General features: G+C 40.7%; 50 protein-coding genes (2 of these 50 only partly in view). 27 read left to right on the top strand and 23 right to left on the bottom strand.

Annotation, left to right across the window (positions count from 1 at the left end; genetic code table 11):
- The 3 genes from E2R66_RS05630 to E2R66_RS05620 all read right to left on the bottom strand — a co-directional run.
- A protein-coding gene (locus E2R66_RS05630; RefSeq protein ID WP_133227507.1) for an Ig-like domain-containing protein crosses the window boundary here: on the bottom strand, positions 1 to 5,138 show its 5' portion. Its footprint begins 121 nt before the window's first position; only the first 5,138 of its 5,259 coding nucleotides appear in the window; the start codon lies at positions 5,136 to 5,138; its stop codon lies beyond the left edge, outside the window.
- A 410-nt stretch (positions 5,139 to 5,548) separates the two neighbouring features.
- A complete protein-coding gene (locus tag E2R66_RS05625; RefSeq protein ID WP_133227505.1) occupies positions 5,549 to 6,919 on the bottom strand; it encodes a hypothetical protein in 1,371 nt (456 codons plus the stop codon).
- 229 nt (positions 6,920 to 7,148) lie between these two features.
- Positions 7,149 to 7,484: a helix-turn-helix domain-containing protein gene (locus E2R66_RS05620; protein WP_133227503.1), complete on the bottom strand. Its 336-nt coding sequence runs from the start codon at positions 7,482 to 7,484 to the stop codon at positions 7,149 to 7,151.
- Positions 7,485 to 7,965: 481 nt separating this feature from the next.
- Here E2R66_RS05620 and E2R66_RS05615 point away from each other — a divergent pair, with 481 nt between their 5' ends.
- A complete protein-coding gene (locus E2R66_RS05615; protein WP_133227501.1) occupies positions 7,966 to 8,400 on the top strand; it encodes a hypothetical protein in 435 nt (144 codons plus the stop codon).
- Positions 8,401 to 8,793: 393 nt separating this feature from the next.
- Here the strand turns inward: E2R66_RS05615 and E2R66_RS05610 are convergent, their stop codons facing one another.
- Positions 8,794 to 9,150: a helix-turn-helix domain-containing protein gene (locus E2R66_RS05610; protein WP_133227499.1), complete on the bottom strand. Its 357-nt coding sequence runs from the start codon at positions 9,148 to 9,150 to the stop codon at positions 8,794 to 8,796.
- Positions 9,151 to 9,183: 33 nt separating this feature from the next.
- Positions 9,184 to 9,690: a UpxY family transcription antiterminator gene (locus tag E2R66_RS05605; protein WP_133227497.1), complete on the bottom strand. Its 507-nt coding sequence runs from the start codon at positions 9,688 to 9,690 to the stop codon at positions 9,184 to 9,186.
- A 691-nt stretch (positions 9,691 to 10,381) separates the two neighbouring features.
- On the opposite strand from E2R66_RS05605, the gene E2R66_RS05600 reads away from it, so the two are divergent.
- The 17 genes from E2R66_RS05600 to E2R66_RS05520 all read left to right on the top strand — a co-directional run bounded on the left by E2R66_RS05600 (position 10,382) and on the right by E2R66_RS05520 (position 34,753).
- Positions 10,382 to 12,940: a PQQ-dependent sugar dehydrogenase gene (locus E2R66_RS05600; RefSeq protein ID WP_158288338.1), complete on the top strand. Its 2,559-nt coding sequence runs from the start codon at positions 10,382 to 10,384 to the stop codon at positions 12,938 to 12,940.
- 38 nt (positions 12,941 to 12,978) lie between these two features.
- Positions 12,979 to 16,848 carry a malectin domain-containing carbohydrate-binding protein gene (locus E2R66_RS05595; protein WP_133227493.1) on the top strand — a complete coding sequence of 1,290 codons (3,870 nt, stop codon included), beginning with the start codon at positions 12,979 to 12,981 and terminating at the stop codon, positions 16,846 to 16,848.
- 259 nt (positions 16,849 to 17,107) lie between these two features.
- Positions 17,108 to 17,908 (top strand): polysaccharide biosynthesis/export family protein, encoded by an 801-nt coding sequence (locus E2R66_RS05590; protein ID WP_133227491.1) that lies wholly within the window; start codon positions 17,108 to 17,110, stop codon positions 17,906 to 17,908.
- A 46-nt stretch (positions 17,909 to 17,954) separates the two neighbouring features.
- Positions 17,955 to 20,258 carry a GumC family protein gene (locus tag E2R66_RS05585; protein ID WP_133227489.1) on the top strand — a complete coding sequence of 768 codons (2,304 nt, stop codon included), beginning with the start codon at positions 17,955 to 17,957 and terminating at the stop codon, positions 20,256 to 20,258.
- A 21-nt stretch (positions 20,259 to 20,279) separates the two neighbouring features.
- Positions 20,280 to 21,614 (top strand): hypothetical protein, encoded by a 1,335-nt coding sequence (locus tag E2R66_RS05580; protein WP_133227487.1) that lies wholly within the window; start codon positions 20,280 to 20,282, stop codon positions 21,612 to 21,614.
- Positions 21,607 to 22,602, top strand: coding sequence for a glycosyl hydrolase 53 family protein (locus E2R66_RS05575; protein ID WP_133227485.1), 996 nt, complete (start codon positions 21,607 to 21,609; stop codon positions 22,600 to 22,602). The genes E2R66_RS05580 and E2R66_RS05575 overlap by 8 nt, the downstream gene beginning before the upstream one ends.
- Before the next feature lie 359 nt (positions 22,603 to 22,961).
- The gene (locus E2R66_RS05570; protein WP_204985868.1) at positions 22,962 to 23,903 is read left to right on the top strand and encodes a glycosyltransferase; all 942 of its coding nucleotides are present in this window, start codon (positions 22,962 to 22,964) and stop codon (positions 23,901 to 23,903) included.
- Complete coding sequence (locus E2R66_RS05565) at positions 23,900 to 25,120, top strand: glycosyltransferase family 4 protein (RefSeq protein WP_133227481.1); 1,221 nt, start codon at positions 23,900 to 23,902, stop codon at positions 25,118 to 25,120. Before E2R66_RS05570 ends, E2R66_RS05565 begins: the two co-directional genes overlap by 4 nt.
- Before the next feature lie 38 nt (positions 25,121 to 25,158).
- The gene (locus E2R66_RS05560; protein WP_240049238.1) at positions 25,159 to 26,622 is read left to right on the top strand and encodes a lipopolysaccharide biosynthesis protein; all 1,464 of its coding nucleotides are present in this window, start codon (positions 25,159 to 25,161) and stop codon (positions 26,620 to 26,622) included.
- 20 nt (positions 26,623 to 26,642) lie between these two features.
- Positions 26,643 to 27,524 (top strand): glycosyltransferase family 2 protein, encoded by an 882-nt coding sequence (locus tag E2R66_RS05555; protein WP_133227479.1) that lies wholly within the window; start codon positions 26,643 to 26,645, stop codon positions 27,522 to 27,524.
- A gap of 37 nt (positions 27,525 to 27,561) precedes the next feature.
- Positions 27,562 to 28,452 carry a glycosyltransferase gene (locus tag E2R66_RS05550; RefSeq protein ID WP_133227477.1) on the top strand — a complete coding sequence of 297 codons (891 nt, stop codon included), beginning with the start codon at positions 27,562 to 27,564 and terminating at the stop codon, positions 28,450 to 28,452.
- A 35-nt stretch (positions 28,453 to 28,487) separates the two neighbouring features.
- The gene (locus tag E2R66_RS05545; RefSeq protein ID WP_133227475.1) at positions 28,488 to 29,822 is read left to right on the top strand and encodes a UDP-glucose dehydrogenase family protein; all 1,335 of its coding nucleotides are present in this window, start codon (positions 28,488 to 28,490) and stop codon (positions 29,820 to 29,822) included.
- A gap of 206 nt (positions 29,823 to 30,028) precedes the next feature.
- Positions 30,029 to 31,399 (top strand): exopolysaccharide biosynthesis polyprenyl glycosylphosphotransferase, encoded by a 1,371-nt coding sequence (locus tag E2R66_RS05540; RefSeq protein ID WP_133227473.1) that lies wholly within the window; start codon positions 30,029 to 30,031, stop codon positions 31,397 to 31,399.
- Positions 31,400 to 31,441: 42 nt separating this feature from the next.
- The gene (gene rfaE1 / locus E2R66_RS05535; protein ID WP_133227471.1) at positions 31,442 to 32,446 is read left to right on the top strand and encodes a D-glycero-beta-D-manno-heptose-7-phosphate kinase; all 1,005 of its coding nucleotides are present in this window, start codon (positions 31,442 to 31,444) and stop codon (positions 32,444 to 32,446) included.
- A gap of 6 nt (positions 32,447 to 32,452) precedes the next feature.
- Complete coding sequence (locus E2R66_RS05530) at positions 32,453 to 33,010, top strand: D-sedoheptulose 7-phosphate isomerase (protein WP_133227469.1); 558 nt, start codon at positions 32,453 to 32,455, stop codon at positions 33,008 to 33,010.
- A 31-nt stretch (positions 33,011 to 33,041) separates the two neighbouring features.
- On the top strand, positions 33,042 to 33,533 hold the full coding sequence (gene rfaE2, locus E2R66_RS05525; RefSeq protein WP_133227467.1) for a D-glycero-beta-D-manno-heptose 1-phosphate adenylyltransferase: 492 nt from the start codon (positions 33,042 to 33,044) through the stop codon (positions 33,531 to 33,533).
- 68 nt (positions 33,534 to 33,601) lie between these two features.
- A complete protein-coding gene (locus E2R66_RS05520; protein ID WP_133227465.1) occupies positions 33,602 to 34,753 on the top strand; it encodes a glycosyltransferase family 9 protein in 1,152 nt (383 codons plus the stop codon).
- 192 nt (positions 34,754 to 34,945) lie between these two features.
- Here the strand turns inward: E2R66_RS05520 and E2R66_RS05515 are convergent, their stop codons facing one another.
- The 3 genes from E2R66_RS05515 to E2R66_RS05505 form a co-directional block, all read right to left on the bottom strand.
- Positions 34,946 to 35,971, bottom strand: coding sequence for an NHL repeat-containing protein (locus E2R66_RS05515; RefSeq protein WP_133227463.1), 1,026 nt, complete (start codon positions 35,969 to 35,971; stop codon positions 34,946 to 34,948).
- A gap of 165 nt (positions 35,972 to 36,136) precedes the next feature.
- Complete coding sequence (locus E2R66_RS05510) at positions 36,137 to 36,412, bottom strand: hypothetical protein (RefSeq protein ID WP_133227461.1); 276 nt, start codon at positions 36,410 to 36,412, stop codon at positions 36,137 to 36,139.
- Between the two features lie 126 nt (positions 36,413 to 36,538).
- Positions 36,539 to 36,808, bottom strand: a complete 270-nt coding sequence (locus tag E2R66_RS05505; protein WP_134737905.1) for a hypothetical protein — start codon at positions 36,806 to 36,808, stop codon at positions 36,539 to 36,541.
- A gap of 442 nt (positions 36,809 to 37,250) precedes the next feature.
- Between E2R66_RS05505 and E2R66_RS05500 the strand changes: the two genes are divergently transcribed.
- A complete protein-coding gene (locus E2R66_RS05500; protein WP_133227459.1) occupies positions 37,251 to 38,336 on the top strand; it encodes a glycosyl hydrolase in 1,086 nt (361 codons plus the stop codon).
- A 432-nt stretch (positions 38,337 to 38,768) separates the two neighbouring features.
- On the top strand, positions 38,769 to 39,419 hold the full coding sequence (locus E2R66_RS05495) for a response regulator (protein ID WP_133227457.1): 651 nt from the start codon (positions 38,769 to 38,771) through the stop codon (positions 39,417 to 39,419).
- Between the two features lie 37 nt (positions 39,420 to 39,456).
- Here E2R66_RS05495 and E2R66_RS05490 read toward each other — a convergent pair whose 3' ends face one another.
- The 5 genes from E2R66_RS05490 to E2R66_RS05470 form a co-directional block, all read right to left on the bottom strand.
- Positions 39,457 to 40,062, bottom strand: coding sequence for a response regulator (locus tag E2R66_RS05490; RefSeq protein ID WP_133227455.1), 606 nt, complete (start codon positions 40,060 to 40,062; stop codon positions 39,457 to 39,459).
- Positions 40,063 to 40,115: 53 nt separating this feature from the next.
- The gene (locus E2R66_RS05485) at positions 40,116 to 40,460 is read right to left on the bottom strand and encodes a hypothetical protein (protein ID WP_133227453.1); all 345 of its coding nucleotides are present in this window, start codon (positions 40,458 to 40,460) and stop codon (positions 40,116 to 40,118) included.
- Positions 40,461 to 40,825: 365 nt separating this feature from the next.
- Positions 40,826 to 41,908 carry an NHL repeat-containing protein gene (locus tag E2R66_RS05480; RefSeq protein WP_133227451.1) on the bottom strand — a complete coding sequence of 361 codons (1,083 nt, stop codon included), beginning with the start codon at positions 41,906 to 41,908 and terminating at the stop codon, positions 40,826 to 40,828.
- A gap of 38 nt (positions 41,909 to 41,946) precedes the next feature.
- Entirely contained in the window at positions 41,947 to 42,993 is a 1,047-nt protein-coding gene (locus E2R66_RS05475) for an NHL repeat-containing protein (RefSeq protein ID WP_133227449.1), read from the bottom strand.
- A 552-nt stretch (positions 42,994 to 43,545) separates the two neighbouring features.
- Positions 43,546 to 44,595 (bottom strand): NHL repeat-containing protein, encoded by a 1,050-nt coding sequence (locus E2R66_RS05470; RefSeq protein ID WP_133227447.1) that lies wholly within the window; start codon positions 44,593 to 44,595, stop codon positions 43,546 to 43,548.
- Between the two features lie 846 nt (positions 44,596 to 45,441).
- Here E2R66_RS05470 and E2R66_RS05465 point away from each other — a divergent pair.
- The gene (locus tag E2R66_RS05465; protein WP_133227445.1) at positions 45,442 to 45,627 is read left to right on the top strand and encodes a transposase; all 186 of its coding nucleotides are present in this window, start codon (positions 45,442 to 45,444) and stop codon (positions 45,625 to 45,627) included.
- 655 nt (positions 45,628 to 46,282) lie between these two features.
- Here E2R66_RS05465 and E2R66_RS05460 read toward each other — a convergent pair.
- From E2R66_RS05460 to E2R66_RS28920, 3 genes are all read right to left on the bottom strand, one after another.
- Complete coding sequence (locus tag E2R66_RS05460; protein WP_133227443.1) at positions 46,283 to 46,480, bottom strand: hypothetical protein; 198 nt, start codon at positions 46,478 to 46,480, stop codon at positions 46,283 to 46,285.
- Between the two features lie 143 nt (positions 46,481 to 46,623).
- Entirely contained in the window at positions 46,624 to 46,824 is a 201-nt protein-coding gene (locus tag E2R66_RS28925) for a hypothetical protein (protein ID WP_240049237.1), read from the bottom strand.
- Positions 46,825 to 47,060: 236 nt separating this feature from the next.
- Positions 47,061 to 47,231 carry a hypothetical protein gene (locus E2R66_RS28920; protein WP_240049236.1) on the bottom strand — a complete coding sequence of 57 codons (171 nt, stop codon included), beginning with the start codon at positions 47,229 to 47,231 and terminating at the stop codon, positions 47,061 to 47,063.
- A gap of 504 nt (positions 47,232 to 47,735) precedes the next feature.
- On the opposite strand from E2R66_RS28920, the gene E2R66_RS05445 reads away from it, so the two are divergent.
- The 4 genes from E2R66_RS05445 to trxB all read left to right on the top strand — a co-directional run bounded on the left by E2R66_RS05445 (position 47,736) and on the right by trxB (position 51,783).
- Positions 47,736 to 48,302 carry an RNA polymerase sigma factor gene (locus tag E2R66_RS05445; RefSeq protein WP_133227441.1) on the top strand — a complete coding sequence of 189 codons (567 nt, stop codon included), beginning with the start codon at positions 47,736 to 47,738 and terminating at the stop codon, positions 48,300 to 48,302.
- A 43-nt stretch (positions 48,303 to 48,345) separates the two neighbouring features.
- Positions 48,346 to 49,431, top strand: a complete 1,086-nt coding sequence (locus E2R66_RS05440) for a S1C family serine protease (RefSeq protein WP_240049235.1) — start codon at positions 48,346 to 48,348, stop codon at positions 49,429 to 49,431.
- Between the two features lie 131 nt (positions 49,432 to 49,562).
- A complete protein-coding gene (locus E2R66_RS05435) occupies positions 49,563 to 50,738 on the top strand; it encodes a dipeptidase (protein ID WP_133227437.1) in 1,176 nt (391 codons plus the stop codon).
- An 88-nt stretch (positions 50,739 to 50,826) separates the two neighbouring features.
- On the top strand, positions 50,827 to 51,783 hold the full coding sequence (gene trxB / locus E2R66_RS05430) for a thioredoxin-disulfide reductase (RefSeq protein WP_133227435.1): 957 nt from the start codon (positions 50,827 to 50,829) through the stop codon (positions 51,781 to 51,783).
- A gap of 109 nt (positions 51,784 to 51,892) precedes the next feature.
- Here the strand turns inward: trxB and purE are convergent, their stop codons facing one another.
- From purE to E2R66_RS05405, 5 genes are all read right to left on the bottom strand, one after another.
- Entirely contained in the window at positions 51,893 to 52,384 is a 492-nt protein-coding gene (purE, locus tag E2R66_RS05425; protein WP_133227433.1) for a 5-(carboxyamino)imidazole ribonucleotide mutase, read from the bottom strand.
- Positions 52,385 to 52,434: 50 nt separating this feature from the next.
- A complete protein-coding gene (locus E2R66_RS05420) occupies positions 52,435 to 53,274 on the bottom strand; it encodes a redoxin family protein (RefSeq protein WP_133227431.1) in 840 nt (279 codons plus the stop codon).
- Between the two features lie 104 nt (positions 53,275 to 53,378).
- Positions 53,379 to 53,918 (bottom strand): hypothetical protein, encoded by a 540-nt coding sequence (locus E2R66_RS05415; RefSeq protein WP_133227429.1) that lies wholly within the window; start codon positions 53,916 to 53,918, stop codon positions 53,379 to 53,381.
- A gap of 20 nt (positions 53,919 to 53,938) precedes the next feature.
- Positions 53,939 to 55,078: a 5-(carboxyamino)imidazole ribonucleotide synthase gene (locus E2R66_RS05410; protein WP_133227427.1), complete on the bottom strand. Its 1,140-nt coding sequence runs from the start codon at positions 55,076 to 55,078 to the stop codon at positions 53,939 to 53,941.
- Positions 55,079 to 55,230: 152 nt separating this feature from the next.
- Positions 55,231 to 55,416: a hypothetical protein gene (locus tag E2R66_RS05405; protein ID WP_133227425.1), complete on the bottom strand. Its 186-nt coding sequence runs from the start codon at positions 55,414 to 55,416 to the stop codon at positions 55,231 to 55,233.
- A gap of 181 nt (positions 55,417 to 55,597) precedes the next feature.
- Here E2R66_RS05405 and E2R66_RS05400 point away from each other — a divergent pair, with 181 nt between their 5' ends.
- Entirely contained in the window at positions 55,598 to 56,317 is a 720-nt protein-coding gene (locus E2R66_RS05400) for an RluA family pseudouridine synthase (protein WP_133227423.1), read from the top strand.
- 2 nt (positions 56,318 to 56,319) lie between these two features.
- Here E2R66_RS05400 and E2R66_RS05395 read toward each other — a convergent pair whose 3' ends face one another.
- A complete protein-coding gene (locus E2R66_RS05395) occupies positions 56,320 to 56,529 on the bottom strand; it encodes a hypothetical protein (protein WP_133227421.1) in 210 nt (69 codons plus the stop codon).
- Positions 56,530 to 56,829: 300 nt separating this feature from the next.
- Entirely contained in the window at positions 56,830 to 57,039 is a 210-nt protein-coding gene (locus E2R66_RS05390; RefSeq protein ID WP_133227419.1) for a hypothetical protein, read from the bottom strand.
- Between the two features lie 204 nt (positions 57,040 to 57,243).
- On the opposite strand from E2R66_RS05390, the gene E2R66_RS05385 reads away from it, so the two are divergent.
- On the top strand, positions 57,244 to 57,671 hold the beginning of the coding sequence (locus tag E2R66_RS05385) for a tetratricopeptide repeat protein (protein ID WP_133227417.1). The gene runs 1,081 nt beyond the window's last position; only the first 428 of its 1,509 coding nucleotides appear in the window; the start codon lies at positions 57,244 to 57,246; the stop codon falls past the right edge of the window.

Below are 57,671 nucleotides of genomic sequence, written 5' to 3'. Positions count from 1 at the left end.
TCGGCATTTGCTTTCATCACTTTTAATTGTCGGCCGTTCCTATTATATAAATAAATGTTAATAGCCTCTTGCGGTTTTAAATTTTTTATAGCTACAGAAACGGGTTCGCCGTGGTTAGGGTTGGGGTAAACCATTAATGCAGGCTGTAAGGCGGCGTTGGTATTTTGCTGCGTGTTTGCGATGTATGCTGCTTTGATGCTTTCTGCATTTTCTTCCGGGCGTATGTTATCTATTTGTACTTCCCTTGTTGTGTCTCCCATTGTAGTTACGATGAGCCTCGCTATTGTAGACCGGTTAAATGCAGCAATTGAATTCACCTTAAATGATATTGAACTGTTTTTTTTGATAATAAGCGGTTCTTTAACCGACGGAAGATTTAAGCTTGCAACTTTGAATTTAGTAGCGCCATCACCGTTGAGGCTAATGTTTTTAATTTTAAGGGTGCCATCGCCTTGGTTAGCTATGGTTATCCAATAGTTCTTACTATCGTACTCATTTACAGGAGAATCCAAATTAGCGGCCACAGCTAGTTTTGCCACAGGAGCCGATGGCTGTGATTGTGCTTTCAGCAAAGTTATTTGCGCGGTAAGATTGGGGTTGTCATTCCAATTAAATTCGGACACATATAAATTGCCATTTGTCACGTCCTCAGCTATGTCCAACGGGTTTGTGAACCCCGACATGCCAACCAATCCGCTATTGGCCGATCCGTTGGTTACTTTTACAATGTCGTATATTTGATCATCACCATTCGGATAAATTGTGTTTGCAATAGAACCAGGCTCCATTACCACAATGTCTCCTCCGCCGCTGAAGCGGCAAACCAATAATTTACCCTTTAGTGCGCCATTGAAATTATTGCTTTTGTATTCCAAAGCTCCATTGGGGGAGTGGTTTAAACCAAAATCATAAGCCGCCCCGTAATTAGAATCCGCGTTAACGGCAGGCGAATACAGGGGATTATCTGTAAATCCACGGTTGATCACGTATTCGCCCCTTAACGGATTTGGATGGCCAAAGTACCCTACAGACTTATTCGGGTTCACCCTAAACAGCCAGTCGTCCTGCACTTTAACACCCTTTGTGGCTTCCACAGCCGGGCCGCTGTAAAAAGTGCCGTTAGGGCGCCTGGTTCCCATAACTGAGGCCGGTGAGTTGCCGCCCCCGCCAGAACCATTTGTAGGTATATACAACTGGCCATTGGTATGCCAAACCAAATCATAAGCATTACGTACACCGGATGCATATATGGTAAGGGGAGATTCGCTACCGTATGGGTTGTAAGTACCATCAGACATGAACGCCGAAGTAGTAGGTGCCGCATTAATTAAAGCCTGGTTACTTGTTGTTTGTGCATTTAATGGCAATGCCATAGCGTTGAGCTTACCAACATCTAAACGAAGAATAGTGCCCGATAAAAGCGTTTCGTCGCGCTGCCAGTCGGCATCGTAATCACCTGCAGATGTATTGCTTCCCTGGCAAATGTACAAGGCACCATCGGGACCAAAATTCACGCTGTTCACCATGTGATCGCGGGTGGAACGAGGAAGTTTAGTTACCATCAACTGTTCGTTTTGTAGGCTATCGCCGCTCAAGCGCGAAATATTACCATCAAACATTGGCCCTGCTGTTAAGCCACCCGATGAATGAGATACCCATAAAATAGGGTTGGTTGGCGTGGATTGCGGATCGAACGCCAGGCCGATGGCCGTACGGCTACCGTACTTACTTACCATCGTGTACAAAGTTTGTTTATCGGAAAGGGAACCGTCGGAATGGTTTACGGTAAAGCGTTCTATTAACCCGTCGAATCGTAGCGCATAAAATTTGCCATCGGGACCAAAAGCAAGGGAGGAATACTTGATGTTTTGCGTGCCGGGGATAGGTATTTTTTTAAACTGTGCATTTAAAAAGTTGTTTGAATCGATAACAGCCGGACCTGTAGTGAATTTCATTTCATACGGGGCGAACGCTGCACCCGGGTATGATTTAACAGCCGAAATGATCACAAATTTATATTGCGTGTAAGGCTCCAGCGAACTTGATGGGGAAAAACTGATAGCATCTCCTCCGCCGGTTCCCTGTACGGTGCCTTTAACCTGATAAAAAGAGGTATCAATTTGTTTATATAGTTTAACAGTAGTATCGTTGATCGTTTGATTATCCACGCCACCCTGGTAACCGGCTACAGCGGGTACGTGCAGGCTGTTGGCGGCAATGCTTACTGTATTCAAACTCACATCGCGCGCACCATTGGCCGGTGAAGTCGCTATCACGTATGGGCTGGCATCATCAACTACATTTATTTGCACAAGCACGTCGGCGCTGGTAAAGGTGGCTGATGTTGCCCTGATGGTGGCGTAGTAGATACCTATGTTTAAATTTTTAGCAGCAGAATAATTGAAAGGAATTTTAGGTTGTGTGCCGGTTACAGTTGCTGGGGCACTTAACCAGGCCGGGCTCCCCGTTGGGAAAGTTATGCTTACCTGATACGTGCCCGCCTGATTGTTGGAGCTACTCAGCACCATTTCAAACACAGTATTTTGATTGGTACCTTTACGGAAAGTCAAATTTTTGTTGCCGGTTTCCCAGTACAAATAAGGGGCAGTACTCACCGGCACAATATTGGCGAAGTTGATTTTAGTATTTGTGCCGCCATCAGCATTTATAGTAAGGTGTTCATCGGCTACGGTAACCCTAATTGTATTTGATTTAAACCTGCCAATATCGCCCTGTTTACCAATTGGTTTAAAGTTAGTGATAGCATTTACACCCTCTACATTAAGGTAATGATATTCTGGTGCCGTTGATACGTTGCCATCGCCAACGGAAACCGTGGCATCATAAGTGCCGTTCGGCACTTCTATTTCCCAATATCCCTCGGTTTTTACGCCCTGGAAAGTGCCAGATATGTTGTTGGCTTGCATATGAAATACAGTTGCCAGCAAAATATCTTCGGGCAGTGTGCGTAGCCTGCCGTTGCCCACAAGGTTTAATGCGGTACCGTCGGCTCTTTTTCGCCAGCCGTACCTCAATAAAGCACCCTGGTATTGCCCTAACCGGTCGCCGTAAGCCTGCCCGTAATCTATAAAATAATCGCCCGGCGGCACGGTTTGCGCATTCTGGAAATTAACATTCACGGTTTTGGGAATAAGATTTTCTACTACATCCAGTGTAATCAATAGTGTTGCAGACTTATACCCTTCAGATGCATAGGTTATCAGCGCCTGGTAATTGCCTGCGGGCATGTTAGCGCTTATATTTTGCGGTCCAAATTTTAAGCTGTCACTTGGGTTTGTCGGCAGGGTAAGCCAGTCGGCGGTAGTTTTAGCTAACGTAAATGCGTGTGTTGAGGGATTGGAAAGCAGTTTTACAGCTTGCGGCAGTATGTCCGCACCTTTCAAAACGGTAAATTTTAACGTGTCTTTGGAGAACGTTAATGTACTCTCTGAAGGGGGCTGTACAACATTTTGAGTGCGTGCAGAGATATTAAAATCATCAAAAGTATAGGTAACCGCACTCGTGCCGTTACGATAAGTGGCGAACAATCCGGCGTATACTAAACCCGATGCCAATCCGCTATTTTGTATATTCATAGAGCGGCTGGCATAACCTACACTTCCTGTACTGATATAGTTAACGCCATCGATGCAATAAAAGCCTTCTGCCGTTTGTTCTGCTGAATCGATAACCAGTTTTAATAAAACTTCTTTTGTGCTTAAACCCGAAATTACAGGAGTAATACGCTGGTCTGGGTTAGTCGTGCCGGTTACAGTGCTGGTTACGTCATTCAGTTCTCTGCGAAGTTCGACCCTATTCCCGGTGACGCCCAATTTAATGTACGTTTTATCATTTAAACCATACCATATACCGCCTTGTTGAGATTGCGTGCCGTTGTAAGGGTTAACAATTTTAACATCTAATTGCAATAAACCAAATGGTTGGAATTGAACTCCCAAAACATTCAGCTGATTATTATTGCTTTGATAATCTATCCCTTTGTTTGCCACCAATTGCAGGCGGCCGCCTCCAACTGATATTTTGGACGGCTCATAGCCAGGTACTTGTTGTAAAGAAGGCTGACCGTCGGCTACTAAGCGTGTGCCCGTGTAGGTGTTTACAGTAGTAAAACCTGTGCCTTGTCCGTTTTTATCATTGATGGATCCTGGTACCGCTGCATCAAACGACAAGCCGAAGGGTAAATTAACTTTGAGTGCAGCGCAGTTCAGCGTACTTAACGGCGCACAGCAGTTGAAAACCTGTGGAGCAATTGACTTAACGCTAAAGTCGTCGAAAGTGTAGGTGACCGGCGAAGTACCATTGCGGTAGGTGGTAAAAATGCCTGCGTATAAAATTCCAGATGCTAAGCCACTATTCTGGATATTTAATGATGAATTTGGATAGCCGGTAGCGCCAGCACTGCTGAAGTTAACGCCGTCGGTAGAATAAAAGCCTTCTGCTGTTTGTGCTGTAGAGTCTATCACCAACCGCAACGTTACGGTTTTTGTACTGAGGCCGGTAATTACAGATGTTAAGCGCTGGTCGGGGTTTGTTGTGCCGGAAACTGTGCTGGTAACATCATTTACTTCTTTACGGAATTCTATTTTATTGCCCGTTACACCCAGTTTCAGGTAGGTTTTATCGTTCAAGCCGTACCATAGCCCACCTTGCTGAGATTGTGTATTGTTATAGGGGTTAATTATTTTTACTTCCAGCTGCACTTTTCCGGAAGGCTGTATTTGAACGCCCAATACGTTCAATTGATTATTATTTGTTTGAAAATCTATCCCTTTATGTGCGACTATCTGAAGCACTCCGTTTGTAAGGGATATTTTTGATGGGTCGTAACCTGGTACGTTTTTAAACGGGGGCAAACCATCAGCCGACAGGCGCACTCCTGAATAAGTGTTTACTGTGGTAAAGCCCGTTCCCTGGCCGGTTTTATCGTTAATAGTGTTAGCTATGGGCGTATTAAACGATAAACTATACGGAAGGCTGACCTTTAACGCTGTGCAGGGTAGCGTGCTTACTGCAGCACAAGTGTCTTGTGCTGCATCATGGCTAATCATTACATTACCAGCACCTAAAGATGTAATAGCGCGGGATATGAGAAGCAAAGAAAAAATAAACCTTTTCATGTCAAAGTAAGCAAATCGCAGAAATAAGATAAACTTTATTCTGCGTGGATTAAATGTAGATGTGTATGATCTGCTTACAGTTTGAAAGGAGGGTGGCTTTCATGCTTGTAGCACTATATATTAATATCAATACATCATTTTTATACAATTTTAAATGTATTTCATGGGTACTGATGGCTACTTATAGCACTCGTTCTGCTTATGTATAAAATTGTGTATTTATAGCGAAAATCGACGTTGGGTTTGTGTAAAATGCGAACACTGAGACGAGGCAATGGTTACATAGTTTGTTGTTTGTCTAATATCAAAGTATTTTATTATCCCCGATAAAACTAACAAGAGATATAACCCCATTTTTTCCGTAGAACGGTTGTCACGATTATGTGAAATAGACTGCTGTATATGTTGATTTACTTCTGCGCCATTAACGCATTGTTAGCTTTATTATAGAGCTTAATATTTTCTATGAAGTATACGTTATCCTGATAGTCGTAATTTGTGCCTTTTTTACCCAGATAGTCGCTGCCTAAAATGTAGGCGTGATTGATTACCTGGCTATGCTCGTCAATTGCTTTCCAAACTCTTATTCCAATTTTTTTATCATGATTTTTGGCCCTGTCGGTATAACTCAATCCTATTTTTACAGCGAAGGGGCCGGAAAGATTTGCCAGGAGCTTTGAATCGGGCAGTTCAGAGGCGGCAGGCAGCAGCATTTGACCGCTATATTTATTAGTATACTGTAGGGGTTTGGTAAGCTGCTTGTTTAGGTCATAAAGTGCTAAAGTATCAGAATCTTCAATGGTACAACACCCGTGATATGAAGCAATCTTTCTGATCTTAACTGGTTTTCTTGAATCGGCTACTTCAAAATAATCGGCAGTTATCTCATCAGAACTATTTGTGGTGCCTTCACCATGCAATCCATTATCGAAATAGGTAAAACCAACCTTTGTTTTAAAGTTAAGCGAATTTAATATCCTTTGCAACCCAGGCTCCCAATCATTTTCATACTTATATTCCCATATGCCGGTTAGTTGAATCGGCTCGAGTATTGCGTTTTCAGCGCTGATATGTAATATTAGCTGTCCATTGATATTAGCGCAGGTGCTTCCATAGGGGAGCTGAAAATTAAACTTACGGCCCATGCCAACTGCCGAGTGCTGAAATTTCAACGCAGCTTTCCACCAAAAAGATTCTACCCTTTTGTTAAGTGCTTTGGCTGTGAATTTAACATTCAAGTCTACGGAGTCGCCGGGGGATAAGGTCAACGGGAATTTTTTTTTTTCGTCGGTAAAAAATACCGTCCATAATCCGTTAGCTGAAAAGCTGGTACTATCTATTGTTACGCTTTTTTTCTCCTTGTTTTTGATCCTTATTTTGGAAATATCATGATTTATTATCGTGTTTTCCTTTTTGCCATGGTTAACCGGCAAACTCGGATTATAGATATAAGAAAATACAACCCTGTTAGCGGCGGGGAAACCATCCAGGTTGTTGATCTCTAAACCTTTCCTGGCCAGTATTTTATTATTTGCCGTTTTTGCATTTGGTAATACACCCGATAACAAATGCTTATTAAAACTATCAAAACTAAAATTTAAGAGGATGCCAATGGAGATGTTCAAGCAAACGAGCAGTGTTAAGACTATTTGTCTGATACGTGCTTTTTTGCTTACGAGTATAATCAGTCCATAAATAACGAAACTTGTTATAGCAATTAATAACGGGACGTACAGGTTCATCAATGCGCCGACCTCGTCTTTTTCGAGCGGTACTGCCACTGCAATTGCAACGGAAATGAAAACACTAATCAGTAAAAAAATAAATTGGAAAAAGACCCGGTTGTGAAATGAAACAAGTAGCGGCATGATGGATAAGATTAATATTACCGTACCCGTAGGTAAGACAGCCAAAACTAATCTAATAATGCGCTCTAAAGTGCAGTATATCTATTTTTGTACCTAATATGTGTAAGAGTGTGCAGTGTATAGTGGAGGTATTACAACGCTTTTACAATGAATCTACAAGCAACTGGTTATACTGCTCTAAAAGTGCGACATATTTATTCTTATAATGTTCGTTTTCAGCATTAGTGTCTGCATCCTTTGCAGGTGTGTAAAGGATACAGTTGAAATCATCGGGCGAGAACATTTCCGGTATTTCCTCGGAGAAATCGTGCCTTAATAAGCAACCGATAGATAGTATTATATCTTTCTTTAAGTTGCGCTGATTAAACCAATTGTATATCGATCTGCGATTTACCTGAAGGCCCTTGGCAAGCTCACTTATACTATAGCCATTTTTTCTGACCCGATACTCAACTATTTGTCCGTAGTGCTTTTCCATATTATATCGTTATCATTCACATTCCTTGCACAAGCCTTACCCACCATTAAATGGTAAACTTAACAATTTGTTAAAATATATCGTCGTATTTGTACGCGATCTTAAAAAATTAAATACGTTTTTTCTAGTCGTTCAGTTGTGCTACAAGCCAACAGCACAAAATTTTGGCGCTTGAGTTTTTGAAATGGCAAGCTTCGGGAGCGAAACCTACCTTACCTCTCAATCAAATTCCGGTGATATATCCCGTACTATTTTAAACTGTGTTTTCTCATTATAGGGATGCAAATTACACAGGTTTAGGTCACATTGATTTTTAATAAATCAGCCCCAATTTCGTCTCCAAACATGGCGTTTTAAGGCAATATGGGTATTGTTTCCCGTTTCGCGACACAATTTTACACTATTTCACAACCTGTTATACACTCTTGGGATAAAGGGCTTTTTGCCAAACGTATGGCCTACTTTTATGAAAAATTAACAAATGAAAAATTTAAGAAACAATTTAAATCTACTTTGCATAAACGGGTCAGCGAAGTTCATCCAGTCTGTAGCTTTCAAAAGTTTGCTGCTGTTTTCAGTAGTGTTGCTACTTGGTTCAGGATGTAAAAAGAACAAAAACGTAGTAAATACCGATAGAGATTATGGTTACGCAAAGCTTACTGTTGAATGCGCAGGCAAATGCCATGTGAGCTACGGTACCGGTACTACATTGAGCGAAATAGATGTAGAAAAATCGCAGGCGGTTTATTACATTAGATATCAACGTAATTACGACCTGGTTGTGAACGTTACTCCAATTGATGTTGATCAAAACGTGATTATAAACGTGTACAGTAGAGAAGAGAAGCAGATTTTCCGGAATTCAGCAGTGAAAAAGGTTGGAGAAACCTGGACTGCAAAAGTCTTGATCCCATAAACTATCCGTTAGAATATTTTAAGCCAGCCAATAGTAAATCGACTCTAAAATTGCTTAGCAGATTGAACCATTGTTCAGTCTGCTTTTTTTTTGCGTTTTTATTTTGGTGCCAATCGTAAAATCAGGATACATTGACGCTTAACTAAATCAAGCCTCTGCGACAGCAAGGACAACAGACTACGAAATAAACCAGCTACGACTTTGACTGACCGATTCCGTTTTTAACTTTGAATTTGTAAAATGCTGGTTGGCAATGATTCAGACCTGGTAGGGCGGTGCGTTGGCAGTTAGTATATAGCAAGTCAGCGCCAACAATTTAATTGTTGCGCTGAAAATACGCAAGCATTGAGAATGATTGGCTTAATATTTCTTTTCGATAATATTATTTGCTAATTACAAGTTTCGCTCATATTGCTCTAACAATAGTTGGTTATACTTCTCCAGCAGGTCTATATATCTATCTTTCCAAACCCTTTCACTCTCGGGTTCGTTAAATGCCTGACTAAAGCCTAATTTAAGTTTTTCTGATGGGAGGAAATCTTCTGCGGTAAAAAGCTCCGGAAATTCTACTGAAAAATCGTGTTTTATAAAACCACCTACACGATGAATTATATCCGGTTTAAGATACTTCTGGTTAAACCAGTTGTAAACGCACTTCCTGTTAATGTTAGCAAGCCGCGCTAACTCACTAATACTGAACCCCTTTTTTCTGATGGTTAGTTCAACAATTTGGCCGTAATGTTTGTCCATATATGGGTGATTAACACCTTTAAATAAATTTAATTAGCAAGCGACAAGTCCCTTTTGGTCTATCTTTACAGTTAAAGCGCAATTCATGCTTTTAATTACCATCACTACAGATTTTCCGTTTACCTTCTGTACTTCTCCACGTTGATTATTAAGCGGACCATCTACGATCAAAGCCTCGTCGCCTATCTGTAAATTGCTTAATGATGTCGTTTCTATGTCGCGGTAATTTTTCACAATGCGCTTTATCTTTTCAATTTCGATGTCTTGCACAATTGCTGGTTTGCCGCAAAATGTGATGTAGTTTATCACCCCTGATGTTTGTGTAATTTTCTCAAGGTCTGTATAGTTGGCGCGCACAAAAAGATAGGAATTGAAGAGCGGTACCTCCACCGTCTTGCTACGATCTGCCCACTGTTTGCTTGTTTTTACTAGTGGGCAATAAGATATTATGTTTTGTTCTTTTAAAAGCTGGTCTACTTTCTTTTCCCACCGGGAGCGCGTATAAAGTACCATCCAGTTATTATCATTCGCGTTGTTCATAGGTAGATGCAGATTGTATTTGTAATTGTGAGGCTGTTTCGGTAAATTATAAAAAACCACACTTTTTATCCAACTAAATTACTGCAAATTGGACATGATGTTATTATGGATAGATGCCTTGTATATCAATATGTGAAGTGGTGGGAAACTATAATTAGTAAAATTGTAACGTTGTGCCTAAACGTGGTCATTTAAGCTAATTTATTTCTGAGGTTTTTAATCACCACTACGCAGTATTACTCAAAAATTTACAAGCTTTCTCACAGTTATACATAAACCGTACAACTGCCTCTTCAAAGGCCCAAAGGGCGTCTAAATAAGTTAAAATTGTATCAAATAATCAACTACTTGTATGCAGTATGCTGTAAGCGAGAGGGCGAAGCTTTGTAGGAAGCGTTACCCGACACTATAATTTATTATGACATCTACTTTTAACTTTTTCAAAAAGTTTTTGCTTTTTCCACTACTCATAATAGTAATATTTACGTTCCTTTTTTTTAATGGAAACATATTTAATATAAAAAATACTAATAGGGATAGTATAAAAACTACAGACATTTTCAACCTGTCGTCTGCGCCGCACATAGAAACCATCAGAATAAATTTTCAAGATAACAACACTCAGGCCCCTCCTGGTTGGCTAAAAGATACCGGGGAACCTTTTTCGGAACATCCCGGTACTTACGAGGGAATGGGGTTAACTTTTGGATGGAAAAGCACTGAAACCAATGCCCCCATCAGTTTACAAGGCAACGGCCGCGCAAGGATAGAACCCGAAGATTTGTTGCTGTCAACTTTTGTGCATATGCAGGCTAACGATATAAGTGCGTTAAAATACGGCGCATTTGATGGCGTTAAAGCCAGCGGGTATTGGGAACTAAAGTTGTTGAATGGTGTATACAAAGTGACTGTAGCTGTTGGCGATGGTGCAGTTACAAAGGCCAAGCAAGTAGATTGCATCAACATAGAAGGTGTTAAAGCCATTTCTAACTTCGTGCCTATTGGCAAATTACGAAGCCCGGGAAGGTTTAAAGAAGCAACTGTTACAGTTACCGTAACCGATGGCCTCCTAACCATCGATGCCGATGGAGGAATTAACACCAAGATCTGCTATTTGAGTATCGTGCCAATCAGCGTCAATCCGTATTTGTATCTATCCGCATCGCAACAAAATTTGCTTATCGAAAAACAGGATCATGCTAAACATACAGCGGGTTTAAAAATGAATAATTCGGTGCATCAAAAGCTCGTTTACAATATAACCGCTAAATATCCGAAAGGCGTTAAAAATTGGATGGTATTTAACGTGTTGGAGACAGAGAATGATTCTATTTACTTTGATTATTCGTCTGCCCGTGACCTACCAATAGGTAATTATTCCACACGGATAGAAGTGTCATCGGCAGGTTATGTGCCCGCAAGTATAGACATATCATTAAGAGTTGTTGATAATAAACGCCCATACGTTGTGGCTGCTAACCCGTTAAACGGGTCTGTAATTACCACTAATGTTACTATTGCCGCCAATAACCTTTCAATCCCAGCTGCAAAAGGGTTTAAGGGAGGTGCAAATAATGCAACTATTACCAATAAAACGGTTAAGCTTTTAAAGTTGGATAATGGCAGAGAAGTAAATGTGCAGGGTAATGTGCAAGGCACGGGTGGGGGCGACGCTATCAGTTTTACGCCATCGCAGCCGCTGGAGCCTTATACCAATTATAAGTTTATCATCACCAATGGTGTTAAAACCTATAACGGCGTGCCTTTTGTACCATTCCAATCTACATTTTCAACTACGCTGGCACCCGTAGATTCCAGCAATATCATTAAAGCCGAGTTTACCAAGATATCGGTGCCTGGTACACAAAATAAAAAGTACACGTCGTTGTTATTCGGGCCTGATGGTAAGTTTTACGCGCTAAAGATAAATGGCGGAATAGAGCGTTTTAATATAGATCACCAGAGCGGTATGCTAAGCGGCATGCAGCAAATAAATACTTTAGTTAAAAAGCGAGGAGAATCAACAGCTATTGGGTTAGTTTTTGACCCAAAATCTACTGCCGAGAATTTAATTGCCTGGGTTTCATACTCATCCGCTGAAATGAATGCTGCCCCAGCTTTCGATGGTAAAATTTCGAGACTTAGCGGCAATAGTTTGCAAAACGAAGAACAGATAATCGTTAACCTTCCACGCTCCACAAGAGACCATATGGTAAACAGCATGGCTTTTGGCCCCGACGGTGGGCTCTATATTTCGCAGGGCAGTAATAGCTCGGCAGGAAAATACGATAAGGGTTGGCAACGCGAAGAGACTTTGCTTTCCGGAGCGATACTAAGGCTGGATATCAACAAACTTAGTAATCTAAAATTGCCGTTGGATGTAAAGACCAGCGATAATCAAAAATTGATAAACAATGCGCCAACTTCAACTATCAAATTCAGCGATGGTAAATATAACCCGTATTCGCTTAAGTCGCCTTTAACTATTTATGCATCAGGCATCCGCAACGCTTATGATATGGTTTGGCATTCCAACGGGCAGCTGTATATCCCGGCTAACGGATCGGGAGGGGGAGGGAATTCGCCGGCAGCAGTGCTAAACACTAAGCGTCCGGATGGCACGTACTACAACGGACCTGCTGTTTTGGCTACAGAGAATGTACCGGTTCAGCACGACTGGCTGTTTAGGGTAAACCCTAAAAAAGGCGTTGGCTATTATGGCCATCCAAATCCTTTGCGTGGCGAATACGTAATTAACCGTGGTTTTGCAGATAACCCAATGTATCAGCCTTCGGTTACGCCTGATAGAAACTACCGCGGGGCTGCATTTGACTTTGGATACAACAAATCGCCAAACGGTGTGATTGAATATAAAAGCGGAGCATTTAACGGTGCTTTGAAAGGTAAACTACTCGTCTGCCGTTTTAGCGGAGGGGGGGATATCATGGTGTTAGAACCAGGTACTATCAACAAGACCGGAAACCTGAAAACCCAGGAAAATTTAAATTACGACATCGTACGATCTGCAAGCGGATCGGGAAATTACGGTTTGGTTGGAATGGTAGGTTTTGCTAACCCTTTAGATCTTACGGAAGATGTGATTAACGGTAATTTATATGTGAGTGAATTTAATTGGAATGAAAATCCAAACCTCATATCGCAGATAACCCTTTTAAAAGTTGTGCAGCAGCCAAAGCCCAAAACTATTGCTGTACAAAAGGGCGCCGCCCTTATATCAAAACCCAGGTAAATACAGGCCTGATTTATCCACTGCTTAAATAATTTAATATGATAGGGAAAAACTACAAAATCGGTTCGTTATGCTTTGCAAACGTATTGTTAACGCTGCTACTGTTTGGAGCCGGCAATACTGTAATTGGCAAAACATTCCACTCCGCAAAGAGTGTGGCATTAAATAAGCTCGCCGGCATTGCTGCGGATACCTGTAGCCCGATTAGTACGCTTAATTGTAATGCTGTAAAAGTAGGGCTGCCGTATAGTTTAAATTTTAATGCCGCAATACCCGGAACTATAAACGATAAAACCGGCCAGGGTACTGGTTTTACTACTGTGAATACGTATTCAGGAACCAGATTATCGGTTGATGGAACCCGAACATACAGCACAGTACCCGGCTACGAACCGTCAAAAATCACGCTAACCGGAGGACGCTTACAGGTGGTAGCCAATAAGGGTATAGATTATTTGACTAATAATAATCAGATAAACGTATTAGGCGTACAGGTTGCGCCCGTAAAAAAGTTGCAGATTGATGCCAAAATAATTAGTCCTTATAATGGTACGCAATCGCAGCAAGTTGGAATTTGGTTCGGTTTAAACGATAAAACATTTATCAAATTAACTATTGCCGGTAATAAGGTAGAAATGAGGAAGGAACTGAACGATGTATCTTCAACCACATCGGGCACAGCTAACCCCGACCAGCGCGTTACCCCTGTTATTAGCGGATTGAGCAGCCAGATAGTTAGTTTGCGTATTGTAATTGATTCTGCAAATAATACCGTAGAAGGTTTTTACTCTACAGATAGTTCTACGTTTGTAAATGTGGGGGCTTCATACCCAAGTCCTTCTATCAGTGTGGCGGATATGGCGATCACTAATACGGATGCTTATGCAGCTATTTATGCTTCTTATCGAAATGGTACCGCAGCAGTAACCTACACTTTTGATGATTTCGCTGTAAGTTCTATAACAGTTCCTGTTGTACCGCCAACTCAAAACGTTAATATCAATTTTCAAACTTCATCCACCAATACGCCCGCAGGTTACCTTGCTGATACCGGGTTGCCGTATGATGCAACCAGAAAATTTGGGTGGATAAATCCTAATACAAAACAACCGGTTGATCTTCAGGCTAATATGCGCCTTAGAACCGGCACAGGTGATATCAAACAACTCAGCCTGGTACAAATGCAGGCAACAACCAGCCCACAAGTGCCCGGGAACTGGGAGTATGCCGTAACAAACGGGACTTACAGGGTTACAATTAGTGCCGGCGATTTTAGCTATTTTGACAGTAACAACCAGATAAATATTGAAGGGCTACCAACAATTGCAGATTTTAGCCAAACATCGGGTACCAAGTTTAAAACAGCAACTGCAGTCGTACAGGTATCGGATGGTAAGTTAACTGTTGATGCCAATGGCGGTGTCAATTCAAAACTGAATTATATAACCTTTGCGCCGGTAACAGCGGTGGCCGATAATATTGCTCCTACTGCAACAGCAAGGTTTGTTGGTACGTTGAAATCGACAAGTGCTTATGACGATGAGGTACAAGTATTTTTATCAGCCGCGGATGCAGGAGGGGCGGGGTTGGCATCATTGCAATATTCCCTTAATTCGGGCGCTTTTGTTGATTATAAGATACCATTTATTTTAGGCACTGCCGGTAGTTACACGCTGGCTGTTAAGGCTACAGATGCCAACGGCAACACCACTACAAATTCTTACAGTTTCAGTATTATTGCGCAATCTAATTCGGGTGCTTATTTATCCGTAAAAAACCTGGATGCTTTCCCATCGAACGACCGCCTGGTATTTTCACTTATTCAAACCCCATGGAGGCGCACAAGCCCCGATACTACGCCTTATAATGCTAACCACGATAGGGTTAAGCTACGAGTTAATAACAAGGGTACAGGTAAATTAAAGGTAAATAACCTTGTGTTATCTAACCCGGCTGTATGGAAAATTGTATCTGTAAACACCGATACATTAAGCACGGTACCATTTTCGGTTACGGCGGGTAGTTTTGTAGATGTCACTATACAGTTTAGAGCTAAAGATGCAGCAACCCGCTTGAAAGTTTTTAATGATACCCTCACCATTGCAAGTACCGATAGCATTTCGCCTGCAAAGAAGGTGGTGCTAGCAGGAATTTGGCAAAAAGAAGGGGAAAGTACCAATGAACCATATGCACAGCAGCTTATTAATGCGTTTGGTTTTGGAACCATTGTAGGGTATGGGCATGATGATGGTAATATCGACGGCACTACCCGTGTAAGCAGTTCCAGCGAAATTAACGCTGATTATTTTGTGAGAGCCGATGCTTCCAAGCCGGTAACAATTGTACAAATAGCAGCTTACCATGGTTGCTGCTCGGCAACAGAATCAATAAAATACTTTAACAAAGGTTCAACGTCGAACCTGAATATTTTCACACACAACCCTTTAGATGGGCAATCGATAATGCCGAGGCTCATTGGTTCAACTACAAACCTTGCACGGGGGACTTTCAGCCCTACCACCGAGTTTGGTTTTCGTGTAGGTACATCGTCTACAGATCGTACACAAAACTTTAACGGATTAATAGGCATTAGGGTATTAAAGGCTTTGGATGCTGCTGGTAATATCATTCCAAACGCGTACTTTTTAAATGGAGATTACCTGGGCACCTCGTACACTAATTACGATTATCAGGATAACATCTATTATATAGAAAATATCAGGCCCGATTCCGGAACTGTAAATTATTCTCAACTGATATCGCTGCCGAATACATCATTCACTTTTGAACCAACAGTAACCGGCAATAGCAAAACAATAGCCGTTACATTAAAAAACAATGGTAATTCCTATGCGGATAGCACAAGCGATCCCTCGATACAAATAAAAAGCGTAAAGATCACCGGACCAAATGCCAGTGAGTTTTCGACACCAACGTTTGCTACCACAACAGTTGGTGTGCAAGGTATTAAAGCTATTAATGTAAAGTTTAGCCCTGAAACTGTGGGAATAAAGAATGCATGGCTGGTTGTAAATTACAACAGTGCATTGGCACCATTGCGCATACCACTTTACGGCATTGGTAACACCGCAACATCCACCGTTAATGTTGTGAAACGAATCAAAGGCGGCTCCGATGCCAATGTAACCATTGGCAATGTAGCATGGGAGAGTGATAAGAATTACCGCAAAGGATCTATTAAACTTGATATGCAGGTAGCGGCTAGCCCTATAGCCGGCACAGATATCGACTCATTGTATCAAACTTATTTATCAGCGGCGACAGACCTGGCAGAAACACGTTACGAGATACCGGTGACCAACGGCGACTACCTCGTGCGGATGCATTTTGTAGAAAATTATTGGACCGAAGCCGGTTTAAGGGTATTCGGTATTAATATCGAGAACCAACTGGTATTGCCCAATTACGATATTTTCAGCGAAGCAGCTTATCGCACCGCGACGGTAAAAGATTTTTCGGCAACTGTAACCGATGGTGTGCTAACCGTGAAATTCAATCCTACGGCTAATAGAGTTGCCCTGGCCGCATTGGAACTTTATCAGGTTACCAATACCACACCACCAACTGTAATGGTAGCTGATAGAAATAGCTTATTGTTGAATAAACCCGATTCAGCAGCTACAGCCAAAAAAATGGTGGTTTACCCTAACCCTAATCTGGGTAGTCAATTTAACTTAAACATCTCCAACTTCCCTAAAACCCAACCAGGTACGATAACCATTACAGATATGTTCGGCAAAACAGTCCAAAAGCAAAAGTACATCACCGATGAATATGGCACAGCCTACCTACAAATACAATTTAGCCGGGTACTAACAAAGGGAGTATACATGATCAATGTGCGCTCCGGCTCCGTTGCCATGTACGCTAAATTGCTCGTTCAATAAACAATTATACACATACGCTAGTGCATATTTCCCATTATTGCACATTAACGTACCAACACACCAAAATGCTAATTATTAATGCTTTTTATTGCAATATTTGATCATTGTTAAAGCGGATGTTATTAGAATAAAATTAATAACAAGCAATAATTGAAATCATCCTATTTGAAAAAGTCGCTGATGTAAGCGGAGTGGCGAAGCTACATAATAGCTATAAAGGAAACATCTAATCTCAAAACATAATACTCACATTCATACCATGAAAAATATTTTTTCGCCGAAAGGCGTACTGATAACTGCGCTTGTTGCTTTAAGTATGCTTAGTTCTTGCGTTAATACCAAGCGGCTAAAATACTTCCAAGACTTGCCGCAATCGGCACAAGCCAGTGACGTTGACATTGCGGCCTATAGCGACACCTTTATACAGCCAGACGATATATTAGCTATTAATATCAACACTGTAGACCCAACGGCTACCAATAGTATAAACAGCCGCAATGGTGGTTTTGCCAACGCAGGTACTCCGCAATCGGGAATGATAACGCCGGTATCAGGCTACTTGGTGGATAAGATGGGTTTTGTAGATGTGCCAGTTTTAGGTAAGATAAAACTAGGTGGCCTTACTACACTAAAAGCACGCGAAACTATTGCTATCGAGGCTGTTAAATCGTTTAAAAACCCTGTGGTAGATGTTCGGTTTCTCAACTTTAAGATCACTGTTATTGGAGAAGTTAACCGCCCGGCATCTTATGTTGTGCCTAATGAGCAAGTAAGCTTATTAGATGCAATTGGTTATGCCGGCGACCTAACCGTTTATGGCCAGCGTGAAAATGTATTACTGATAAGAAAAGATGCTGCCGGAAAAAATATTACTGTAAAGTTAGATTTAACCAAAAAAGCTACGCTCAACTCACCGTATTTCTACCTCAAACAGAATGATGTAATTTACGTGGAGCCCAACAAAACCAAAGTGTTGAACAACGATAATAACCTCATCAAATACATTACAGCCGGTGCAACCATATTTACTGCTATTGTATTGGGCATAAGGTATTTATAAAGGCGCATACAAACTATCTATCTAAAAATAAACTAAACATATCTTTATGGAAACTCGCCTGGTAAAAGAAAACGGCAATGCCATCAGTAATTTTCTTTTACAGATCAAATCGCACTGGTATTTGTTCGCAATCAGCTTCGTGGTGTTTTTAGGACTGGCTTATGCGTATGTAACCTTTGCGACAAAGCAATACCTCGTTACCAGTACCATTTTACTTCAACAGCACCCCACATCACCCGATGCTTCATCTCAGTTCGCCAACGGCGGTGCATCATCAGCCTTGAATATAACTGATAATATAAAAAACGAGGGGGATGTATTGCGTTCGAGGAATTTGATGAAAGAAGTGGTGCAAAATATGCAGCTAAATATCCAATATTTTTTCAAAAGCGGATTGCTGGCCACAGAGGCATACCAGGAAACGCCCTTTATCGTAAGTATTACCAAAAACAAAGTAGACTCGTTGCAGTTGCGCAAATACGTAATAAACGTTGTTGATGAAAACACCCTCAACATTGCCAATAGCGATGAGGATGTTAATTTGAAAGTACCTTTCGGTAAAACCGTCAGCCTTCCACAGTATAATATTCAGATTTCAAAAAGGCCGGGCGTATTGCCTGTTAAGCAGGAATTTTCGGTGAACATTATGTCGGAGGATGATGCGGTTACAGGTTTGTTAAACAGCTATGATGCCGAATTTACCGATAAAGCCACCACCACGGTTGAGTTTACTTTATACTACCCCAATTCCAAAAAGGGTGAGGCAATATTGCAAAATTTAATGAACCAATATCTTGCCGATAACCTGGCGAACCGTAAACGTAATATAGATAGCACTATCAACTTTGTAAATAACCGTATTGCGGTGGTGGCAGAAGAACTTAGCGGAATTGAAAAAGACTATCAGGCATTTAGAAGCAGCAATAACATAACTGATATAGACGAGCAATCTAAAGTATTGGTAGGTAATGCAAGTATTTATGCGGACAGATACCAGCAGCAGCAGGTTCAACTTTCTATTATCAAAAGCTTAAAGAACAGACTGAGCGACCCGGGTAATAAAGAGGTTATACCCAGTTCGCTTAGTATACAAAATACTTCGTTTGCAACAGGTTTGGCACAATACAACAACCTTATAAACGAACGGGAGAAAAGCAAACTATCTTATACGGAAACGAATCCGGTTATTCAAAACATCGATCAACAAATACAACTGGCCCGCCGTAACTTATTGCAAAGCATCGACAGCTACGCACGGGAAATAGAGTTGACGAGTGCAGGATCCAGCACGCAAAATAGTATCGTTAATAATAACATTAAGGCTGTTCCGGGTAAGCAACGTGCACTGGGTGATTTTGCAAGACAGCAAGAGTTAAAGCAACAATTATATGTTTACCTGTTACAGAAACGGGAGGAAACGGCCATGGCCAAAGCTGCGGACATGCCTTATTCCCGGGTTGTTGATAACGCAAAAAGTACAAAAACGCCTTCCAAACCAGTAAAACCAATCATATATGTAATGTCGTTTTTTCTTGGATTTATCGTACCACTCGGATACGTAAACTCTAAGAGTTTGTTTGCAAGGAAGATTAATTCGGAAGCGGATATAGAAAAACAGACCGACGTATTGGTTATAGGAAAGATAGGCCACAATAAGTCATCGGGCAAATATCTAGTAGATATAAATTCGAGATCGCCTGTTACAGAGAGTTTTAGGACGTTGCGCACCAAATTGCGCGGATTGTTGGATAACGACCAGTCTAGCGTTATAATGATCACCTCCAGCGTAGAGGGTGAGGGAAAAACCTTTTTAACATCTAACCTTGGCAGCACCTTAGCCATGTCGGGCAAAAGCGTTGTGTTGGTTGAATTAGACCTGCGTAAACCTCGTTTATCTGGGTTTTTAGGATTAGATGCAACAAAGCCTGGGTTTACCAATTACGTAATGGACGATTTGCCTTTGAGCAAAATAATAAAGCCAAGTATGTTTGATGACAATTGCTTTGTGATATCGTCTGGACCAGTTGTTGCCAATGCCAGCGAACTGCTGTTGAGCGACAGGTTACCGGAATTAATTGCTGATTTGCGTACCAAATTCGACTTTGTGTTAATTGACAGCCCTCCTGTAGGTTTGGTTTCGGATGCATTGGTAATTCAAAAGCATGTAGATATGACCATTTTCGTTTGCCGACACAACTACACCAACAAAAATCAAATCGAGATACTGAATGACATCAAGACCAAGGATAATGTTGAAAATCTGTACCTCGTTATTAACGACGTTGATTTTTCGGGATCGGCTTACTCGGGCTACGGATACGGTATGGGTTATGGAGATAAAGTAAATTAAGATAGCGATTATCAGTGTATTATGATAGGTAACAATTTTTCTTTACAACAGACAGCCAACGTAGCAGGTAATTTCCTTTCCCGTTACGTTAACTTTTTGATGTTGTTTTTCCCCATAACGGCTTTCTTAGTGGTTCCGGTTATTCCGGGTACCACAATCATTACGGTGTTAGCAGGCTTAATGTTCTTTGTTATACCGTTATCTACCTTAAAGGAAAACAAATACATGTTTTACCGCGACTTATTTTATTTCCTTTGCGTGGTAACGGTATTGAGTTTTTGCTCGCAGTTTATAAATTTAGTTACCAATTTAAAACTGATCAAGCCACTCATCTTAATAAACCATAATGATTTTACCAAGACATTCTACCGCAAATCGCACCTAACCCAAACCCTGCCGTTGCTGGTTGGCTTTGTGATATACGCGTATGTAAAATATTTCTCTACCGATAAAATTATAGATTACATCTACTGGGGCTTGCGCCTTTTATGCCTATACGGTTTCTACGAGTTTTGTTTTTATATGCTTACCGGGCAAAACGGAGATTTTATGGTTAATCGCACCTTCGGCGAGGGGGAAAAATCGGCGTCGCTTTTTCAAACAGTAAATCTTGGCGGTATCAGTATGATGCGCTTTAAGAGCTACACCGGCGAGCCATCTATGTTCGTGTTTACGGTTTTCCCGTTTTGGGTATTAACTTTTGGCCTGAACAGAACTTTTGATAAGTTTTTGCTGCTTGGTTGTCTCATTTTAACATTCTCTACCACCGCGTACGCCTGTATGATATTATTCGGAGGGTTTTGGATCATATATCGCCGGCAATTTCAGTTGTTTTATTACCTCAGCATAGGGGTGGTTTTATTGTGTTTTGTTTTACAACTGGATATTTTTCAGCATATGCTAGACAGCATTTACAACTTTGTGTTTGCAGGCAAACTGGAGAGCAGCGCTTCTGCCAGGGACAGAAGCAACGGTTTTTTTACACACGTATCCTATTGGGCAAGTCTTAATGTTTTTAGTCAGGCATTTGGAATCGGTTTCGGTTATGTACGCTCTACAGACTTTTTCTCAACCATTATTGTAAACAATGGGCTGATAGGAATAATGGTATTTACAGCATTCGTGCTCAGGAATTTATGGCTCGACATACCGGGCAAATTATTATCTATTTGCTACAAAGCCGGTTTGTTTATGGTTTACCTAATTATGATGGCCACCGTACCAGAGTTTGCTTACCCTTCTTTATGGATATACATAGCTTTAGGTTATGTTCTGCAAAACAACAAGGAACCTTTAATTTACGAAGAGCCTGTTTATACCTATACTCCGGCTCCTAAAATGTTAAGTAATGCGTAACTTACTTACTGCCAGTGCGGCGTTAATTGTATTATGTATTTGTTGCAAATGCAATGCTCAAATACCCAGCAACCCAATTGTATGGGGTATAAACGGACACCCGCTTACACAACTGGCCTACTATAATAATATCGATGAACAGGTAAGCCAGCTAAACGACTTAAAGCTGAAAAGTTACCGTTTTGATGTGTTGCTGGATAGCAATGGTTATGCAAAAAAAGAGCAATTATTTGTTCAATTACTTACTAAGTTAAAAGTCAATAATATAGCGGCGCTCCCGGTGCTGATGCAAAGTGGGCTAAAAGGTTTGGACAACGAATCTATTTACCAAAAAAGCTATACGCAAGGGCAAAACTTTGCAACGCGTTACGGAAAGTATCTGTCGGTACTGGAGGTTAATAACGAGGCCGATAACAAAATGATGCTTCCCGGCGATCCTAGCGGAAAAACAAGAGCGGATTACAATATCGAAAAATCGCAAAAGATAATTGGCGCTATAAAAGGGTTTATAGATGGGCTTAAATCTAAAAATCAAAATGTAAGGGTAACCCTTTCTGTTAGCTACATACATTATTATTATTTGCAATTATTGAAGGACAATAATGTTAATTACGATATTATCGGCTGCCACTGGTACTCTAACATGGGGCCAATTGGTGCCGCCAGGCCAAAGGGCGACGACGTACTTTCCGAATTTAAACGCAGGTTTAATAAACCCGTTTGGGTAACGGAAGTTAACTATTCAAAAGGCACAGGTAAAGTAAGTTTCGCAAGGCAAAGCCAGTATTTTGCAGAGTGTATACCTGACCTCATTTCCAGAGGGGTTAAAGCGGTGTTCATTTATGAACTCTATGACCAGCCGGCGCTTAAAAACAAAGATCCTAATGAAGCGTGTTACGGATTGGTATTCAGAGACGACTCTGGTAACTACGTTACTAAAGATGCCTACCAGGGTATCAAACAAATTATTCAAAATTATAGCCGTTAAACTATAATTCCGCTCAATTTTTTGCGAACTACAGTATATCCGGTTGTAAGGTTGGCCTGGCCAGCTTTATGCTATCGGTACTCTTGGCGGCTTTTAAATCACTATCTATCTAAAACCAATATAAAACCATGAAAATAGCAATTGTACACGACAACCTTGTGTGTAAAGGAGGTGCAGAACAGGTTGCCCTTAGCTTTCATAATGCTTTCCCTGAAGCACCCGTTTATACATTAAGTTACGATTCGCAGAACACCTATCCCGAATTTAAGGATTGCGACGTAAAAACAAGCTGGTTTGGCAAATTCATCCGCAGCGAAAAAAATTGTAAGAGATTTTATTTCCCGCTGGGGATTTTAGCTATGCAGCAATTAGATGTAAGTGGGTACGATATTGTGCTACAATCTACCACGCATTGCGCTAAATATATAAAAACAAGTCCTAAAACGCTTGTTATCACCTATTGCCATAACCCGTTTCGCCTGGTGTGGAGCACAGAATCATATGAAAAAGTATTTAATGCCGGACTTGTAAAGAAATTCGTTTACACCAAAGTGTTGAATTTTTTAAAGGGTTTTGATAAAGCCTTTGCCGATAGAACCAATTGGTTTATTACAAATTCAAAAGAAGTGCTACCGAGGATACAGGCGGCGTATCAACCTAAAAATGAAGTGGCCATTATTAACCCATCCGTAAAGTGCAATAACTTTTTCCTGTCCGGCAGGGCTGGTGAATACTATTTGGTAGTGTCGCGCTTTGAGCCTTATAAAAAGGTGGATATGGTTGTTGATACCTTTATAGCTATGCCCGATAAAAAATTGGTTGTTGTTGGTAAAGGCACCATGGAAGCTGAAATTAAGAAAAAATCAGGCCCTAACATTACCTATTTAAGCGGCTTAAATAGCGAAGAACTTGCTGGTGTTTATGCAAACTGCAAAGCATTTATTTTTCCACAATTGGAAGATTACGGCATAACACCATTGGAAGCCAATGCTTCTGGTCGGCCGGTAATTGCATATGGTAAAGGGGGAGTATTGGAAACCATGATACCCTATGAAGGCGACTCTTTACATTCTACAGCGGTATTTTTTGAAGAACAAACCAAAGAATCATTAACCGCCGCAGTTGAGAAGTTTGAACAGCTGGAGTTTGACAGCGAATTTATTAGAAGCCACGCTGAATCATTTGATGAAGGGGCCTTTGTATCAAAGATCAGGCAGTTCGTTCTAAAAAAATATGCCCTTTCTAATGGTACTCCAGGTGAATTGGTTGAGGTTTTTAAGCCGAAAGCAGTAGTTGCATGAAAATTCTGATAACTAATACCTATTATTTTCCAGCTTTTGTTGGCGGAGCCGAAATTTCGGTAAAGCTGCTTGCAGAAGGGATGCTTGCCGCCGGTAACAAGGTTTATGTGCTAACCACTGGTTTACAGGACAAAGTATACAGGGTGAATGGTGTAGTAGTAATTAGCATAAAGCAACAAAATATATTCAATAGCTATCAAAAACAAAAACGTTCGCAGGCTACCAAGGTGCTTTGGCATTTGTTTGATTCCTTCAACTTTTCGTATCACAATAAAATAAAAGCGATACTTAAACGCATATCGCCGGAAATTGTACATACTAACAGTATCCAGGGATTCTCGCCTTATTTATGGCGCACCATTAAATCCCTTGATATTCCGTTAGTGCATTCCATGCGCGATTATTATATGCTTTGCCATAAATGCAATATGTATAATAACGGTAATTGTGCATCGTTATGCGCGCCTTGCGAAGTCACTAGCTCTGTTAAAAAACGCTTTTTCAAGTATCCCGACTATTTTATAGGTATCAGCAATTTTATTTTAGAACGGTACAGCGCCTTTAGTAAAGAAGTGCGTAGTAATGGCAGCGTTATTTACAACGCGGTTGATACAAGCGAATCTGCCTTAAAAATAAAGGCCCCATCACTCAAAATTACATTTGGGTACATCGGTCGGATCGATAAAGATAAGGGCGTTGAATACATGATAGATGAGCTGGCTTTGTTACCTGCAAAGCTGAAGAATAAAATTAAACTGGTGTTGGCGGGAAAAGGTGAAGCAGAGTTTATAACTAAACTTCAAGCTAAACTGGTAGGTATTGAACATGAGTTTACCGGCATTATTAAGCCGGCCGATTTCTACAGCAACATAGACGTATTAATAGTACCTGCATTATGGCACGAACCTTTTGGGCGCATAGTCATAGAATCGCTTTCCTATATGGTTCCTGTGGTGCAATCAGACAGGGGCGGATTAAAAGAGCTTTACAGTCCGAATAGCTCATGGATATTTTCGCCCGAATCTGGACATCTGTTAGCTGAGATAACACATATCTTAAATAATACAGACGAACTTGCGGAAAAGAAGTTGAACTGCGTTAACGAGGCAGGTAAGTTTTCGGTAGATAAATATATCGATAAACATAGGGCATTATATCGTTTTATTACCTCTGCTGTGACATCAGCAAAGAAAGCGTCGGAACTACCTGTTGTGTAGGTGAACGAACGCAATTTGCATAAAATACACTATATTAAATGGAGACCATTTTAAAAAAGCCTGTTATACAAACCGATAAGAAATTGGTAGCCAGCGGTATCATTTGGAATTTTGTTCAAATGATCATTAATCAGGCATTTGCGTTTGGATTAAAACTTATTCTTGCCAAGCTGCTTTTCCCAAGCCAGTTCGGGCTTGTAGGTATGGCGGTTGTTTTTACTGGTTTTGTACAAGTATTAAATGACTTAGGCGTTGGTGCGGCTTTGGTTCAACGAAAAGCTGAGGATCTACGCAACGAACACTTTCATACGGCATTTTGGGTAGGTGTTATCTGGTCGGGGTTTCTTTTTCTCATCATGAGTTTTGGGGTTGCGCAGCCCGCAGCGAGTTTTTATCACGAACCTATGCTGAAGCAGATTGTACCGGTATTAAGTGTCGGGATTTTGTTCAGTCCCATTAACTTGGTGCATAAAGCACAGCTAACCAAACAAATGAATTTTAAAAAGCTTGCTTTTATAGATAACACCTCGAATATACTGGCAGGCAGTATATCCCTGGTTATGGCCTTGATGGGTGCCGGGGTTTGGTCGCTGGTATTCAATTCGGTGGCAACAGTGCTGTTTGCCATGCCGCTGTTTTTCAATGCTACAAAGTGGAAGCCAGCGTTCATAATGGAGAAACAAGCTTTTAAAGATGTATTCGGCTTTGGCGTTTACACAACGGGCTCCAATATCTTGAATTACCTGTATAACAACATTGATTACCTGTTAATTGGGAAGTTGTTAGGCGCGTCTTCGTTAGGTATATACACGCTGGCCTTTGTTTTAACTGATACCTTCCGCAGCAGGCTGATGGCTGTGATAAATAACGTAATGTACCCCATTTACGGTAAGAAACAGGGCGACCCGGAATCTTTAAAACGATATTATCTGAAAGTTATTCTTTTCAATTGCTTGTGCATATTTCCGATAATGGTTTATTTCATCGTATCGGGCGAGCAATTTGTAGTAAAGATATTTGGTGCCAAATGGACCGAAACAGTATTGCCCCTGCAAATATTATCGTTATCAGTAATGTTGCACATATTGGTCAGTGGTAATACCGCCTTATTACGAGGTCTTGGCAAACCGGGACTTGAAATGAAACAGCAGGTTTTAAAAGCGCTTATATTTTTGCCGTCATTGGCTGTAGGCATTTACTATTATGGCATAACAGGAGCTGCGTACGCCATTTTAATAAATAAACTGGTAGTAGTGCTATTTGCCCAGTATACTTTCAATTATTTAATTCCTATTAAAATCAGCTTTAAAGAGTTTATTATAGCTATAAAAGCACCTGTTATTGCAGCAATAATTACAGCGGCTGTAACTTACTTTTTTAAATGGGTAGGCGTAAACTACCTCATCATAGGAGCCCTTACATGTGGTTGCTACGGCCTAACCATTTGGCTGCTGATGAAAGAAGAATTAATGGCTTTATACAAAGGCTTCAGGAAAAACTAATTCATATAAATTAACACAAAATGGTATCGGTAGTTATTCCTTGTCATAATTGCGAAAGTTTTATTGAGCGGGCCGTTAATAGTGTTGTTAACCAATCTATTAAAGACGTTGAAATAATTCTCGTAGAAAATAATTCAACGGATAATACATTACAGGCATTATTGCACCAACAGCGCCGTTTTCCCGAACTTATACAGATTTTAAAAGAAACCAAAAAAGGCGCACCTGCTGCGCGCAACCTCGGGTTACGGCACGCTAAAGGTACATGGATACAGTTTTTAGATGCCGACGACGAGCTACTCCCTAATAAAATATACAGGCAATTACAAGTTGCAACAGAAACAAATGCTGATGTGATAGCCGGTGAATGCACGCTTAAGTACCTAAGCCAGGATAAAGAGGTTATCAGGCGTACGGATAACAACGTTTGGAAAGGCCTGATCACTTCTAACCTGGGTATCACTAGTTCAAATCTGTGGCGTACAAGTTCGGTACTGGCGGTAAAAGGTTGGGACGAAGATTTAAGCTCTTCACAGGAATACGATCTTTTGTTTAGGCTGTTAAAAAGTAAAGCAGTTGTATCGGTAGATAAAACTTTGAATACCATTGTACATTTTTCAGAAAATTCGGTATCAAAAACAACAGACAAAGAGAAGTTAAAGAAAATCTTAAATAACCGCATTCAGTTACGACTACGCATCAAAAACGAACTGCGATACCGCACTTTATTAACGCGGGAACTGCATTCGGCAATTGATAACTATATCTATACAGAAATTACTAATCATTACGCAAGCTTTCCTGCGTATGCAAATAGCTTGCTACAACAATATAACCCGAAGGTAGGATTACTTAAAAAGATGAAGTTTAAAACCAAGTTGTACTTAAGGCAACTCAAATAAGATTCTCATCATAACATCTACATTTTAATTTACTGACATGACCCCGAAATTTGTTTCGATCATTATTCCAACTTATAAAGATTGGGCAAGGCTATCCCTATGCCTTCATTCGTTAGCCAACCAAACCTACGATGATGATTTCTTTGAAATTATTGTGGTAAATAACTACACAGCCGATAGGGTACCCGAGAACTACTTCATACCAAAGAATTGCAAAATAGTTGTTGAAGCGCAGCCTGGCTCTTACGTGGCACGCAACGCGGGTATTAAGCTTTCGAAGGGCGAAATAATTGGCTTTACAGATTCAGATTGTATACCCGACGAAGACTGGATAAGCAACGCTGTAGCCGCTTTTGAAGAGGAAAACACCTATGCCCGAATTGCAGGTAAAATCCGTTTATATTACAAATCTGATAGGTTGACCAATGCTGAACTTTACGAGACAGTTTATGCCTTTAATCAGGATATCTATGTTGAGCAGGATGGTACAGGTGTTACAGCCAACATGTTCACGTTTAGGTACGTTTTCAACGAAGTGGGCATGTTCAGGGAAGATCTTCTATCCGGCGGCGATTATGAATGGGCAGTAAGAGCACGTAATGCCAATCATAAAATTCAGTATTCTGATAAGGTTATTGTAAGCCATCCTGCAAGGCATCACCTGGCAGAGCTAGTGAAAAAAGCCAAGCGCGTTGGCGGCGGCCAGGCTAATTTTAGTAAAGTTACCGGAGGTTTTTTTCAGTCGGCTGTAAAGTTTCTTTATGATCTTAGGCCGCCTATTAAGAGCATACCATTGATCTTGTCAAAAGGTAAGCAAATGCACGTGGCGCAAAAACTTCTGGTTTTCTACATACGGTATTACCTTTCTGTAGTTACAGCACGCGAAAAATTTATGGTGAGCCTTGGCAAAACGGCTCGTCGCGATTAATAAACTCACAAAAATTTACATCTAATATAAATACTATGAAAATTGCAGTTATAGGCACAGGTTATGTTGGCCTGGTTACAGGAACATGTTTGGCAGAAACCGGAAATAATGTTACCTGTGTTGATATAAATCAACAAAAGGTAGAGATGCTGAGAAAAGGCGAATCTCCTATCTATGAGCCTGGTTTACAAACCCTGTTACACCGTAATATTGCGGAAGGAAGGTTGAGTTTTACATCTAATTTGTCAGAAGCTGTTGAAGATGCAGTAGTTATATTTTTGGCATTACCAACCCCTCCGGGTGGCGACGGATCCGCAGACCTTAGTTATGTGCTTGGAGCGTCAAGAGATATCGCTTTGATGATCTCTTCTTATAAGGTAATTGTTACCAAATCAACAGTGCCCGTAGGTACAGCAGACAAGGTTAAAGCCATTTTTGAACAATACTCAGATATAGAAGTTGCAGTGGTATCTAACCCTGAATTTTTACGCGAAGGTGTGGCAATTGAAGACTTTATGAAGCCGGACCGTATTGTAATAGGCACTACAGACGATCGCGCAAAGAAGATACTGACTGAGCTTTATACGCCATACGTACGCCAGGGTAATCCTATTATTTTCATGGACGAACGCTCATCAGAGCTAACTAAATACGCGGCAAACTCTTTTCTCGCTACAAAAATCTCTTTTATGAACGAAGTAGCAAACCTCTGCGAACGGGTGGGTGCGAATGTTGATATGGTAAGGCTTGGTATTGGTGCCGATGAACGCATAGGTAAAAGGTTTTTATTCTCAGGCATTGGTTACGGTGGCAGTTGCTTCCCTAAAGATGTGCAAGCGCTTGCTAAATCGGCCGAGGAGAGTACTTACGATTTTAAAATATTAAACGCTGTAATGGAAGTTAATGCCATACAAAAAACTGTTCTTGTTGATAAACTGAACAAATATTACAATGGTGATTTAAACGGAAAAACTTTTGCTTTATGGGGGCTGGCTTTTAAGCCGGAAACTGACGATATACGTGAAGCTCCGGCCCTGGAAATTATAGATGCCTTGCTACAACAAGGTGCTGCAGTGGTTGCTTACGACCCCGAAGCAATGCCTAATGTAAAGGCTTTGCTTGGCGAAAAAGTTGCGTTTGCAGATAACCAGTACGATGCCCTGAGCGGGGCCGACGCATTGCTGGTATTGACCGAGTGGAGCGTATTCAGAAACCCTGACTTTGCGCGGGTAGGTGCATTGCTTAAAAGCAAGGTGATATTTGATGGTAGAAATCTATTCGGGCTGGAGCAAATGGTTGATCATGGTTTTTACTACAATAGCGTAGGCCGTAAAGCCATTGGTGAGCTAAAAGCCCAAAGCGCTCTTTAAGCATACGGAAAAGGTTCACACATTTTCTCAATAAAGGTCCAACAGTATTTGTTGGGCCTTTTTACGAGCAAAATGGATGTATTATTGCACATGATTACGGTATCAATAACAATGTATTTATTAAAGTTTTGAGCGCTTTATTAAAAAATTGATTTTAAAAATGGTACTTGTATAGCATAGTCGAAATTAATTAGCCTCCTCTACCCATGAAAACACGTTACCTTTATATGGTTTATTTAGCAATGTCTGTTATAGATATTCTGATAACTAACTTTTCATTTATCACAGCTTTTAGCCACAATAACTTTGGAATAAACAATTTCACAAGCCAGTTAATTGTTGCTAATTACCTTTGGATATTCACAGCTATTTACTTCGGTTTGTATAATCGCAAGTTTTTACACAACCGTCAAAATAGTCTTACGTTAACCCTAAAAAGCTTCGTGCTTTTTGCGGTTCTATTTTTCCCATACATTCTTATTTCAAAAGGGGCCGATTCTGCCTTGAGTTCAACATTCATGTTTTATACTATTATGCTGCTTTGCATGATGGTGAATAGCTATCTCTATTTCTTATCTGAAACGCTTTTTAAAAAGCATTTTAAAATCGCACGATCTGTAGCAGTGATTGGTAATAATGCTGTTGCTTTAAAGCTCGCAAGTTTTTTTAAGGAACAAGATAGCCACTTCGCTTTTGAAGGTTTTTTGGATCAGGATAACGCATCTTACCTGGACAATAGCGGCCATGTGTTACCATCAATCATTAGCCAGATTAAATCAGCCTCAGCCAGTGGTATCAAGGAAATTTATTTATCGCTTTCGCCGGATAGGATTTATGAATACGATCTGCTTCAACGCGAGGCCGAGAAGGAATGCCTGCGTTTGAAATTGATACCCGATATGTCTGAATCAATGTTGAATCATTTAAAAGTGAGTTATATGGGTGAGTTTGCGGTGCTAAGCCATCGTAATGAGCCGCTTGAAGATATTGGCAACAGAGTAAAGAAAAGACTATTTGATATCATTTTTAGCTCATTGGTGATCGTGTTTCTGCTAAGCTGGTTGTATCCTATCATCAGTTTATTGATAAAACTGCAAAGCCCCGGGCCAATTTTATTTAAGCAATTACGCAGCGGGAAAGACAATCAAGATTTTGTTTGCTTCAAGTTTAGAAGTATGAAGATGAACTCCAGCGAAATGCAGGCGACAAAAGATGATGACAGGATCACAAAAATTGGAAGATTTTTAAGGAAGACAAGCCTGGACGAGTTACCACAGTTTTTCAATGTGTTGTTAGGTGAAATGAGCGTAATTGGGCCACGACCGCATATACTGACGCAGACTAACGAATACGGCCAAATTATTAACCAATATATGGTTAGGCACTTTTTAAAGTCGGGAATTACAGGCTGGGCACAGGTAAGCGGCTATAGGGGAGAAACGAAAGATCCGATATTGATGCAAAAACGTGTTGAGCACGACATTTGGTACCTTGAGAATTGGTCGATGTTACTGGATTTGAAAATCGTCTTTATGACTGTTTTGCAGGTTATAAAAGGGGATGATAATGCGTATTAAGGTAAAAGTGTAGCTGAGTGTTAACCATCAATTTTAATAAAAATGTTAATAGATAAAATTAAAAGTGCCCGCCTGGCGAAAAAGCGGCCGACGATATTAGTAATTGGCGATTTAATGATTGACCATTATTTACACGGTAAAGCTAATCGGCTATCACCCGAGGCACCTGTACCGGTTGTAAACTTAAAATCTGAAGTTTTTACGCTGGGTGGTGCCGGCAACGTTGTTCAGAATTTGGTATCGCTTGGCGCAGAGGTTACAGCCAGTGGTGCAATTGGTAACGACATAGCGGGCGCACAGGTACTGGAAATATTAAGTAAAGAAGGCGTTAGCACGAGTTCAGTTTTTACCAATGAAGATCGTATAACAACTATTAAAACAAGGATACTGGTTGACGGGCATCAGCTTGCCCGGCTTGATAAGGAGTGCACAGATCATCTTAGTGCCGAAGCAGAAAACGCTTTGATGAAAGAACTGTATTCACAAATTGAAAATGCGGATTTGGTTGTTCTGTCCGACTATAATAAAGGATTTCTTTCACCGGGTTTAACCAGAAGCATTATTACCGTTGCAAAACGTTTTAATAAAAAAGTGATTGTTGACCCCAAAGGAAACAATTATGCAAAATACAGCGGCTCTTTTATTATTAAACCTAATAGGAGCGAACTGGCGGTTGCGGCTAAAATTGAAAATGTAGATTCGAAAGGAAGCTTACAGGTTGCAGCCAGCATTGTTATAGAGCAAACTGACGTAGAGTACCTTATTGTAACACTATCTGAGGATGGGATAATGATCTTTGATAACAATGAGTCTACTGTATTGCCGGTGAAGGCGACGGAAGTTTATGACGTTACCGGTGCTGGCGATACCGTTTTGTCAACCATTTCCTACTTTATAGCCTTAGGCTTAAACGTGTTAGAGGCGTGCGAAATTGCCAACCATGCTGCTGCTATAGTAATACGCCAAATAGGTAGTGCAACTGTAACGGTTGATGAAATAATTATTGAACTTGAGAAAGAGTTGCAAAACCTGCAGCAAATAAATTAATATAACATGGTATTACAAGAACTTAACGATCACCTTACAACGATAAGGGATTTGATAGAATATACAACATCGCCAATTGAACAAAGCTGTGCGCTTATACAGGAGGTTATCACAAATGGTAATAAAATATATCTGGCCGGTAACGGTGGTAGCGCTGCAGATGCACAGCATATTGCGGCCGAGATGACCGGTAGATTTGTTAAGGAAAGGAAACCATTACCTGGCTTGGCATTGTCTACAGATACCTCTGCTTTGACCGCCATAGCTAACGACTACGGCTATGAGTTTGTGTTTTCGAGACAGCTAGAAGCATTTGCACAACCCGGCGACCTTTTCATTGGCATATCCACCAGTGGCAACAGTCCATCCATTTTAAATGCGCTGAAAGTAGCCAAAAATGCCGGTTGCAAAACAATTGGCCTTACCGGACGGGGAGGGGGACAAATGAACGATGCATGCGATATAAACATTGTTGTGCCTGCACAAGTTACCGCACGCGTACAAGAAATGCATATTTTAATAGGGCATATTTTGTGCAAAGCGGTAGATGATTTATTTGAATAGCCGCCGGCCTGTCATTTACAATAGCATCATTATGGAAGCACTGGAATACATTCAAAGCAAACTTTACCACTCAAAAGATATTGGGCCAACCATTCAAAACTGGAAACAGGATCAACAAAAGGTTGTGTTTACAAATGGGGTGTTTGATATATTGCACATCGGCCATATCAGCTATTTGGCAAAGGCTAGTGAACTAGGCGATAAACTTGTAATAGGCCTTAACGCGGATCTATCTGTAAAACGCCTGAAAGGTAATGACAGACCCATTAATAGTCAAAACAACAGGGCCTTATTGCTTGCAGCGTTATTTTATGTAGATGCTGTGGTGGTTTTTGAAGAAGATACTCCACAACAACTAATCAGCTTAATACTACCCGACGTATTAGTAAAGGGAGCAGATTATACAATTGATAATATTGTTGGTGCCCGGGAAGTATTAGCCAACGGCGGATTGGTTAAAACCATCGAATTTGTCGACGGGCACTCCTCAACCTCCCTTATCCAAAAAATGAAGAATGTTTAAGCCTCTCTATTTCGGCTTTCCATACGTGCTCCACGGTTTATTCCAGCAATAAATTAAATTAATACAAAATGAAAGACATAACCTATCGGTTTAGCCCCAATATCTCTGCAAAAAAAATACGGGCTATCAAATTTGCCGATAAAGTACTTTCCGGGATATTTAGGAAACGTAGCGGAAAGAAAATTGCTAATGGCCAAGTAATCAACGAGGTCACTATTGTGCAGTTTGCACATATAGGAGATTTAATTTTAATGTTACCAGGCATAAAAAAACTAAAAGCTCTTTCTGATTACAAAATCAATTTGGTAGTAAATAGTCAGAATTTTGCTATTGCAAGCAAACTGACTTTTGTAGACACGGTTACCGTTGCTGATGCGCCTTGGTTTGCAAGAGGTAAAAAAGGCAGTTACTTTGAATTTGTGAAACAGCTCAGAAAAATTAAAACCGACTTCATATTTGATGTACGGGGCGATTTTCGTAATAATCTGTTTATTAAACTTTTCACTCGTCATAAAATTTTTGCGGGTTACAACGTAGGTGGAGGTGAAGCTTTGTTAGATGAAGTATTTCCGTTTGACCATGAGGGTCACAGTACCACGCTAACAAAACCGCTTTTTCATTACCTGCAACTGCCCGATATCGATTTTTCGGAATTTTGGGAGGAAGATGACATACCATGTGAACAGGTAGTAAGCCATAACTTTCCTGATAACTTCCTGGTTATGCATTTAGGTGCAGGGGCGCAATCCAGAAAATGGCCGGTACGGAATTTTATTGAAACACTTAATGTGCTAAGCAAAGAAATAAAGGTATATGTTCTGGGTACCAAACAGGATGCAACTGCAGATGAGTTAGCAATAATTTCCCATATTCCCAATGTTGTTAACTGCGTGGGCATTTATAACATACCTCAATCCATCTATATACTCAAAAAGTCGAGTGTGTTTGTTGGGCTCGAATCTGGTTTTTCCCATATTGCGGCCATGCTGAGGAAAAGGTCATTTATATTATTCAGCGGTACATCTAACATCAACGTTTGGAAGCCTTACAGCTTTAGTGATGGGCAGGTTACTTTATTAAACCATGTTGTGCCTTGTGACATGGTAACAGGATGCGGCAAATTTGTTTGCGAGGACAATATATGCTTAAAAAATATTTACCCGTTTGAGGTAAGTAGCCTCATACAATCCTACCTTAAGAAAGCTGCCACCATTGCATAAACTAAGCACATTACCTTATTTGTAACTAACTAACTTTACTATAAACTTAACTAAGCTAAGGCTATCCTTTAAAAGGGATGGCCTTTTTTTGCTCAATCGGAGTAGGTTAAAGCTAAATTCTCAAGCAAAAGAAAAGCCGCCCGCTATTAAAACGGGCAGCTCACTATTTCAGCAGGTAGTGTATAGTAAAAATTAATTGGGTTGTACTGCCGCTATCTTACGTAATGCATTGTTTCCCTGGTCTGTAATATATACCGATGTGCCGTTAATAGATATACCGGCCGGGCTGTTAAACTGCGCTGTAGTGATATCACCATCCGTTAACCCAGGGGTAGTTATTTTGGCCAGTATTGTTTGCATGCCGTTGGTAGAAAAGTGGGCGATGGTATTATTGGAATAAACTAAAAATACATTTACTATACTGGAAACGTTGAAATCTTTATCTATTTTGGCAATGGCAACATCCTTAATACTAATCGTCTTATCTTGCTGTCTAAAGTAAGTACTAACATCCCCCTTCTGCGTAACGCGGCGTACTGTTTGCCCTCTGTAGTTATTTGACCCATCGCCATCTATTACCCATATAAAGCCGTCAGATGCCAGCCTTATGTTGGTAGGGTAGCTAAAATGAGCGTCTTCGCCCTTGCCATCTTTTAATCCAAATACAGTAATTTTCCCCGCAAGCGTTGTAACCGTTCCGTTCGGGTCCACTTTTAGTATGCGGCTATTACCCGTATCTGCAATATAAATTGTCCCATCGTTAGCTATAGCCAAATCCTGCGCGGAGTTGGTGTTTGCATTTATTTTTACAGTACTCACCACACCGTTGGGGGCGATTTTAACAATTTTGTTCTCCCCCGTCAACATTACAAATACGTTTCCAGCTTTGTCTGCTTTTATACCCATGGGTTTTTTGGCATCCTTCAGCACTACAGTAACGTTTCCAACAGCATCAAGTTTAAACACTTTTCCATCTGTGTATGACGTAACGTATATGTTTCCATCTGGCGTAGTGCAAACCCGAGATGGATTCGGTAGCGTGTTTAAGCCTTGTGCATAGGTTGACACAAATAAACGTGGTTTTTTTGCATCATCAGTCACCGGAGTACCCGTTGACGAATCAGGATAGATAGGGGCATCCAATTTACAACCATTGATACTTATAAATCCTGCAACCATTCCGATGTACAAGAATTTTCCTGAAAATATTTTTCGCATTAATGATGAAATTTCTAATAATAGTTTTAATAGCCTTTTGGCTTCATTAATAAAATTATAGAATGTTTACCATTAATGGCTTACAGCAAAACAGGTTGTCCTGTTTGTGTAAAATAGGTGCTCACCTTACACGTGCATTTTCTCAAATATTCACAGTTGAATATATCATGCTGCTTTTAATGTCGAGCAGAAAGCTGTGGTATATCGATGTGATTTTTCGTAGTGGGTTAGTTCTTTGGCTATAGATATTACATCAGTTTGTGAGAAAACGAATTTGCTGTATGATATCAGTACGTATTGCTCATCGCCTTTCTTGTGAATTGTGCCTATCCACTTGTTATTCTTATAAATATAAAAGCATGCAAACGACGATTGTTTAAATATTACGTTGAGCTTCTGCAGTTCATTTTTAATTGTACAGATAATAGTAAAGTTTTTCATAGTAAATAAGTATGGCTAAATTTACTCATTTCAATTTTGATCAGCACCCCATTAACGGGTTCTTATGGCTTATCGTAACCATAATTGTGCAAGTTGCACGCTTTTACACATTAGCTGTCAGCAGTATCAATTACTTGCGTTTAGTTTTTGTGGCAGGTAAAGATCGGGCAATTTCTTTTTTAACCTATGTACAATTGCATCTTTAAGTTCCTGGCAAGGTTCTATCACTGCCATGAACGACCAGTTGTTGTTGTCTTTTATTACTAGGTAGCTGAGGCCCCGGCGACGCAACTGGTAAATTTCAACGTTATTTTTCTGTATTATCTGGTATACCTTAAACGCTAGTTTTGCCCCAAAATAACTCACAGTAACCTGATATGGTTTTATCGGCCTCATGTTACTAAAATACTTATAGGAGCCAACATTAGTAGTGTTTACAGGTAACACTATGGTATACAGATGGCGAAACAGTTAATGCTATTTTAAGCAGCGTGATTGCAGCGATTATGGAAAAGAAAACCTTTGTAAGCCTTTTTTTGAGGAGGGTCAAATGAAAATTTTCATAATTTTTGATGACTATTTTTATCTTTTTAATAAAATATTGGTTCATTTTGTGAAAGAAAATATTTTTTTGGAAAACTATACCCAATAAACACATGGTTGTTTTTAATATGTTAATTATTATAAAATATTTATAATAAATTTCTTTATTTTACAATATTTTTCACGAATACACTCCATTTTTTTAATTGTTTCAAAAATATTTTAACTAATTGCAACATTTTAATTACAAATGCCGTTAAAATCGGTAACTATTGACTAATAAATATACTAACTTATGCTTAAAACAACTTTACACAAAAGCGTGCTACTAACTTGTCTTGTTGCTGTAACCTTCGCTTCATGCAGAAAGGAACTTGATGTTGAACCAGTTACAGAGAAAGTGAACTTCGTTCCAAAGCCGGCCGATCTGATGCTTGCTTCAACTGCTCCAGTCTCAAAATTAGCAGGTAGTGTATTGGCGCTTGGTATTAACGGCCACATGGGTGATGCACCTTACCTGGCAACTTCTCCAGCTAAACAAATACAAATGCTTAAAGATCGCGGAATGAGCTGGTATAGGTTGAACGTCCAAACCAAATCGGACGGAAGTGCCTCTTCATCGGATTTGTTAGATGCCTTACAAGCCGCAGCTACTGCCGGAGGAGTTAAAATTTTGCCCATGCTTTACCCACGAACAATGGATTATAACGATTCGCAAGCTACATCTTACCAAAAAGGCAAATTGCTTGGTGCTAACTTCGCTGCCAAATACGGCAGTTATTTCACCTATTATAATTTAGGTAATGATCTTGAGCTACCTTTACTATTGCCGCAGAAAACAGGCCAAAGCCAAACACATTATTATACTGATAAATTCAATGTTGTTGCGGCTTATTTGAAGGGTATGGACGAGGGTATCAAATCAAAGGACGCGGGCGCTAAAACCATGATTACAGCTGGCTGGCTGCATTATGGTTTTTTGCGCATGTGCGAATGGTATGGCGTTAAGTTTGATGTAGTTGCTTACAACTGGTATTCTGATATGGAGAACGCGGCACCTAAAGGTCCTGGTATTCCAGATATTACACTTAAGCTATCTTCGTTATTTCCAACAAAGCCTATTTGGTTCACCGAATTCAATTATAGATACAAAGCAACCAGTACAACTAATGAATCAGATCAAGAAGCTTTCGTAACTAAGTTTGTCGCAAAATGTAAAGCAAACCCCCAAGTAAAGGTGGCTATGGTTTATGAATTATTTGATGAGCCCTATAAAAGTACCCAGGAAGGTGCTTACGGTATTTTGAAATGGAAAACTCAGTACACTTCCAGTACTGATAAAGTGCTTTCTAAAACTCTTTTATCTAATTTAATTCGGTAGAGTACCCACTAACTTATATTACAATTACAAATTAAGTGCCATAAATTAAGTGTTTTGCATATCACTTAATTTATGGCTTTTTCTTGCTGTGGGCAGATTTTATTAAAGCTGCTTTATAGGAATTTGGGGCTTTCTGTGAATTCATTGTCCATTAATTAGGAACAGCTACTTCTATACAGGTCAATTTGAGATTATCCAGGCACATAACCACTGTGGTGCGCGATAATGGTAAAGGGTTTAACTATTCATCTCAAGCCAGCGTCACAAAAGGATCGGGACTGAGTAGCATAAAAAAATAGGTTGGCACTTTACAATGGCGTAATTAAAGTCGACTCAGTAAATTGGGAAGGCACCTCCGTTACCATAACTTTTGATTTGTAAATAAGCGTCATTTTAAACACGCTTCCTGGTTTAGGTGTTGTTGTTAATATTATGATTAATATACTTTTGGTTGATGATCATAGTGTGATCAGGACGGGTATAAGAGCTTTATTGGATAAAGAAGCAGCTTGTAAAGTTGTTGGGGAGGCAGCAGATGGGCTATCGGTAATAAAGCTGTTAGAGAGCGGTATCAATGCCGCTATACTTCTTATAGATATCAGCATGAAGGGAATGGATGGCCTGGAGCTGGTAGAAAATTTAAAAGCGAGCTATCCGCAAATGAAATCAATTGTTTTAAGCGCACATGATAATGAACAATATCTTGTAAAAGCCTTCAGGGCGGGTGCGGTTGGTTATCTGTTAAAAAGCATCGGCGAGGATGAACTTATTTTTGCTGTAAAACATGTTGCAAACAACAATCAATATATTTCTTCCCAATTAGCTTCAAGGTTTTTAGCAAGGATATTAACCATTCCTGAACAAGTGGGGAGGTCTTCAGAGAATGCGCCGGAATTTTCAGAAAAAGAACTTGAAGTGCTGGGTTTAATTGCTGATGGATACACCAATCAGGAAATAGCAAATAAAATATTCTCCGGTAAACGAACGATTGAAGGATACAGGCAGAGTCTTATTGACAAAACGGGTGCACGCAATACAGCAGCTCTGATTCGTTTCGCGGTTGTTAATGGCATAATAAACTAAATACAAAAAAATGCCGACACCTACCAAATGGTGGGGTTTATGCTCCGCAGAAAATGGAACGAATAGTTTTCAACTCTATTGGCTTAGATAAAAAGGTAGATATTAAAGGGTTTGAAATAGCACGAAAAACATCGCTACTGGATATAGAGGAGGAAAGTATAAATATTCGAATCTTATTTTGCGGGTCAATATCAAGTTGATGGTAAGCTTCTAAAAACTCCCATCCGCCCATAATCGGCATATTTAGATCGAGGAATATGTAATCGGGGAATAAAGATGGATCGTTTATGCTGATCTCCAATAATTTATTAATGGCAGCGTCGCCGTTATTAAACACTTCAATGTCAAGGTTTCCAAGAACTTGCTTAAGTCCTATTTTAACAATAACACTATCGAGCTCCGCATCATCTACGATGAATATTTTAGATGGTCGCTTATTTACAAAAACTTCCGGGAGTTGAGACCTGAAATCGTAATCAATTGCGCTACCTATACTTGATATCACTGTTACATTTAGGTTTTTGGTTTGAAGCCAGTTGTGCACTGTTTTTGTGTTCACCTTTAGCTTCCTGGCTACATCACTTATAAGATAGCCGTTTTTTGTCAGAATATTAGCAACTATATGTCCGTAGTGTTTATCCATTGTATTTTAAGGGTTAGTAAAGGCCACCAAATCTCTATGTTACTATATGCTTGCTATTGTTTCCTGATGTCTACCCCCGGCAGAACAGTAGCCCAACTTTTTTGCGACACAGCATCAGGGTATAGCAAATCGTCAATGTCGAATAGCCCATCAAGCCATTCCCTGGCATCAGTTGCGCTTCTCCATTCCGTGTTATCAAGTTTTTCCCGCATGTTTTGTGGGAAAGTTAGATACTTGTTATCTATCCAATTTTGGGTGCAGCCTACCGATATCACCTCTATCATAATCATTATTTGCCTACGATTATCAACACCCAGCGCGCTAACAGGCTGGCAAGTTTCCAAATTGTTCTTTAATAATCTAACTGCCTCTATGATCTCTTGACTGTTTCTAATCATTTCTTTCAAAAATTGTATGGTTTCTATAAATATAACAGGCCTCAAGAAACCACTGATTTTTTTTCAGATCTTCAAAAAAAGGCTCATGTTCTTATCGTTGGTTAAATTAGGAAATTATTATCGAAAAAAGCTAAACTTTAGGTTAATTATTATAATCTGTATTTCGCTAAAAAAGGATTCATGTGGGTACTAAAGGTTCAACCATTTTCTTGATTTTGGTGCCTGCACCTCGCGTTTTTCCGAATGAGGCATAGCTACCATAATCGCGGTCTGGTGGCATTAATTGTTTTAATAGGTTAAAACCAAATCTTAAAATGTTTCTTGGGTAACAGTTTATGCGTCATATTGGTTGTATGAGAGATGTGTTATTTTCTTGCGATTTTTCTGATAGCATTGTTACCTAAATCTGCCACAAAAATCCCGTTTGGGTTTACGGTGAGTCCGGTAGGGCTAAAGAATGCTGCCTGCCCTGCATTGCCGTCCCTAAAGCCATCGGGCCGTAAACCTGTAATAGCGGTTAGCACTTTATCATATCCCAGATGAAATAATTGATTTTGTTGTCTGCCATTGTTGGATGTAATAAACATAAAGGCATTTTCGTAGGGCGATATGTTGAAGTCTTTGTCGCGCTTGGTTACGGCCATGGAGTTGATATAGCTGTTTTCTTCAGGTTTTAATTTAAAAAATGTGGTAACACTTCCGTCGAGGGTTATTTTCCGGATGGTTTGTGAGCCTTTGTCTGTTCCGTTGCCATCCAAAACCCAAAGTGTGCCATCGTTGGCATAACGGATAGCAAAGGGGTAACTGAAGCGTGCTTGCACGCCCTGCCCGTCAACTAAACCCATCTCGCCGCTTTTACCTGCAAACACGCTTGCCACGCCTTGTTTAGTGAGTTTGATGATGCAGCGCTTGTATTCATCAGCGATATAAATGGTGCTGTCAGGAGCAATTGCCAGGTCCAGTGGCGAGGCAAGCGGGATGCTTAAGGGGATGGTAGTGGCCACGTTATTTTTATCAAGTTTCACTACACTGCCTATTTCGGAAGGCGGCATCTGAGTTTGTACAATACGGGTTACGTATACCGTTTCGTTTTCGCCGGCTTTAATTCCATAAGAGTTGTGTATGTTTGCAAGTTTTGTGAGTATTCCATCCGGGTTTATTTTATATATAGCTCCAAAAGAATTTGGCGCTGTGATAAATAAGTTTCCGTTGGTAGCACTACAAATGCGATAGGGGCTTTGTATCTTTAAAAGTCCATCGGTGCCTAACCCTGATACCAACGTGCTTACCGTATAAGCATCACCTGCAACGGGAGGAGCAGTCACCTGCAATTCCAAGTCATGCGTTTTTTTTTTCGGTATCAACATATCTTTTTTGCAACCTGCAAATGAAATGCAAACCATAACGGGCACTGCTATGTTTAACGCCGCCTTCGTATTTGTTTTCATTGTATTTGATTAATGGTATATATAGGAATAGAAGCCAACTATTTTAAAATGATCTTTCTAATGGCATCGGCCCTTGCATCAGAAAAATAAAGCGTGCTTTCGTCTTTGCTCAATGCAAGATATTGCGCGTTTACATCGGCTTTGGAACCTACACCATCGCGACTGTCGGTAAAAGTATTGTTAGGGCCGGCTATTACGCTGAGTTTACCGTTATCTATGCGTTTGATGTAGCCGCCATCAGCAATGTACAAGGTCCTGCTGTCTTTATTAGCCGCGATACAGGTGATGCTGTTAAACGTAAGATTGGAAAATATAACGGAGCCAGTGTTATCTTTAGAGTGTTTGTAAAGCTTGCCTTTGTAGGCGAAATAGATTACACCATTATATCCTGCAAACAATGCGGGGTACGTGTAAAAGCCAGGCTCATCGGGCAAAAATTTATTAGTAAATTTAATTAGGTCTTCAGTCCATGAAGAATTAGATTGCTTAGCGGTTACCTTTTTTAATATATTACCTGATGTTGACCAAAATCCGTTGGTATATGGGTCTTTTACCAAATCTTTTGCATCGTAATTATCGCCGCCATAGCCGCCGATAATATTGCTGCCGGAGGTATACATCGTTAGCCTGTCGCGTGGAGTTAGCGGGTCATCATCAATAGTATAAATTACATTATTTTTATCTATACCAACGTATTTAGGGCTGTGCAGCCAAAAGTTCTCACTAACATAATTGTGATCCGGAACTGCAAAAGACGACACGCTACCCGAGGCGCTCACTACCCTAATAATATCGTTATTGGTATCTGCAACATATATCGTCCCGTCATCCATCAGCTGAATGCCAAATGGGTTATTAAATCGGGCATTCTCTGCCGTGCCGTTTACCAGAGTGGGGCCTGATGTGTACGGCCGCCCGGCAACGGTTAAAACCGAATTAACCGGCACTCCGGATACCGCCATTACGGCTAACGATAAATCATTTCTTTCTGCAACTGTTTTGTTTTCTATAGCTGCATCCTTTTTACAACTCATGAAATAAGCCGCCGTAAGAATTAATCCTGCAATAGTTAATTTACTTTTCATATTTAATTTATTGGTTGAGTGAATTTATTAAAAAGTAAATTTCTTGGTACGTTTTGGCTTTCTCATTTTAGGGTACAACTTATATGTAGTTAAGGACTTGGCATTTTTCTGTTTATACGAAAAAGTGTCTCTGAAATGATATGTCTCTAAAATGCCACGCACAGATACGTGAAAAATTCACATTATGAGAACGTCTTAAAAAATGGTGATGGTTTTAATTTTTCGGGACGTAATTTTATTTGTTTAACAACAACTTATGTATACAGCATCGCAATCTACAAGCAAACAGCGTGTTACAACGTTTGTGTGCTGCCCTAAGTGCAACAGTACCGACGTTTCTCGCGTAAACCGTAATTTCTTATTTAAACTATGCGCGGCTATATTACCCTTCCGTAAATACATTTGCTATAAATGCTTGAATAGATTCTACAAAGCAAATAGCGAATAGGCACTGATTGGTGCGGTTTGCATTTAATAGATGCTAATCATATCTCTTTAAGAATAAAGAACAAAGGCCCGGCACATTTTTTTGTGCCGGGCTTTTTGTCTGTGTTACTGCGGATTTTTTGATATGCATCTAAGCGCGTGATTATGTGAATCAACGATATAAATATCGTTTCCGTTAAAGGTAATCCCGGTCGGCATAGAAAAGCGTGCTTCCCTACCCAATAAACCGCTTGTAAATCCCGCATCAGTAAACCCTGAAAGTTCCGTTTCTATTCCATTGGTGCCTAATTGCGTAATCCTGTTATTTTGATAAACCAAAAAAAGATTTTCAATAGGCGACGGATTAAGATTTTTGTCTAGTTTCTTTACCGCAATGTCCAATATATCATAACGTTGATCTTTTTGAAAAAAGTAGGTATTAACCTGTCCTTTTTGCGTAATACGCCTGATAGTGTGGCCGTTTCTTTTAACCCCATCTCCATCTATAACCCATAAAAAGCCGTCGGCGGCTAAACGTATGCTGCTTAAATAGCTAAAATGAGCATTGGTGCCAAGGCCATCCTTAATTCCAAATAAACCAGTTTTACCGGCAAGTATACTGCATTCATTACTAGGTGAAACTTTTACGATCCGCCTGTTGTAGGTATCGGCAATAAACAATGTTCCATCATCGGCAATTGCCATATCCTGCGGCGTATTCAGGCTAATACTAACCTTAACATTACTTACCAAACCCGAAGGGTTAATTTTTATTATTCTGTTTTCGCCTGCCACGGCAACATAAATATCCCCGTTTTTTGCTGCTTTAATACCATAGGGACCTAATAAACCGGCAGCCACTGTGGTGACAGTGCCATTTTTTGATACTTTATATACTTTGCCCTGGTTTTGAGAAGTCATATACATGGTACCGTTAGGAGCAGAGCAGATTCTGTTAGGTTGTGGTATTTTATCCGTTCCGTAAACGGTTGTTGAGACATATAGCGGTGCTATTGCAGCCGGAGAAACTTCGTTGGCAGCAATAGGAGTAATTGCAGTTACTGCTGGTGTAACCCCATCCGAAAATGATGGCTCGTCTTTTTTGCAGCTTTGTAGATTTATAAACAGCCCCGAAACAAATAATAAGGCAATTTTTTTTAAATATGTGTTTTTCATGGCATGGCATTAAGAAGATGCTTTCGTCCCTTTTTAGTCAATAATCTTGAGTGATTTTATTGAGGGGCGATTTAAAGTTATATATAGTTATAGCCTTATCTACAGTGTCTGTTTTGATTGCCCGTTTTGTGTGAAAAACTACACATGTTTTCACAGCCCCTAATAACCAATTGGTTATGTGCCCGACCAAGAAGCCACATACATGAAAAATCATGCGATAGGTTTAAACTGAAATATATTTATGATTTTAGCTAAATAAGGTCAAGTGCTATATTTCGTACTGGCTTTACCTGTTTGGCAAAAGCAATGATTGGCTTGTTTATGTGCTTGACATTATGGGCGATCTATCCATTTAGAAGAAAAGAATATCGCTCCAGCAGGCTATGAGAAGGCCCAATTAGCGTCGAAAGGTTTTTACCTGAAACCGAAATTCAGTACTTCCCTATCCGTGGGCAAAAGGTAAGCTTATGCATCGAACAACGCAGATGGGAATTAAAGGATACCGGATCAATTATCAAAAGAGAACTGGAATTTGGTAAGGACAGGGACGCGAATGTCAACGAAATTCGGTGCTTTTTTTTTAAAGTATATTTGGATAGCCACCTTATCAGATGTCATCAGTTAGGCCGTTTATAGACTGTAGGCGGCCAACAATTACAGCATCAGTACCAGCACCACCTGCCTAGTTTTCATATTGGGAGCAGGGGGGGCGCGCAGAGGAACGGCTGCTCTTTGAAGGCAATATCGGCCCATCGTTGAGCATAGATGAAGTCGCGTTAAATAATGGCGAGCTCTAAACATCGTGACAAACAAAGAAGCTATAGGTGGTAAAAAGCAATCGTAGCGATGCTGAAAAGCACACGGGCAGGGCAGATCATGCGCGTACTGGAGCATCTACCCGTCCGTAAAAGGAACAAGGTAAGGGAAGTTACGATGGATATTGCTGCCAATATGATTAAAGCTGCACAGCGCTGCTTTGGCAATGCAAGCTGGGTAATTTACCGTCGCCCATGTAAAGAAACTTGCCTATGACGCTGTACAACAAGCACGGATAAAATACAGGTGGTAAGCTTTGGTCGAAGAAAACAAAGCCATAGAAGAAGCTAAAAAGAACAAACAAAGATAATCAGCCTGTGGTGCTTGCCAATGTGTATACTCTGAAGAAATTGCTCGTCCGGAGCTGTTAACGACTATTTAAACATCGTTCAAATGGACGTTTTTACAAAAAGAAAGAACAGACCTGCTTTTTCCCAGGCATCCATGTTGTTTAAAGCTTACAATATTTCGCTTCGTTTAGGCCAAATTTTCACCTTCAATAAAGCTAAGCAGCCGCCTTTAAAAGATTGTCGATCTGGTATAATGATGTGGAGGCCGCTGGTAATCGGCGCTTTTAAGACTCTATCGAGATCTGGTTAAACACACTATAAATCTATTCTGGACTTCTTCGATAACAGGGCTACTAATGCCTGTGCCGCATCTTTTAATACCATAATCTAAAGCTTTAAGGCCTACCTCAAGGGGCTTTAGGGCCACATTCTTCCTTTCGGGTTAATCAATATCTATGCTTAGAAATCTATCTACTCAAAAAACATAAACTTTTCAGACTGAGCCCGAATTAAGAACAGATAGCAACAAAAAAAGCCCTTTGGAATAAACCAGAGGGCTTTTTTGCGTTGAAGCAAAATGATTACATTTTAGCTGGGCTATCAACTTTAGGGCTATCAGCTTTAGGGCTATCAGCTTTAGGGCTGTCCATCTTAGGGCTGTCCATTTTAGGGCTGTCAACTTTAGGGCTGTCAGCAGAAGTAGTAGCAGTACCTTTGCAAGCAGCAGCAGAAACAGCGATAGCTAAAGCTAAAAATGCGATTTTGAATGAATTTTTCATGTTTGTGTTTTTTAAAGTGATTTAATAGTTTTCATAGCTTAATACCCAAAACAAAAAAAGGTAACCCACATATTTTAAAAAAAAATATGCGAATTACCTTTTTTATTGAAATACTGATAAAGTTTAACCCAAAAGGTTAAAGATTATTTTGTTTTAGGGCTGTCAACTTTAGGGCTATCAGCTTTCGGGCTGTCGGCTTTCGGGCTATCAGCTTTAGGGCTGTCAACTTTCGGGCTATCGGCTTTAGGGCTATCAGTAGAACCAGCAGTTGAATTACCTTTGCAGGCAGCAGCAGAAACAGCGATTGCCAAAGCTAAGAATGCGATTTTGAATGAATTTTTCATGTTTTCGTTTTGTGATTATGTGTAAAAATTAATTAAATGAGTGCTTTTGTCTTTTACCGGTTGTTGATCCCTCGTGATTTTAAATTGAACCATCAAACTCAATTTAACTATAAATACTACCGATTTTATAGTTAATACACTTGATTAGAAAAGGTAACCCATGTATTTTAAAAAAAGATACGCGAATTACCTTTTCTGTTGAAATACTTGTAAAGTTTAGCCTAAAAGGTTAAAAATTATTTTGCTTTCGGGCTGTCTACTTTTGGGCTGTCTACTTTCGGGCTGTCCACTTTAGGACTGTCAACCTTAGGGCTGTCTTTCACGGTTTTAGTTGAAGTGCTGTCGCAAGCAGCTGCGGAAACGGCGATGGTTAAAGCTAAGCATGCAATTTTGAATGAATTTTTCATGTTGTGTTTGTTTATTATGTTTAAGAAATAATTGATAAAAGTTTCTTTCCTGACATTGCATAACTATTATAAGTATTTGAAAATCAAATATTTATAATGTTTTTTTTTAGTTAATACCTCTTTATTGAAAAGGTAACCCTTCTTTTGTTTTTTTTGATTTTGCGTTGTCTGTTGTATAGGTTTTGTCGAACCAGCCAGTTTTTTTGCTTGTCGGTGTATTAATAGGCAATAAGGTTAAAAGGTAACCCAATAAATATTGGGGATAATGGCCACTGCATTGCGTTTACTTTAGTTGCGATTCAAGGGCTTAAAAGCAAGGGTATTGACAGCCATAGCGTAAAATTATGGACGTACAGCAGGCCCGCTTTGGATAATTAACCCGATATTGCAGGTTAATTTAGGGCTCCAATCGGGGTAATTATCGTGGGTGGTATCTTAATTTTCCCGCCACGAAAAAATAGTTGATAATATTGGGTTACAATTTAGTATAAAGCGTATTAAGTAGTGAATAATCATTTTAATGTGGATATACCGGCGGATAGCGAAGTAATATTGGGTATCCTTAATAATTCCGACGTCGTGTTAAAAAAGCTTTACCTGGCTTATTTCCCGATGATATTGCAGCTCGTAATCAATAATAATGGTAACGAGGACGATGCAAAGGATGTTTACCAGGAAGCGATTATCGTTCTTTATAATAAGGTTAAACGGGGCGACTTTGAACTGAGCAGCAAGCTCAAAACCTATATCTATTCTATCTGCCGCAGGCTTTGGCTTAAACGGCTTAAGCAGATGAACCGCTACGGCGGCGATATTAAGGATTTTGAGGACCACCTGCCGGTTGAAGACGAGGTTGAAAAGCATCAGGACAGGGATTTGCAGCTCAATAAAATGGGCGAGGCCCTGCAATTGCTTGGTGAGCCCTGCAAAACCATTATGGAAGATTTTTACATGCACAACAAATCGATGCAGGATATATGCGAACGGTTTGGCTATACAAACGCGGATAACGCGAAAACGCAGAAATACAAGTGCCTGCAAAGGCTAAAAAAATTGTTTTTTCAGCAATAATAGAACGGGGGGCGAGCAAATGAAAAATGAGCAACTTTTAGAAATGATCGAACGGTATCTTAATGGTGAAATGACCATTGAGGAACGCGCGGAATTTGATGCATTACGTAATAAAGATGCAGCGCTTGAAGCAAAACTGGAGGAGCATAAACACTTTACCGGTTTACTAAGGCAATATAACGACAGGCACACCATGGAGCTTAGGCTGAACGCCATCCATGATGAGATTGATGTGCACACCATGGCGCATGACCTGATGTCGCACCCCTCATTAGTGGTACGCTTATGGAGGCAACATCACTCTAAAATATCGGTAGCGGCTTCAATTGCGATATTTGCAACACTATGCACGTTGTTTTTTACCGGGTACTTAACTAATCAGGATCCAAGGTACCAGCAATTAGCCAGCAAGGTTAACCAGGTTGAAAATTCAACCAAGCAGCTTGAGGTTAAAACTAATGATATCATTAAAGGCGGCGTTAAATCTACCGGGCCGGTAATCACAGCAAAATACAGGGGTACAGGATTCGCTTTATCTTCTGATGGCTTTATATTAACAAATCTCCACGTAGTTGATGGCGCAGATTCTGTATATGTGCAAAATGCAGATGGCGAATCGTTCCATACCAAAGTGATCTCTACCGACCCAATCCATGATATGGCCGTGTTGCAAATAAACGACCCGTCTTTTAAAAATATTGGTGCCATACCATACGGTTTCAAAAAAGGGAAGAGCGATTTGGGCGAAGATGTTTACACCTTGGGTTATCCTACTGATGCTGCGGTTTTTGGGCCGGGCTCACTTACCTCTGATGCCGGTTTTAAAGGCGATACAGCGGAGTATATGGTATCGGTGCCTGTAAACCCGGGTAACAGTGGCGGCCCGCTTTTCGATTCTAAAGGAAATGTTATCGGAATTATTAGCGGAAGGCAGACCCAAACACAGGGCGTTGCTTTCGCTAAAAAATCGGCATCTATATTAAAAACTATACAGGATATCCCGCTTGATTCTTTGAACAACAAGGCTTTAACGCTCAATAGCAAGAACACTTTGGCCGGATTGAGTCGTCCGCAACAGTTAAAAAAGTTGCGTAACTACGTTTTCATTGTAAAAGTTTACAATCAGTAACTCCAAAAATTTACTATATAGTAAGGGAGAGGCAAACAATTGTTCCTCCCTTTTTTGTGCCGTGTCATCAATAACGACCGCCGCAGTTTTTTGATTTGAAAAATCCAAGCAGATTTTCCTATCTTCCAAGCATGAAAAAACTGTTGCTGCCCTTAATTTTCTTATCTGCCTTGAAACTTTCTGCGCAGGATATCCAAAAAATCCATCAGAGAGCTATTTTGGTTGATACCCATAACGATATCCTCTCCAACGAACTCATCACCGGCAACGATGCAGGCAAACTACAGGCTACCGGCAACTTCGATTTGGTGCGCGCTAAAACAGGTGGACTTGATGTGCAGGTTTTCTCCATCTGGTGCGGCGACCAGTATGGCAATGGCACGGCCTACGCATACGCCAACCGCGAGATAGATTCGTTGCAGGCCCTCATCAACCGCAACCCCGATAAGATGATGCTGGTGACCACTGCAAAGGACCTGAAGAAGGCCGTAAAGCAACATAAACTGGCAGCCATGGTTGGCGTGGAAGGCGGCCACATGATAGAAGACCGGCTGGATTATATAGACAGCCTGGTAAAACGCGGCATGTGCTACCTCACCCTTACCTGGAACAATAGCACCAGTTGGGCAACTTCGGCACGCGACGAAACCCTGCACGGCGATAGCCTGCAACACAAAGGCCTTACAGAATTGGGCAAGCAAATCGTAAAAAAACTGAACGATGAAGGGGTGATGATAGATCTTTCGCACCCCGGAGAGCAAACCTTTAAGGATGTAATGGCCATTACTACCAAGCCGGTCATCGCATCGCACAGTTGCGCTTATGCATTGAACCCCTTCCGCCGTAACCTTAAAGATTACCAGCTAAAAGCCATAGCCGATAACGGCGGGGTAGTGTTCCTGAATTTTTATAGCGGTTTTATAGATAGTACCTACGAGGGGAAGCACGCCGCCTTTATGGCCAGGCATAAGCCGCAGTTCGATTCATTAAGGGTGATTTACAAAGATTACGACCTGGCCAGCATCCGTCTCAACGCACTGAACAAAACTGAGGCAGACCAGCTGCGCCCACCGTTGAGCATGCTCATTAAACATATCGATTATATGGTGAAACTGATGGGGGTAGATCATGTAGGCATCGGCTCTGACTTCGACGGCGCGGAGTCTTATCCGCTTGGGTTGGATAGCGTTACCGATTATCCTAAGATAACCGCAGAACTGTTTAACATAGGCTACTCTAAAAAGGATGTGGAGAAGATATTAGGTGATAATTTCATCAGAGTGTTGAAGGCTAACAAAGGGAGGTAGCCAACGTTGATAAGTTTTACGGATAGTTGACTATGGCTGGCCGTCTTTTTATTAAATTCGCATCATATTTCATAGAAAGAATAATAAAATGTCACAAGATATAGAACACGTTAAATGCCTGATTATAGGTTCAGGTCCTGCCGGTTATACGGCAGCAATCTACGCTTCGCGTGCAGATCTTAAGCCGGTAATGTACACCGGTATGCTTGCCGGCGGGCAGCTTACCCAAACTACTGATGTAGAGAATTTTCCTGGTTACCCTGATGGCATCATGGGCCCCGAGATGATGGAAGATTTTCGGAAACAGGCCGAGCGCCTGGGTACCGATATCCGTTTTGGATATGTAAGTTCGGTAGATTTTTCGTCACTACCGCATAAAGTGGTGGTTGATGAAAGCAAAACCATCCTGGCAGATACGGTTATCGTATCTACCGGCGCATCTGCAAAATGGTTGGGTTTAGAGTCCGAACAAAAATACAGCGGCTTTGGCGTATCTGCCTGCGCCGTATGCGATGGCTTCTTTTTTAAGGGGCAAGATGTAGCGATAGTAGGGGCAGGGGATACTGCTGCCGAAGAAGCTACCTATTTGGCTAAACTGGCCCGCAAAGTGTACATGATCGTTCGCCGCGGTGAGTTCCGCGCCTCTAAAGCTATGGTTCACCGTGTGCTTAACACGCCGAACATAGAGATACTTTACAATACCGATACCATTGAAATATTGGGCGACGGCCAAAGCGTTAACGCGGTTAAAGTATGCAACAATGTAACTAATGAAACCACTGTTTTGGATGTTACAGGCTTCTTTGTAGCCATTGGCCATAAACCAAACACCGATATTTTCCAGGGTTGGCTGAATATGGATGCTACGGGCTATATCATCACCCGCCCCGGCTCTACCGAAACAAACGTTGAAGGCGTTTTCTGCTGCGGCGATGCGCAAGACCACATCTACCGCCAGGCCGTAACGGCCGCAGGCACAGGCTGTATGGCCGCTATAGATGCAGAACGTTACCTTGCCGCCAAAGAGCATGTGGTAACTGCATAAGCTTTAAGTGATAAGTCTTAAGTCGAAAAAGCCCGAAGTCTTGATGTCAAGGTTTCGGGCTTTGCTATTATGGTCGTTCTACTAAGACTTTTGACTCAGGGCTTCCGACTTAAGACTCCAATTCTTCAGCCGATTCCTCTGCTTTCCTGGCCAGCTCTTCTTTAAAAGCCTTCAAATTAATTACCAGCTGTTCATCGGCAGTAGATAATATCTGTGCGGCCAGTATGCCTGCGTTTTTTGCAGCATTGAGCGCCACGGTGGCCACGGGTATGCCGTTCGGCATTTGCAGTATGCTCAGGATAGAATCCCAGCCATCGATAGAATTGCTTGATTTTACGGGTACGCCAATTACGGGCAAGTGGGTTAACGAAGCAACCATGCCCGGTAAATGCGCAGCACCACCGGCACCGGCTATAATTACCTTAATGCCACGGTCGGCAGCCGCGCGGGCATACGTAAACATTCTATCCGGCGTACGATGGGCCGATACCACGGTTATCTCGTAATCTACGCCCAGTTCTTTTAATACATCCGCAGCATCCTGCATAATATTCAGGTCGGATTTGCTGCCCATAATAATGGCTATTTTTGCTTGGCTCATTTTTGTACAATTACAGGCCTGTTTGTTGCCTCGCCAAAAATGGTCAAATTTTAATTAAATGCTAAATATTTATCAAGTTGGCGGGATATTGCGTTTTTATTGCTCGGCTGCGCTGCACTGGTTTCTACAATTTTGCCTGCCTTGTTCATGATCAAATATCTCGGCATGTAAACCATAGTATCCTTGCTTCCCTTAATAGCTTGTTTGTAAAGGCTGGCATATGCTTGTTGACCCAGGAAGATATGGCTGCCTTCAATATTATACTTTATGAGCTGTTGCCGCCAAACAGCTTCATGCCCGCCGCAGATGTACAGGTAGGCAATATCATTTCTGTTTTGGTATTTCTCTTTTAAGGGTTTTGTAAAATTCCGAAACTCCTCCAGGCAGGGGCCACAGGTGGTGCCCCAAAAATCAACATACACCACTTTGCCTTTAAAATGAGTATTGTAGATATGGCTGAGCGTAGTGTCTGCGGCAGAAGTGGGTAGTAATTTTATCTTGTCGTTGCCGGCGAAACTATACCAGGAGAAAATTTTGAGGGCAGTTGTTGTGGTTAAAAACAGGATGATAATGCTGGATGATCTCCAAAATTCAAAGCCGCGTTGCCGCTTATATTGGATAAAAAAGTAAACACCCAAAAATAGCAGAATCAGGCTTAAAAAGCTTTTGATGTACATCATCGCCATCAGGTAATGATTGGCTGCTAAAATGTGTTCGAGTACTTGTTTTTTCTGCGCCTGGTTTAGTTTGTAGCTATTATAAACCGTTTCGATGGTTTCATCATGCACTTCCTTCACCCAGTCGATATAGTGTTTCGGGATATCGAGTACAAGGAGAGGAATTAAAGCCAACAAGATAGTGCCGACCCAAAAGGGCTTCGATTTGATCATGGTGTGTAATTATTTTGGTGTTATGCCAATATTACCCCACCGGGATTGTTTTCGAAAATAAATGTGACGGAACAGCTAAATGCTGTGACCAACGATAGTTTGCGTTATAACTGCTTTGCGGTTGTTTTTGTAATTGTAAACGAATTTAAAAACCTGTCGCGTTCGGCGTTCATTGCATGTTGGTCATCGTAAACATTAAAGCTGTACATCAATAAAGTTGCATCAAGGTAAACAATACGCTGGTATGTTGTGAATTTCCGTGCTGTAGACTCATCCAAATATTTAAATTCTACCCCTTTATACTTTCCTGCCATAATTTGTTTTGTATAAATACGCCTGCGGTTTTGTGTAGAATCTGCCGCGCCTTCAACAACACCAGAATAAAACAGATCGAGATCTGCCGAAGACCTGATGTTAACTTTTGCGGTATCGATATTGATAACAACAGCAATGTAATTTTGGGTGGATTCCACTAATTTGAAAAATTTACCGAAACCGTTGGGTATAGCAGATTCGCCTGGTTCTGCGGGGAAATCGATGGTGGCAATGCCTGCAAGGTTTTGCTTTACCATATTTTGCCCGAAGGCGGCAACTGTGGTAAATAACGCAAGTATGATTAGTGAAGCGCTAAGCTTTTTTATCATTAGGTTTAGGTTGTTTGCGGCTATGCAATCACTTTCAACGTTTCCTGCACGTACCTTGCTTTTTCTATCGCTTTCTCCCTATCATTATCTATAATGGTAACATGCCCCATTTTGCGGAAAGGTTTGGTTAAGGCTTTGCCATAAAGGTGTACATACACGCCAGCGCACTTCAATATCTTTTCAATGCCCTGGTAAACGGCGGGTCCTTCGTACCCAGCCTCACCTAACACGTTTACCATAATGGCGTTGCTCAGGCATGCGGTCTCGCCCAGGGGCTGGTTAAATATAGCGCGAAGGTGCTGCTCAAACTGCGATACCACGTTACCCTCTATGCTTTGGTGACCACTGTTATGCGGGCGCGGTGCCAATTCGTTCACCAGTATCTGTCCGTTTTTATCCAAAAACATCTCTACGGCCAGCAGGCCCACTATATTTAATGTTTCGGCTATTTTTTTGGCGATGCTTTCTGCTTCCTGCTGCACTTCGAAGGGCAGGGTAGAGGGTGAAATTAAAAATTCTACCAGGTTAGCTTGAGGATTAAACTCCATTTCTACCAGCGGGAAGGTTTTTACCTCACCATTTTCATTACGGGCTACTATTACGGCAATCTCTTTCTCAAAATCTATCATCCGTTCCACCAGGCTCGGTTCGGTAAAAGCACCTGCCAGGTAACTTTCGTCTAATACTTTGTAAACGCCCTTGCCATCGTAACCATCGCGGCGAAGTTTTTGGATGTATGGGAATGGAAATTGACTTTCTTTTAGCTGCTGCGCCGATGATATGATCTGGAACTCGGCAGTAGGGATTTCATTCTCTTTAAAGAACTGCTTTTGCAGGCCCTTATCCTGTATCAAACGGATGATGCGCGATTGCGGATAAACCACAACACCCTCTTTCTCCAACTGCTCCAGCGCATCTACGTTTACCTTTTCAATTTCTATGGTAAGCATGTCTACCTTTTTGCCGAAGTTGTAAACAGTTTCGTAATCGCTCAGCGAACCAACGATAAATTCATTGCAAAGCCGGCGGCAGGGGGCTTCGCGGTCGGGATCAAGCACCTTAATGGTGACGTTGTAATTGATGGCCTGTTGTATCAGCATGCGGCCCAACTGGCCACCGCCCAAGATACCTAATCGTAAATCGCCGTAGAATGCTTTCATTTTATGGCACAAATTTAACCTAATTCTTTTGAAATGCTCATTTACGTTGCTAAAAATTGGTCCATACATCAGCCGGGCGGATGCCGGATAAACAAACAGGCCCCCATCAACCGATGGCAGCCTGTTACTAATTAGCAAAATCTATTAAAGCCTTAGGCTTTGGCAACAGCTTTTTTGCGGACTACGGTAGCTCGCTTTGTTGCTGCTTTGGCCTTAGTGGCCACATTAGTTTTTGCCGCCATCGCTGTAAAATTTATCTTCGACTTATCCTTCAAAACTTCCGCAGTATCTTTGGTACCTTCCCAAAGCTCTCCGATGGTGTCTTTAATTTTTCTCAAAAAATCCTTTTTCTTCGGCTTTTGTTTTTTCTGTGCGGATGATGTATTTTATTTTAGGTAGATGGTTTATGTTTGATTTCTCAGCGATAGTAACTCGTGTAAATAAGATTTGTGTTCCGCGGTTGCAGGGAATGCGGCGTATTAATTTAATAAACCGTATTTTTGCAGGCTATAATAAAATATGAAGTTCCCGAAATTTGCCGACCTGATACTTTTTGAAGATGATGACATCATTGTAGTAAACAAGCCCCCGTTTATCAGTTCGCTTGATGAACGCGAAGGCGGCGAGATTAATATGCTGCGTTTGGCCAAACAGTACAGCGATGATGCGCAGGTATGCCACCGGCTTGATAAAGAGACTTCGGGTGCACTTATTATTGCTAAAAACCCGGAAGCATACCGCGCAGTGAGTATGCAGTTTGAACGGCGTAAAGTTAAGAAAGTGTACCACGCCGTAATTGATGGCACACATGTTTTCGAGGAGTTGTTTATCGATCTGCCCATCCTCAACGTAGGTAAAGGCAATGTAACCATCAGCCGCCAGGAGGGTAAACGCGCCGAAACATGGTTTCAATCGTTAAAATACTATAAGCATTATACTTTGGTAGAGTGCCGACCGGTAACCGGCCGTATGCACCAGATCCGCATCCATTTGGCTTCTCAGCGCGCCGCTATTGCCGGCGACGACATGTATAAGGGGCTGCCCGTTTTCCTGTCAAAGCTAAAACGCAAATACCAGTTGGGCAAAGACCAGGAAGAGCTGCCGATAATGAAACGCTTTGCCTTGCACGCCTATGAGGTAACGTTTAAGCTGGTTAACGGAGATGATGTAACTATTCATGCACCATACCCCAAAGATTTTGAGACGCTGCTGAAGCTATTAGATAAGTTTGATAGTTAAGATCAGGTCATTTCGGACTTTTTTGCGAACGGCGCTGCAGGTTTTTTGAGCTGACTTGCCCCGTAAACCTCACCGGCTTCAGCTTTCTTTTGCCCAAATAAACTAAGCCAAAAATCAGCGAATGTTCTACGATCTGGTTGCTTTTCAAGCAACTTTCGGGATTTTCCTATTAACTTAAAGACAAATATATTAGAGGGTAAAATGGTCGGCATTGACTAATTATTTTTAATGCTCCAGATATTTTTCAGCGTCTGACACCTTTAAACATTATCAAAATAAGTGGCTTTATGTTAAAATTGTACGGTGTTATTGGCGTGTTTAAAGGCTAAACAATATCAGGAGGATCATATGGGAAGGTTTCTCTTTCTATGCAAAAGGGGGGCTTAGTTCATTGTCATGATAGAGACTTTACCCATGCTTAATGATCTATATTGTTTCAGAATTTCTATCAACAAAAAAGCCCATGCATAAATGCACAGGCTTGTATAGTTAAAAACCTCTAAAAGAAGGTATTATTTCGTTGGAGGAGTAGTATCTCTTGCTGCAGTTGATTTTGACGGCGGCGTAGTATCTCTTGATACTTTGAACGACGGCGGCGTAGTATCTTTTTTCAGTTTAGCAGAGATAGAACCCATAGAAGCTGGCTTAACGCTATGTTCTTTTTGGCAAGAGTAGATGCTTACAGAAACAATAAGCAACATCAGAGGTAGTAATTTTTTCATTATCGTATTAATTATGTTTTCTGGTTTATTTGTTAATCAGTTGGTAAAAACGTCTGTAAATATACACATTTATATTTAACCAAGTATTAATACGTGGTTTTTTTTTAAAGGTTTTAAAAAAAAGGCAAAAAAAAAGGAAAATCTATATTTTCAATTAATTTGTTTTTATCAAAGGCAAGCGTAAATTTATAGAAAATATACTGCATGCTCCGAAAGCTCGTTATCGCTTTTACACTCCCCCTCCTAATTACTTTTGTGTTAAAGGCAAATGTGCCTGCTGCGACTATTGTGCCCTTTCATCAGCCCAAGATAAACCAGGATACACTTGCCAATATTCTTCAGCAAAAGGACGATTTCCTTCGCCAGAAAAGGCTGGTGCTTTTTATAAAGAACTATATACAAGCATCTGAAATAAGTAAGCTAAATGCCGTAAAAGATACTATTAACCAGGCATTTAGTAAGTATGCAATGATTGATAGGGATGCTTTTGCAACGTTCATGACCAGCTTTGCGCTTTACAAGCAACATAACCTTAAGGATGCCGAGCTCAATATGAATAGGGCTATCCAGCTAGCTGAGAAGCTTAACGATGCGCACCTGTTATTTCAATTTTATACTTATCTCGGGTTCAT

The organism is Mucilaginibacter psychrotolerans (genome assembly GCF_004519315.1).
GTDB classification, from domain to species: Bacteria; Bacteroidota; Bacteroidia; order Sphingobacteriales; family Sphingobacteriaceae; genus Mucilaginibacter; species Mucilaginibacter psychrotolerans.
This window is presented reverse-complemented; position numbering and strand designations above follow the sequence as displayed.

Coding starts and splice junctions, on each gene's coding strand:
- E2R66_RS05620 (WP_133227503.1), bottom strand. CDS start 7,484: ATGGAAAAGCACTACGGACAAATAGTTGAGTATCGGGTCAGAAAAAAT.
- E2R66_RS05615 (WP_133227501.1), top strand. CDS start 7,966: ATGAAAAATTTAAGAAACAATTTAAATCTACTTTGCATAAACGGGTCA.
- E2R66_RS05610 (WP_133227499.1), bottom strand. CDS start 9,150: ATGGACAAACATTACGGCCAAATTGTTGAACTAACCATCAGAAAAAAG.
- E2R66_RS05605 (WP_133227497.1), bottom strand. CDS start 9,690: ATGAACAACGCGAATGATAATAACTGGATGGTACTTTATACGCGCTCC.
- E2R66_RS05600 (WP_158288338.1), top strand. CDS start 10,382: ATGGGGTTAACTTTTGGATGGAAAAGCACTGAAACCAATGCCCCCATC.
- E2R66_RS05595 (WP_133227493.1), top strand. CDS start 12,979: ATGATAGGGAAAAACTACAAAATCGGTTCGTTATGCTTTGCAAACGTA.
- E2R66_RS05590 (WP_133227491.1), top strand. CDS start 17,108: ATGAAAAATATTTTTTCGCCGAAAGGCGTACTGATAACTGCGCTTGTT.
- E2R66_RS05585 (WP_133227489.1), top strand. CDS start 17,955: ATGGAAACTCGCCTGGTAAAAGAAAACGGCAATGCCATCAGTAATTTT.
- E2R66_RS05580 (WP_133227487.1), top strand. CDS start 20,280: ATGATAGGTAACAATTTTTCTTTACAACAGACAGCCAACGTAGCAGGT.
- E2R66_RS05575 (WP_133227485.1), top strand. CDS start 21,607: ATGCGTAACTTACTTACTGCCAGTGCGGCGTTAATTGTATTATGTATT.
- E2R66_RS05570 (WP_204985868.1), top strand. CDS start 22,962: ATGCAGCAATTAGATGTAAGTGGGTACGATATTGTGCTACAATCTACC.
- E2R66_RS05565 (WP_133227481.1), top strand. CDS start 23,900: ATGAAAATTCTGATAACTAATACCTATTATTTTCCAGCTTTTGTTGGC.
- E2R66_RS05560 (WP_240049238.1), top strand. CDS start 25,159: ATGGAGACCATTTTAAAAAAGCCTGTTATACAAACCGATAAGAAATTG.
- E2R66_RS05555 (WP_133227479.1), top strand. CDS start 26,643: ATGGTATCGGTAGTTATTCCTTGTCATAATTGCGAAAGTTTTATTGAG.
- E2R66_RS05550 (WP_133227477.1), top strand. CDS start 27,562: ATGACCCCGAAATTTGTTTCGATCATTATTCCAACTTATAAAGATTGG.
- E2R66_RS05545 (WP_133227475.1), top strand. CDS start 28,488: ATGAAAATTGCAGTTATAGGCACAGGTTATGTTGGCCTGGTTACAGGA.
- E2R66_RS05540 (WP_133227473.1), top strand. CDS start 30,029: ATGAAAACACGTTACCTTTATATGGTTTATTTAGCAATGTCTGTTATA.
- rfaE1 (WP_133227471.1), top strand. CDS start 31,442: ATGTTAATAGATAAAATTAAAAGTGCCCGCCTGGCGAAAAAGCGGCCG.
- E2R66_RS05530 (WP_133227469.1), top strand. CDS start 32,453: ATGGTATTACAAGAACTTAACGATCACCTTACAACGATAAGGGATTTG.
- rfaE2 (WP_133227467.1), top strand. CDS start 33,042: ATGGAAGCACTGGAATACATTCAAAGCAAACTTTACCACTCAAAAGAT.
- E2R66_RS05520 (WP_133227465.1), top strand. CDS start 33,602: ATGAAAGACATAACCTATCGGTTTAGCCCCAATATCTCTGCAAAAAAA.
- E2R66_RS05515 (WP_133227463.1), bottom strand. CDS start 35,971: ATGCGAAAAATATTTTCAGGAAAATTCTTGTACATCGGAATGGTTGCA.
- E2R66_RS05510 (WP_133227461.1), bottom strand. CDS start 36,412: ATGAAAAACTTTACTATTATCTGTACAATTAAAAATGAACTGCAGAAG.
- E2R66_RS05505 (WP_134737905.1), bottom strand. CDS start 36,808: ATGAGGCCGATAAAACCATATCAGGTTACTGTGAGTTATTTTGGGGCA.
- E2R66_RS05500 (WP_133227459.1), top strand. CDS start 37,251: ATGCTTAAAACAACTTTACACAAAAGCGTGCTACTAACTTGTCTTGTT.
- E2R66_RS05495 (WP_133227457.1), top strand. CDS start 38,769: ATGATTAATATACTTTTGGTTGATGATCATAGTGTGATCAGGACGGGT.
- E2R66_RS05490 (WP_133227455.1), bottom strand. CDS start 40,062: ATGGATAAACACTACGGACATATAGTTGCTAATATTCTGACAAAAAAC.
- E2R66_RS05485 (WP_133227453.1), bottom strand. CDS start 40,460: ATGATTAGAAACAGTCAAGAGATCATAGAGGCAGTTAGATTATTAAAG.
- E2R66_RS05480 (WP_133227451.1), bottom strand. CDS start 41,908: ATGAAAACAAATACGAAGGCGGCGTTAAACATAGCAGTGCCCGTTATG.
- E2R66_RS05475 (WP_133227449.1), bottom strand. CDS start 42,993: ATGAAAAGTAAATTAACTATTGCAGGATTAATTCTTACGGCGGCTTAT.
- E2R66_RS05470 (WP_133227447.1), bottom strand. CDS start 44,595: ATGAAAAACACATATTTAAAAAAAATTGCCTTATTATTTGTTTCGGGG.
- E2R66_RS05465 (WP_133227445.1), top strand. CDS start 45,442: ATGCTGAAAAGCACACGGGCAGGGCAGATCATGCGCGTACTGGAGCAT.
- E2R66_RS05460 (WP_133227443.1), bottom strand. CDS start 46,480: ATGAAAAATTCATTCAAAATCGCATTTTTAGCTTTAGCTATCGCTGTT.
- E2R66_RS28925 (WP_240049237.1), bottom strand. CDS start 46,824: ATGAAAAATTCATTCAAAATCGCATTCTTAGCTTTGGCAATCGCTGTT.
- E2R66_RS28920 (WP_240049236.1), bottom strand. CDS start 47,231: ATGAAAAATTCATTCAAAATTGCATGCTTAGCTTTAACCATCGCCGTT.
- E2R66_RS05440 (WP_240049235.1), top strand. CDS start 48,346: ATGATCGAACGGTATCTTAATGGTGAAATGACCATTGAGGAACGCGCG.
- E2R66_RS05435 (WP_133227437.1), top strand. CDS start 49,563: ATGAAAAAACTGTTGCTGCCCTTAATTTTCTTATCTGCCTTGAAACTT.
- trxB (WP_133227435.1), top strand. CDS start 50,827: ATGTCACAAGATATAGAACACGTTAAATGCCTGATTATAGGTTCAGGT.
- purE (WP_133227433.1), bottom strand. CDS start 52,384: ATGAGCCAAGCAAAAATAGCCATTATTATGGGCAGCAAATCCGACCTG.
- E2R66_RS05420 (WP_133227431.1), bottom strand. CDS start 53,274: ATGATCAAATCGAAGCCCTTTTGGGTCGGCACTATCTTGTTGGCTTTA.
- E2R66_RS05415 (WP_133227429.1), bottom strand. CDS start 53,918: ATGATAAAAAAGCTTAGCGCTTCACTAATCATACTTGCGTTATTTACC.
- E2R66_RS05410 (WP_133227427.1), bottom strand. CDS start 55,078: ATGAAAGCATTCTACGGCGATTTACGATTAGGTATCTTGGGCGGTGGC.
- E2R66_RS05400 (WP_133227423.1), top strand. CDS start 55,598: ATGAAGTTCCCGAAATTTGCCGACCTGATACTTTTTGAAGATGATGAC.
- E2R66_RS05395 (WP_133227421.1), bottom strand. CDS start 56,529: ATGCCGACCATTTTACCCTCTAATATATTTGTCTTTAAGTTAATAGGA.
- E2R66_RS05390 (WP_133227419.1), bottom strand. CDS start 57,039: ATGAAAAAATTACTACCTCTGATGTTGCTTATTGTTTCTGTAAGCATC.